Source organism: Pseudomonas sp. SP16.1 (assembly GCF_052682975.1).
On record NZ_JBQYFZ010000001.1, the window covers coordinates 225,109 to 281,559 of the forward strand.

The 56,451-nt window shown below is 68.3% G+C and carries 47 protein-coding genes, 2 pseudogenes and 1 riboswitch (2 of these 50 cut by a window edge); of the genes and pseudogenes, 33 read left to right on the forward strand and 16 right to left on the reverse strand.

What is annotated here, in order from left to right; translation table 11 throughout:
• Nucleotides 1–513: the start of an MATE family efflux transporter gene (locus ACUTAF_RS01155; RefSeq protein WP_445578247.1), read on the reverse strand. It extends 837 nt beyond the left edge of the window; the window shows 513 of its 1,350 coding nt (coding positions 1–513); its start codon is at nt 511–513; the stop codon falls past the left edge of the window.
• A gap of 163 nt (nt 514–676) precedes the next feature.
• Between ACUTAF_RS01155 and ACUTAF_RS01160 the strand changes: the two genes are divergently transcribed.
• Nucleotides 677–1,141, forward strand: a complete 465-nt coding sequence (locus ACUTAF_RS01160) for an aminoacyl-tRNA deacylase (protein ID WP_445578248.1) — start codon at nt 677–679, stop codon at nt 1,139–1,141.
• 136 nt (nt 1,142–1,277) lie between these two features.
• Nucleotides 1,278–6,176, forward strand: a complete 4,899-nt coding sequence (locus tag ACUTAF_RS01165; protein WP_445578249.1) for an alpha-2-macroglobulin family protein — start codon at nt 1,278–1,280, stop codon at nt 6,174–6,176.
• A gap of 83 nt (nt 6,177–6,259) precedes the next feature.
• Here the strand turns inward: ACUTAF_RS01165 and ACUTAF_RS01170 are convergent, their stop codons facing one another.
• Together ACUTAF_RS01170 and ACUTAF_RS01175 are read right to left on the reverse strand one after the other, a co-directional pair.
• Nucleotides 6,260–6,562 carry a hypothetical protein gene (locus ACUTAF_RS01170; protein WP_445578250.1) on the reverse strand — a complete coding sequence of 101 codons (303 nt, stop codon included), beginning with the start codon at nt 6,560–6,562 and terminating at the stop codon, nt 6,260–6,262.
• Nucleotides 6,563–6,582: 20 nt separating this feature from the next.
• Nucleotides 6,583–7,404, reverse strand: coding sequence for a hypothetical protein (locus ACUTAF_RS01175; RefSeq protein ID WP_445578251.1), 822 nt, complete (start codon nt 7,402–7,404; stop codon nt 6,583–6,585).
• A gap of 218 nt (nt 7,405–7,622) precedes the next feature.
• On the opposite strand from ACUTAF_RS01175, the gene pbpC reads away from it, so the two are divergent.
• From pbpC to ACUTAF_RS01195, 4 genes and pseudogenes are all read left to right on the forward strand, one after another.
• Complete coding sequence (pbpC, locus tag ACUTAF_RS01180; protein ID WP_445578252.1) at nt 7,623–9,980, forward strand: peptidoglycan glycosyltransferase PbpC; 2,358 nt, start codon at nt 7,623–7,625, stop codon at nt 9,978–9,980.
• A gap of 68 nt (nt 9,981–10,048) precedes the next feature.
• Nucleotides 10,049–10,267, forward strand: coding sequence for a hypothetical protein (locus tag ACUTAF_RS01185; RefSeq protein WP_445578253.1), 219 nt, complete (start codon nt 10,049–10,051; stop codon nt 10,265–10,267).
• Between the two features lie 122 nt (nt 10,268–10,389).
• Nucleotides 10,390–11,412 (forward strand): annotated as a pseudogene (locus ACUTAF_RS01190) (HAMP domain-containing protein); the annotation flags it as partial.
• 135 nt (nt 11,413–11,547) lie between these two features.
• A complete protein-coding gene (locus tag ACUTAF_RS01195; protein ID WP_445582377.1) occupies nt 11,548–12,276 on the forward strand; it encodes a methyl-accepting chemotaxis protein in 729 nt (242 codons plus the stop codon).
• 3 nt (nt 12,277–12,279) lie between these two features.
• On the opposite strand, the gene ACUTAF_RS01200 is transcribed toward ACUTAF_RS01195, so the two are convergent.
• Together ACUTAF_RS01200 and dxs are read right to left on the reverse strand one after the other, a co-directional pair.
• The gene (locus tag ACUTAF_RS01200) at nt 12,280–14,166 is read right to left on the reverse strand and encodes a TonB-dependent receptor domain-containing protein (protein ID WP_445578254.1); all 1,887 of its coding nucleotides are present in this window, start codon (nt 14,164–14,166) and stop codon (nt 12,280–12,282) included.
• Nucleotides 14,167–14,254: 88 nt separating this feature from the next.
• Nucleotides 14,255–14,442, reverse strand: a riboswitch (cobalamin riboswitch).
• Nucleotides 14,443–14,509: 67 nt separating this feature from the next.
• Nucleotides 14,510–16,405, reverse strand: a complete 1,896-nt coding sequence (gene dxs / locus ACUTAF_RS01205; RefSeq protein WP_445578255.1) for a 1-deoxy-D-xylulose-5-phosphate synthase — start codon at nt 16,403–16,405, stop codon at nt 14,510–14,512.
• Nucleotides 16,406–16,631: 226 nt separating this feature from the next.
• Here dxs and ACUTAF_RS01210 point away from each other — a divergent pair, with 226 nt between their 5' ends.
• Both ACUTAF_RS01210 and ACUTAF_RS01215 read left to right on the forward strand, forming a co-directional pair.
• Nucleotides 16,632–18,359 (forward strand): VWA domain-containing protein, encoded by a 1,728-nt coding sequence (locus tag ACUTAF_RS01210; RefSeq protein ID WP_445578256.1) that lies wholly within the window; start codon nt 16,632–16,634, stop codon nt 18,357–18,359.
• Between the two features lie 2 nt (nt 18,360–18,361).
• Nucleotides 18,362–19,492, forward strand: a complete 1,131-nt coding sequence (locus ACUTAF_RS01215) for a polysaccharide deacetylase family protein (RefSeq protein WP_445578257.1) — start codon at nt 18,362–18,364, stop codon at nt 19,490–19,492.
• 86 nt (nt 19,493–19,578) lie between these two features.
• On the opposite strand, the gene ACUTAF_RS01220 is transcribed toward ACUTAF_RS01215, so the two are convergent.
• The 3 genes from ACUTAF_RS01220 to ACUTAF_RS01230 all read right to left on the reverse strand — a co-directional run bounded on the left by ACUTAF_RS01220 (nt 19,579) and on the right by ACUTAF_RS01230 (nt 21,685).
• Nucleotides 19,579–20,466: a polyprenyl synthetase family protein gene (locus ACUTAF_RS01220; protein WP_445578258.1), complete on the reverse strand. Its 888-nt coding sequence runs from the start codon at nt 20,464–20,466 to the stop codon at nt 19,579–19,581.
• A complete protein-coding gene (locus tag ACUTAF_RS01225; RefSeq protein ID WP_445578259.1) occupies nt 20,463–20,705 on the reverse strand; it encodes an exodeoxyribonuclease VII small subunit in 243 nt (80 codons plus the stop codon). The genes ACUTAF_RS01220 and ACUTAF_RS01225 overlap by 4 nt, the downstream gene beginning before the upstream one ends.
• 212 nt (nt 20,706–20,917) lie before the next feature.
• Nucleotides 20,918–21,685 carry a sulfite exporter TauE/SafE family protein gene (locus tag ACUTAF_RS01230; protein WP_445578260.1) on the reverse strand — a complete coding sequence of 256 codons (768 nt, stop codon included), beginning with the start codon at nt 21,683–21,685 and terminating at the stop codon, nt 20,918–20,920.
• A gap of 136 nt (nt 21,686–21,821) precedes the next feature.
• Between ACUTAF_RS01230 and pcaQ the strand changes: the two genes are divergently transcribed.
• The 7 genes from pcaQ (at nt 21,822) to ACUTAF_RS01265 (ending at nt 28,668) form a co-directional block, all read left to right on the forward strand.
• Entirely contained in the window at nt 21,822–22,754 is a 933-nt protein-coding gene (gene pcaQ / locus ACUTAF_RS01235; RefSeq protein ID WP_445578261.1) for a pca operon transcription factor PcaQ, read from the forward strand.
• Nucleotides 22,755–22,882: 128 nt separating this feature from the next.
• Nucleotides 22,883–23,602, forward strand: a complete 720-nt coding sequence (gene pcaH / locus ACUTAF_RS01240; protein WP_445578262.1) for a protocatechuate 3,4-dioxygenase subunit beta — start codon at nt 22,883–22,885, stop codon at nt 23,600–23,602.
• Between the two features lie 154 nt (nt 23,603–23,756).
• Nucleotides 23,757–24,365 (forward strand): protocatechuate 3,4-dioxygenase subunit alpha, encoded by a 609-nt coding sequence (gene pcaG, locus ACUTAF_RS01245; protein WP_445578263.1) that lies wholly within the window; start codon nt 23,757–23,759, stop codon nt 24,363–24,365.
• Between the two features lies 1 nt (nt 24,366).
• Nucleotides 24,367–25,377, forward strand: a complete 1,011-nt coding sequence (zapE, locus tag ACUTAF_RS01250; protein WP_445578264.1) for a cell division protein ZapE — start codon at nt 24,367–24,369, stop codon at nt 25,375–25,377.
• A complete protein-coding gene (locus ACUTAF_RS01255; RefSeq protein ID WP_445578265.1) occupies nt 25,371–26,321 on the forward strand; it encodes an AEC family transporter in 951 nt (316 codons plus the stop codon). Before zapE ends, ACUTAF_RS01255 begins: the two co-directional genes overlap by 7 nt.
• Nucleotides 26,322–26,517: 196 nt before the next feature.
• Nucleotides 26,518–27,363 (forward strand): IclR family transcriptional regulator, encoded by an 846-nt coding sequence (locus tag ACUTAF_RS01260; RefSeq protein WP_445578266.1) that lies wholly within the window; start codon nt 26,518–26,520, stop codon nt 27,361–27,363.
• 348 nt (nt 27,364–27,711) lie between these two features.
• Nucleotides 27,712–28,668: an AraC family transcriptional regulator gene (locus ACUTAF_RS01265; protein WP_445578267.1), complete on the forward strand. Its 957-nt coding sequence runs from the start codon at nt 27,712–27,714 to the stop codon at nt 28,666–28,668.
• Between the two features lie 66 nt (nt 28,669–28,734).
• Here the strand turns inward: ACUTAF_RS01265 and ACUTAF_RS01270 are convergent, their stop codons facing one another.
• Nucleotides 28,735–29,358, reverse strand: a complete 624-nt coding sequence (locus tag ACUTAF_RS01270; protein ID WP_445578268.1) for a trimeric intracellular cation channel family protein — start codon at nt 29,356–29,358, stop codon at nt 28,735–28,737.
• Nucleotides 29,359–29,680: 322 nt separating this feature from the next.
• Between ACUTAF_RS01270 and benA the strand changes: the two genes are divergently transcribed.
• From benA to pcaC, 17 genes are all read left to right on the forward strand, one after another.
• On the forward strand, nt 29,681–31,042 hold the full coding sequence (gene benA / locus ACUTAF_RS01275) for a benzoate 1,2-dioxygenase large subunit (protein ID WP_445578269.1): 1,362 nt from the start codon (nt 29,681–29,683) through the stop codon (nt 31,040–31,042).
• Nucleotides 31,043–31,531 carry a benzoate 1,2-dioxygenase small subunit gene (gene benB, locus ACUTAF_RS01280; protein ID WP_445578270.1) on the forward strand — a complete coding sequence of 163 codons (489 nt, stop codon included), beginning with the start codon at nt 31,043–31,045 and terminating at the stop codon, nt 31,529–31,531.
• A gap of 81 nt (nt 31,532–31,612) precedes the next feature.
• A complete protein-coding gene (benC, locus tag ACUTAF_RS01285) occupies nt 31,613–32,623 on the forward strand; it encodes a benzoate 1,2-dioxygenase electron transfer component BenC (protein ID WP_445578271.1) in 1,011 nt (336 codons plus the stop codon).
• A gap of 126 nt (nt 32,624–32,749) precedes the next feature.
• Nucleotides 32,750–33,514 carry a 1,6-dihydroxycyclohexa-2,4-diene-1-carboxylate dehydrogenase gene (locus ACUTAF_RS01290; RefSeq protein WP_445578272.1) on the forward strand — a complete coding sequence of 255 codons (765 nt, stop codon included), beginning with the start codon at nt 32,750–32,752 and terminating at the stop codon, nt 33,512–33,514.
• 71 nt (nt 33,515–33,585) lie between these two features.
• Nucleotides 33,586–34,926, forward strand: coding sequence for an MFS transporter (locus tag ACUTAF_RS01295; RefSeq protein WP_445578273.1), 1,341 nt, complete (start codon nt 33,586–33,588; stop codon nt 34,924–34,926).
• A gap of 28 nt (nt 34,927–34,954) precedes the next feature.
• Complete coding sequence (locus tag ACUTAF_RS01300; RefSeq protein WP_445578274.1) at nt 34,955–36,076, forward strand: muconate cycloisomerase family protein; 1,122 nt, start codon at nt 34,955–34,957, stop codon at nt 36,074–36,076.
• 16 nt (nt 36,077–36,092) lie between these two features.
• Nucleotides 36,093–36,383, forward strand: coding sequence for a muconolactone Delta-isomerase (catC, locus tag ACUTAF_RS01305; protein ID WP_445578275.1), 291 nt, complete (start codon nt 36,093–36,095; stop codon nt 36,381–36,383).
• Between the two features lie 32 nt (nt 36,384–36,415).
• The gene (gene catA / locus ACUTAF_RS01310) at nt 36,416–37,357 is read left to right on the forward strand and encodes a catechol 1,2-dioxygenase (RefSeq protein WP_445578276.1); all 942 of its coding nucleotides are present in this window, start codon (nt 36,416–36,418) and stop codon (nt 37,355–37,357) included.
• Nucleotides 37,358–37,464: 107 nt separating this feature from the next.
• Nucleotides 37,465–38,673, forward strand: coding sequence for a benzoate/H(+) symporter BenE family transporter (locus ACUTAF_RS01315; protein WP_445578277.1), 1,209 nt, complete (start codon nt 37,465–37,467; stop codon nt 38,671–38,673).
• Between the two features lie 85 nt (nt 38,674–38,758).
• Nucleotides 38,759–40,039, forward strand: coding sequence for an OprD family porin (locus tag ACUTAF_RS01320; protein ID WP_445578278.1), 1,281 nt, complete (start codon nt 38,759–38,761; stop codon nt 40,037–40,039).
• Nucleotides 40,040–40,363: 324 nt separating this feature from the next.
• The gene (locus ACUTAF_RS01325) at nt 40,364–40,927 is read left to right on the forward strand and encodes a methyl-accepting chemotaxis protein (RefSeq protein WP_445582378.1); all 564 of its coding nucleotides are present in this window, start codon (nt 40,364–40,366) and stop codon (nt 40,925–40,927) included.
• A 126-nt stretch (nt 40,928–41,053) separates the two neighbouring features.
• Nucleotides 41,054–41,902, forward strand: a complete 849-nt coding sequence (locus ACUTAF_RS01330) for a CoA transferase subunit A (protein ID WP_445578279.1) — start codon at nt 41,054–41,056, stop codon at nt 41,900–41,902.
• The gene (locus ACUTAF_RS01335; RefSeq protein ID WP_445578280.1) at nt 41,902–42,684 is read left to right on the forward strand and encodes a CoA-transferase subunit beta; all 783 of its coding nucleotides are present in this window, start codon (nt 41,902–41,904) and stop codon (nt 42,682–42,684) included. Before ACUTAF_RS01330 ends, ACUTAF_RS01335 begins: the two co-directional genes overlap by 1 nt.
• Complete coding sequence (gene pcaF / locus ACUTAF_RS01340) at nt 42,681–43,886, forward strand: 3-oxoadipyl-CoA thiolase (RefSeq protein ID WP_445578281.1); 1,206 nt, start codon at nt 42,681–42,683, stop codon at nt 43,884–43,886. Before ACUTAF_RS01335 ends, pcaF begins: the two co-directional genes overlap by 4 nt.
• Nucleotides 43,887–44,093: 207 nt before the next feature.
• Nucleotides 44,094–45,446: a 3-carboxy-cis,cis-muconate cycloisomerase gene (locus ACUTAF_RS01345; RefSeq protein ID WP_445578282.1), complete on the forward strand. Its 1,353-nt coding sequence runs from the start codon at nt 44,094–44,096 to the stop codon at nt 45,444–45,446.
• 9 nt (nt 45,447–45,455) lie between these two features.
• On the forward strand, nt 45,456–46,244 hold the full coding sequence (gene pcaD, locus ACUTAF_RS01350; protein WP_445578283.1) for a 3-oxoadipate enol-lactonase: 789 nt from the start codon (nt 45,456–45,458) through the stop codon (nt 46,242–46,244).
• A gap of 81 nt (nt 46,245–46,325) precedes the next feature.
• On the forward strand, nt 46,326–46,721 hold the full coding sequence (pcaC, locus tag ACUTAF_RS01355) for a 4-carboxymuconolactone decarboxylase (RefSeq protein WP_445578284.1): 396 nt from the start codon (nt 46,326–46,328) through the stop codon (nt 46,719–46,721).
• A 106-nt stretch (nt 46,722–46,827) separates the two neighbouring features.
• Here the strand turns inward: pcaC and ACUTAF_RS01360 are convergent, their stop codons facing one another.
• The 7 genes and pseudogenes from ACUTAF_RS01360 to ACUTAF_RS01390 all read right to left on the reverse strand — a co-directional run bounded on the left by ACUTAF_RS01360 (nt 46,828) and on the right by ACUTAF_RS01390 (nt 55,472).
• Nucleotides 46,828–48,549 carry an FAD-dependent oxidoreductase gene (locus ACUTAF_RS01360; protein WP_445578285.1) on the reverse strand — a complete coding sequence of 574 codons (1,722 nt, stop codon included), beginning with the start codon at nt 48,547–48,549 and terminating at the stop codon, nt 46,828–46,830.
• Nucleotides 48,550–48,861: 312 nt separating this feature from the next.
• Entirely contained in the window at nt 48,862–49,725 is an 864-nt protein-coding gene (locus ACUTAF_RS01365) for a methyl-accepting chemotaxis protein (protein ID WP_445582379.1), read from the reverse strand.
• A pseudogene (locus ACUTAF_RS01370) lies at nt 49,717–50,784 on the reverse strand (HAMP domain-containing protein); the annotation flags it as partial. The gene ACUTAF_RS01365 and the pseudogene ACUTAF_RS01370, both read right to left, overlap by 9 nt.
• Before the next feature lie 232 nt (nt 50,785–51,016).
• On the reverse strand, nt 51,017–52,276 hold the full coding sequence (locus ACUTAF_RS01375; RefSeq protein ID WP_445578286.1) for an OprD family porin: 1,260 nt from the start codon (nt 52,274–52,276) through the stop codon (nt 51,017–51,019).
• A gap of 126 nt (nt 52,277–52,402) precedes the next feature.
• Complete coding sequence (locus tag ACUTAF_RS01380; protein WP_445578287.1) at nt 52,403–53,404, reverse strand: tripartite tricarboxylate transporter substrate binding protein; 1,002 nt, start codon at nt 53,402–53,404, stop codon at nt 52,403–52,405.
• A 69-nt stretch (nt 53,405–53,473) separates the two neighbouring features.
• The gene (locus ACUTAF_RS01385) at nt 53,474–54,988 is read right to left on the reverse strand and encodes a tripartite tricarboxylate transporter permease (protein WP_445578288.1); all 1,515 of its coding nucleotides are present in this window, start codon (nt 54,986–54,988) and stop codon (nt 53,474–53,476) included.
• 13 nt (nt 54,989–55,001) lie between these two features.
• Nucleotides 55,002–55,472, reverse strand: coding sequence for a tripartite tricarboxylate transporter TctB family protein (locus ACUTAF_RS01390; protein WP_445578289.1), 471 nt, complete (start codon nt 55,470–55,472; stop codon nt 55,002–55,004).
• 531 nt (nt 55,473–56,003) lie between these two features.
• On the opposite strand from ACUTAF_RS01390, the gene ACUTAF_RS01395 reads away from it, so the two are divergent.
• Nucleotides 56,004–56,451: the 5' portion of an IclR family transcriptional regulator gene (locus ACUTAF_RS01395; RefSeq protein ID WP_445578290.1), read on the forward strand. The gene runs 329 nt beyond the window's last position; 448 of the gene's 777 nt are visible here — the first part of the coding sequence; its start codon is at nt 56,004–56,006; its stop codon lies off the right edge, out of view.

The window sequence follows — 56,451 nt, forward strand, 5'->3', positions numbered from 1 at the left end:
CAGAATCGCCAGCGGCCCGCGCGCGTTCTGCGTGCCCAGCAACCAGCCGACCAGGGCGTAGCTCGCCAGCGCGGCCGGCAGGCCGAACAGGCGGATCTGGAAATACTCGCGGGCCAGCGCGTCGAGTGCCGCCGATGGCCGCATCAGACCCAGCGCGGCGCCGCTGAAGGGGATCGCCAGCACGGCCAGTAGCAGCGCCAGCAGCACGCCGAGCAGCAGGCCCTGCAGCAGCACCTGGCGCAGCGCGCCGCCGTCGCCGCGGCCGGCGGCCTGAGCGGCGAAGCCGGTGCTACCCATGCGCAGAAAGCCCATGGCCCAGGTCAGCAGGGTGTAGAGGCTGCCGCCCACCGCCACCGCCGCCAGTTGGTGGGCGTGCGGCAGGTGACCGACCACGGCGCTGTCGACCAGCGCCACCAGCGGCACCGACAGGTTGGAGAGAATCATCGGCGCGGCCAGGGCCCAGACCCGGCGCTGGGTCGGGGCGTGGCGCCAGGCGTCGAGCAGGGCGGACATGGGCGGCTCCGGCAAAGCGGCGATTATAGGCGGCGTTAGTACCTTTGCTGCTATCGCCGTCTGGTCATAGCAGCAACCGCACCTTCGCCTGCCTGCCGCCCTGGCTAGACTTTTTCCAGGGCCAGTCAACCAAGCGTCGCCGCGGCGACCGAGGAGGTGGATCATGCGTATGGCCGAAACCCTGGAGCGCCATCTGCAGCGGGCGCATTGCGACTACAAACTGATCGAGCACGAGCCCTCGGCCACCAGCCTGGAGGCGGCGCGCAAGGCGCACATTCCTGCCGCGCGCATGGCCAAGCCGGTGATCCTCGACGACCGCCGCGGCCACTACCTGATGGCCGTGCTGCCGGCCAACCGCAAGCTCGACCTGGACAAGGTGCGCAAGGGCAGCCAGCGCTGGCAGCTCAGCGGTGAGCAGAACCTGGTCGGCCTGTTCAAGGACTGCCAGCGCGGCGCGGTGCCGGCGCTCGGCGCGCTGTACGGCCTGGACATGCTGATCGACCCGCAACTGGCGCGCCTGGCGGACGTCTACCTGGAGGCCGGCGACCACGAGAACCTGGTGCATATGTCGATGGACGACTTCTTCAACCTGGCGCCCAATGCCGAAGTCTGCGAGCTGTGCCATTGAGCCGCGGTTGAAATCGTCGTCGTGCTGGGGCCAGGGAGGTGTGCTCGGCTTGGCGCTTTCGCCGCCGCGCCTCCTCCCTGGGTAGGCGCTCGGCTATAGTTGGGGTTCTCTGCGCCCCCCTATACCGGAGCCCGCAATGCCGAACAAAGGACTGCTTCTGGCCCTCGCCCTGAGCCTGCTCAGCGCCTGCGATTCATCCCAGGACCCCGCCACCGTCACCAGCACCGCGCCCGCGGCCGAGCAGCAGCGCCCGCCGCAGCCGGCGGTGGATCGCGCCGCGCTGGCCGCGCGCCATGCCGGCCGCGAACTGGAGGTGGTCGACGTGTCCGAGGTGCAACTGGACGGCGCCAGCGCGCTGTCGGTGACCTTCTCCGTGCCGCTCGATCCCGACCAGCCCTTCGCCGAGCGCCTGCACCTGGTCGACAGCAAGGACGGCAAGGTCGACGGCGCCTGGGAACTGTCCGAAAACCTGAGCGAACTGCGCCTGCGCCACCTGGAGCCCAAGCGCAAGCTGGTGCTGACCATCGATGCCGGCCTGCGCGGCATCAACGGCGCCAAGCTTGCCGCCGAGCACGTCAGCCGCCTCGAGACCCGCGACCTGCAGGCCAGCGTCGGTTTCGCCAGCCGCGGCTCGCTGCTGCCGACCCGCCTGGCCGAGGGCCTGCCGGTGATCGCGCTGAACGTCGACAAGGTCAATGTCGAGTTCTTCCGCATCAAGCCCGAGGCGCTGCCGGGCTTCCTCGCCCGCTGGGGGCGCAGCAGCAACCTCGACACCTGGGAGGCGCAGCAATTGCTGCCGATGGCCGAGCTGGTCTACGGCGGGCGTTTCGACCTCAACCCGGCGCGCAACACGCGCGAGACCCTGCTGCTGCCGATCGCCGGCCTGGAGCCGTTCAAGCAGCCCGGGGTGTACCTGGCGGTGATGCGCGAGGCCGGCAGCTACAGCTATTCGCAGCCGGCGACGCTGTTTTCCCTGAGCGACATCGGCCTGTCCGCGCACCGCTACCGCGACCGTCTCGACGTCTTCACCCAGGCCCTGGAAGGTGGCAAGGCGCAGGCCGGGGTGCAGCTCGAACTGCTCGACGGCGACGGCGCGCTGCTCGCCGAGGGCAAGACCGACGCCGCCGGCCACGCCCAGTTGCCGCTGCCGGCCAAGGCCCAGTTGCTGCTGGCCAAGCAGGGCGAGCAGACCAGCCTGCTGCGCCTCAATGCACCGGCGCTGGACCTGGCCGAATTCGATATCGCCGGGCCCAAGGCGCATCCGCTGCAGCTGTTCGTGTTCGGCCCGCGCGACCTCTATCGCCCCGGCGAGACGGTGCTGCTCAATGCCCTGCTGCGCGACGCCGACGGCAAACCGGTCAAGGCCCAGCCGGTGAGCGTCGAGGTGCGCCGGCCGGACGAGCAGATCAGCCGCAAGTTCGTCTGGACGGCGGACGAGGGCGGCCTCTACCAGTACCAGCTGCAGCTGGCCGAGGAGGCGCCCACCGGGCGCTGGCAGCTGCTGCTCGACCTCGGCGACGGCAGCCCGCAGCTGTACGAGTTTCTCGTCGAGGACTTCCTCCCCGAACGCCTGGCCCTCGAACTCAAGGGCCGCGAGCAGCCCTATGCGCCGGGCGACAATCCCGAGTTCGCCGTGACCGGCCGCTACCTCTACGGCGCGCCGGCCGCCGGCAACCGCCTGACCGGCCAGCTCTACGTGCGGCCGCTGCGCGAGGCGGTGGCGAGCCTGCCGGGCTATCAGTTCGGCGACGTCACCGAGGCCGATCTGACTCAGGATCAGGAACTCGACGAGATCAGTCTCGATGACCAGGGCCGCGCCGTGCTGCGCCCGGAAAACCGCTGGGGCGAGGCCAAATCGCCGCTGCGCCTGATCCTCCAGGCCAGCCTGCAGGAATCCGGCGGTCGGCCGATCACCCGGCGCATCGTCCAGCCAGTATGGCCGGCCGAGCGTCTGCCGGGGCTGCGCGGGCTGTTCGACGGCGAGGAGGTGGATGCCGACAGCCTGGCCGAGTTCGAGCTGCTGGTGGCCGATGCCGCCGGCAACAAGCTGGCCGCCGACGACCTGAGCGTGCGCCTGGTGCGCGAGCGCCGCGACTACTTCTGGAGCTTCTCCGACGGTGAGGGCTGGCGGCACAACTTCAACGAGAAATTCCTCACCCTCAGCGAGGAGCCGCTGAGCATCGAGGCCGGCGGCACCGCCAAGGTCAGCTTCCCGGTGGAGTGGGGCCCCTACCGGGTCGAGCTGGTGGACAACCGCACCGGCCTGCTCAGCAGCCTGCGCTTCTGGGCCGGCTACCGCTGGCAGGACAACGCCGAGGGCGGCGCGGTGCGTCCCGACCAGGTCAAGCTGGCGCTGGACAAGCCGGCCTACGCGGCGGGCGATGTGGCGCAGATCACCGTCACCCCGCCGGCAGCCGGCAGCGGCTACCTGCTGGTCGAATCCAGCGAGGGGCCGCTGTGGTGGCAGGAAATCAGCGTGCCGGCCGCCGGCAAGACCTTCGAGCTGCCCATCGACGCGAAATGGGCGCGCCACGACCTGTACCTCAGCGCCCTGGTGATCCGCCCAGGCGAGCGCGGTGCGCGGGTCACCCCCAAGCGCGCCGTCGGCCTGCTGCATCTGCCGCTGCAGCGTGCGCCGCGCCAGCTGGCGGTGAGCCTCGAGGCGCCGGAAAAGATGCGGCCCAAGCAGCCGCTGACGGTCAAGGTCAGCGCGCGCAACGCCGACGGCAGCATCCCCGAGCGGGTGCGGGTGCTGGTCGCCGCGGTGGATGTCGGCATCCTCAACATCACCGATTACGCCACCCCCGATCCCTTCGCCAGCTTCTTCGGGCGCAAGGCTTACGGCGCCGATCAGCTGGACGTCTACGGGCAGTTGATCGAAGGGCAGGGGCGCGTCGCCAGCCTGGCCTTCGGCGGCGACGCGGGCCTCGCCGCCGGCGGCAAGCGCCCCGACACCAGCGTGCTGATCGTCGCCCTGCAGAGCGAGGCGTTGCCGCTCGACGCGCAGGGCGAGGGCGAAGTCAGCCTGGATATCCCCGACTTCAACGGCGAGCTGCGCCTGATGGCGCAGGCCTGGAGCGACGAGCGCTTCGGCATGGCCGAGGCCAAGACGCTGGTTGCCGCGCCGCTGATCGCCGAGCTGTCGATGCCGCGCTTTCTCGCCGGCGGCGACGAAACCAGCCTGGCGCTGGATCTGACCAACCTCTCCGGCGCCGAGCAGCAACTCGATGTGCGCGTGGACGTGGAGGGCCAACTGCGTCTGCTGCAGCGCGGCGAGGCACCGATCCAGCTGGCCGACGGCCAGCGCATGACCCTGCGTATCCCGGTGCGCGCCGAGGGCGGCCTGGGCCAGGGCCGCATCCATGTCGAGGTGCAGGGCCTGGCGCTGCCGGGCGAGGAACTCGGCGACTTCAGTCGCGAGTGGACCCTGGGCATCCGCCCGGCCTATCCGGCGCAGCTGCAGCATTTTCGCGCAGTACTGGGCGAGGGCGAGCCCTGGAGCCTGCCGGCCGGCAGCCTGAACCAGTTCGAGCCTGCCGGGCTGGAGGCCGTGCTGGCGCTGTCGAGTCGGCCGCCGCTGAACCTCGGCGAGCAGATCCGCGCTCTCAAGGCCTATCCCTATGGTTGCCTGGAGCAGACCACCAGCGGCCTGTACCCCTCGCTCTATGCCGATGCCGCCAGCCTCCAGCGCCTCGGCCTGGCAGGCGAGCCGGACGAGCAGCGGCGCAGGAGCATCGAGCTGGGCATCGAGCGCCTGCTCGGCATGCAGCGCCACAGCGGCGGCTTCGGTCTGTGGAGCGCCGAGAGCGAGGAGGAGTACTGGCTCACCGCCTATGTCACCGATTTTCTCCTGCGCGCCCGCGAGCAGGGCTTCGGTGTGCCGGCCGAGGCGCTGAAGAAGGCCAGCGACCGCCTGCTGCGCTACCTGCAGCAGAGCAGCCTGATCGAGGCCGGCTACAGCGAGGACTTCGCCCACACCCGCTTCGCCGTGCAGGCCTACGCCGGCTACGTCCTGGCGCGCAGCCAGCAGGCGCCGCTGGGCGCGCTGCGCAGCCTGTACGAGCGGCGCGGCGAGGCGCGTTCCGGCCTGCCGCTGGTGCAGTTGGCCGCCGCGCTCAAGCTGATGGGCGACGCGCCGCGCGGTGAGCAGGCGCTGGCCCAGGGCCTGATCCAGGCGCGCGACGGCGAGCGCTGGATGGCCGACTACGGCAGCGCGCTGCGCGACCAGGCGCTGATCCTCGCCTTGCTGGAGGAACACGACCTGGCCGCCGGCCAGCGCGAGCAGCGCCTGTTCGACCTGGCCGACGAGCTGGCCGGCCAGCGCTGGTTGTCGACCCAGGAGCGCAACGCGCTGTTCCTCGCCGGTCGCGGCCTGCTCGGCAAGCCGGAACAGCCGTGGAGTGCGCAACTGGCCAGCGGCGCCTTCCAGTTCCAGCTGAGCGACCGGCAGCCGGGCATCAAGCTTGAGCGCGCCGAACTGGCCGAGCCCTTGACCGTCAGCAACGCCGGCAGCGCCAAGCTGTACCAGCAACTGACCCTGTCCGGTTATCCGAGCCAGGTGCCGGCGGCCGGTGGCGAGAACCTCAGCATCGAGCGCGAATATCTGGGCATTGACGGCCGCCCGCTGGACCTTGAGCGCCTGGAAAGCGGCGAACTGGTGCTGGTGCACCTGGCGGTGCGCGCCAAGCAGCGCGTGCCCGACGCCCTGGTGGTGGACCTGCTGCCCGCCGGCCTGGAGCTGGAAAACCAGAACCTGGCGCAGAGCGCGGCGAGCCTCGACGACGCCGGCAGCCAGGTCAAGGAATGGCGCCAGGCGATGCAGAACGCGCGGATCAAGCACCAGGAATACCGCGGCGACCGCTATGTGGCGGCGCTGGATGTGGACGGCTACGGCACCACCCATCTGCTCTACCTGGCCCGTGCGGTCACTCCGGGCAGTTACCGGGTACCGCCACCGCAGGTGGAGTCGATGTACCGGCCGAGCTGGCATGCGCTGGGCAGTGCGCCGGGGGGGATGGTGGTGAGAGAGCGGTAGAGCGGCCCCGGATTGCATCCGGGCTGCAGGACTGGCTTATGGCAAAACGGGGCAAGGCCTGCTGGCCTTGCCCCGTACAGCCGTCACTTGGCGCCGATCATCTCGACGATATTGATCAGCATGGACTGGCCTACCGAAACATAGTCCGGCGCCAGCATCGGCGAGTCGAACTCGGCACTGGCCATCTGGATTTCCTCCAGCCGGCAGGCCTCGAGCGCGCTTTGGAAGAGCACACCCACCACCTCCTCCACACTGGGTTGAAGGTAGGGTGCATAGTTGGCGGCGGCCTGCGCCTCGGCTACCTCGGCGTCGCAGTGGCCGGCCAGCGCAGGACTGGACAGCAGCATGGCCGTCACCGTCCAGGCGGGAATCGAATAGAAGTTCATCACTAACCTCCCGGATCTGCTTAGTTGGTAGAGGCGCACAAGGCGTAGGTGGTTACGGTGATCTGGGCCGCTGACCCGCCCCCTGTTGTCTTGACCAGCGATGCCGTCCAGCTCGAGTCGGTTGGCGGGTAGCTCAGAACGGTCTGCCAGGTCTGAGCCGAGGAATAGCTCGCCCCGCCGCCCAGCACCCGCTTGCCCTCGCTGCAGGTCGCCGTGCAGGTAATGGCGGTTGTGTTCTGTGTGCAGGTTTCGGTTTTGCGCTCCCAGGCGGTCAGGCCGGTATCGCCCTGCGGACCTGCTACTCCAGCGGGGCCTATGTCGCCCTGAGCTCCCTGCGGACCCGTTTCGCCCTGCGGGCCCTGTGGCCCGGTCTCGCCCTGAGCGCCCTGCGGACCCGTTTCGCCCTGTGGGCCCTGTGGCCCGGTCTCGCCCTGCGGGCCCTGTGGTCCGGTCTCGCCCTGAGCGCCCTGCGGACCCGTTTCGCCCTGCGGTCCCTGTGGACCAGTATCCCCCTTATCCCCCTTGGTCCCCGGGCATTTACCATTGACGCCGTTCTCGCAATCCCAGACTCGCCGCTCCAGTGCGCCCAGGCCGCCTTTGAGATTGTCCACGACATGGGCGACGTCGTGATCCCCCAGCGCCTGCGGGCTGAGGCCGAGCACTGCCAGCGATACCAGGACGGCCGAAGGCGCAGCGGCAAAGCGGCGGAGGGATTTGCCCGGTACTGCGGTACCAAGCGACTGAGATGGCAATACCTGCCGTACAGCAGTGGGCAATAATTCATCGCCAGGTTCGTCGATGCGCATAACCAATGTCCTTTCGTTGAGATAGAAGGTTGGCATCGCACCGTCAAGCGCCTGGCGCCGGAGAAGGCTGGGAGGTTGAACTCGATGCCCGTAAACACCGCTTGGCAGGTACTGTCAGCTCAACGAAGCAGTGTTCAGATTTAGGTCTAGTGGCCCCGTAATGGCATGTAAAACCTCTAGGAGTCAAAAATATGTCGAATGTGTGGTGATCAGACGGGTGGTCATTGTTTGTGTCAATAAAACGTCTTTTTGCGATGCCTGCTTGTTGGCGCGCAGCTGAAGCCTCTGGGGGGCGGCGCTGGCGGCAGTGCGCTGGTGCGCTGATAGTTGGGCTGAGTCTGCTCTGGCTAGCCGACCGCCTGTGCCCGCTGCCATTGCCCGAAGACGATCTGGCCCGTGTGGTGCTGGCCGAGGACGGTACGCCGTTGTGGCGTTTCGCCGACCGCGACGGCGTGTGGCGCTACCCGGTGACCCCGGACCAGGTCTCGCCCTATTACCTCGACGCGCTGCTGACTTACGAGGACCGCTGGTTCCGCCAGCACCCCGGGGTCAACCCGCTGGCCCTGGCTCGCGCCGCCTGGCAGAACCTCTCCGGCGGGCGCGTGGTATCCGGCGGCAGCACGCTGTCGATGCAGGTGGCGCGCCTGCTCGACCCGCATGGGCGGAATCTGCCGGGCAAGCTCAAGCAGCTCTGGCGCACCGCGCAACTGGAATGGCACCTGTCCAAGGACGAGATACTCGCCCTGTACCTCAATCGCGCGCCCTTCGGCGGTACCCTGCAGGGCGTGGCGGCGGCCAGCTGGAGCTACCTGGGCAAGCCGCCGAGCCAGATGACCCGCGCCGAGGCCGCCTTGCTCGCGGTGCTGCCGCAGGCGCCCAGCCGGCTGCGTCCGGATCGCCACCCCGAGCGCGCCCGGGCGGCGCGGGACAAGGTGCTAAGGCGCCTGGCCGAGTTCCGCGTGTGGCCCGCCGCGCAGATCGAGGAGGCGCTGGAGGAGCCGGTATTCCTCGCCCCGCGCCGCGAGCCGAGCCTGGCGCCCTTGCTGGCGCGGCGGCTGAATCGGCCCGGCAGCCCGCCGCTGATCCACACCACGCTGGACGCCGCCCTGCAATTGCGTCTGGAGGACCTGCTGCTGGGCTGGCGCGCGCGCCTGCCCGAGCGCACCTCGGCGGCGATCCTGGTGGTCGAGCATCAGAGCATGGCGGTGCGCGCCTACCTGGGCTCGGTGGATATCGGCGATGCCGCGCGCTTCGGCCACGTCGACATGGTGCGCGCGCTGCGTTCGCCCGGCTCGACGTTGAAACCCTTCCTCTACGGCATGGCCCTGGACGCCGGGCTGATCCATTCCGAGTCGCTGCTGCAGGACGTGCCGCGGCATTACGGCGACTACCGTCCCGGCAACTTCGCCGTCGGCTTCAGCGGCCCGGTGTCGGCCAGCGAGGCGCTGGCCACCTCGCTCAACCTGCCGGCGGTGCAGTTGCTGGAAGCCTACGGCCCGAAGCGTTTCGCCGGCGAGCTGCGCGGCGCCGGCGTACCGCTTCGCCTGCCGGCATTGGCCGAGCCGAACCTGGCGCTGATCCTCGGCGGCGGTGGCAGCCGCCTGGAGTCGCTCGTGGCTGGCTACAGCGCCTTCGCCCGCGGCGGCCTGGCGGCGCGGCCGCGCCTGCAGCCGGACGATGAACTGCGCGAGCGGCGCCTGCTGTCGCCCGGCGCGGCCTGGATCATCCGCCGCATCCTCAGCGGCCAGGCGCGCCCGGACCGCGACCCGCGCGCGCAGCTCGTGCAACGGCCGACGCTGGCCTGGAAGACCGGCACCAGCTACGGCTTTCGCGATGCCTGGGCCATTGGTGTCGGCCCGCGCCATCTGGTCGGCATCTGGATCGGCCGCCCGGACGGCACCCCGGTGCCCGGCCAGTTCGGCCTGGCCTCGGCGGCGCCGCTGCTGTTGCAGGTGCACGATCTGCTGGTGGGGCGCGACAGCCAGCGTGGCATCGCCGCGCCGGTCGACGCGCAGCCGGCCGAGGTCGGCGTCGCCGCCATCTGTTGGCCGCTGGGCCAACCGATGCGCCGCGACGATCCCAACTGCCGGCGCCTGCGCTTCGCCTGGACCCTGGCCGGCACCACGCCGCCTACCCTGCTGGCCGCCGACCAGCCGCTGGGCAGCGGCCTGCGTGAGAGGTTCTGGGTCGACGGCCAGGGCCGCCGCGTGGCGCCCGGCTGCCCCGGCGCCGAGCCGCGTGAGCTGGCGCTCTGGCCGGCGCCGCTGGAGCCCTGGCTGCCGCGCCGCGAGCGACGCAGCGCACGCCTGCCGGCCAGCGATCCGGGCTGCCCGCCGTTGCAGGCGCCGGCCGTTGCGCCCCTGACCATCGTCGGGGTGCGCGAGGGCGACAGCCTGCGGCGTCCGCTGGCAAGCCGCGAACCGCTCAGGCTGAGCCTGGCGACGCTCGGCGGCAGCGGGCGGCGCTGGTGGTTCCTCGATGGCGCCCCGTTGGCGGAAGGCGCCGCCGGGCAATCCTTCGACCAGGCTTTCGAGCGCGCCGGGCGTTACCAGCTCAGCGTGCTCGACGAGGCTGGGCAAACCGCTCGCGTGCAGTTCGATGTGCTCGACTGAGCCGGCGGGTAGGGCGTCATCGCTGCGCTGGCTGGACTGAGTCGGTCGCAGCTGGGGAGTGGCGAGCGATGTCTGCCTGGATGCCCTGCCTGCTGTCGCTGTTCTGTGCCGAGCTGCCGGCGGCAGAGCTGGCGCTCTATACGGCAGCGCACCCGCCGCTCACCTTCGGCGCTGGTTTGCCGACGAGCGGCAGGCCGAACGGGATCGACCGCCCTGAACGGGGCACCGGCGACCGCACGTCCGAAGAGGGCGGTTTTTCCTCATGTCTTTTGTCGAGGCGCCGATAGGGTTTTCGAATAAACTTGCCTGTAATATTGTGTACATATTTGTATGCAATGTGTTTGGCCAACTTCCGGAGAGCCCTATGCGCCTATGGCAACGCAGTATCCAGTGGCAGTTGATCCTCAGCATGGGGGCGGCCCTGCTGGCCAGCATTCTGATCGTGGTCGGCATCTATTCGGCGGTGGTCAATCGCCTGACCGAGCGCTATCTGGTCGAAGAGGCGCTGCCGGCGCGGGTGCAGGCGATTCGCAACGACCTGGAGCGGGTGCTGACCGCGCCGATCACCGCCAACGCCTCGATCGCCGAAAACAGCCTGGTACAGGACTGGCTGGCCGCCGGCGAGGACGAGGCGCGGCGCGATGAGTTCGCCCGCTACCTGGAGGGCGTGCGCGCCCAGCAGAACGCGATGACCACCTCGATCGTCGCCCTGGCCAGCGGCAACTACACCACCGGCGAAGGGCTGATGCGTACCCTCGATCGCAGCCAGGCGGAGAACCAGTGGTTCTATCGCCTGGTCGACGGTGATCGCGACCGCGTGCTGGAGATCGACATCGACAAGGGCACGCGGCAGCCGACGTTGTTCATCAACCAGCGGATCGAGCGCGATGGCAAGACCATCGGCGTGTCCGGCCTGGGCTACGACCTGGGGGACATGTCGAAGATGATCAGCGAGTTCCGCTTCGGCGAGCAGGGCCAGGTGTTCCTGGTCGACGGCAAGGGCGGGGTCAAGGTCCACCCGCACTCCGAACTCAGCGGCAGCGGCCAATTGGAGCAGCTGTTCGGCGCCGAGGCGGCGCAGCAGGCGCTGCTCGGCGATGGCCGGGCGGTGCGCTTCGAGCGCGACGGCGAGGCCTACCTGGCGGTGGCGCAGAAGTTCGCCAGCCTCGACTGGCTGCTGGTCAGCGAGGTGCCGGAGGCGGAAATCTACGCCGAGGCGCGCCGGGCGCTGCTGATGAGCAGCCTGATCGGCCTGGCCGTGGCGCTGCTGTTCCTCGGCCTGGTGGTGCTGCTGGCGCGCGGGCTGGTGCGGCCGATCCGCCAGGTCACCGCGGCGCTGGTGGATATCGGCGGCGGTGGCGGCGACCTGACCCGCCGTCTCGACGAGTCGCGCGGCGACGAGCTGGGCGACCTGGCGCGCGGTTTCAATCGCTTCCTGGCCAGCCAGCGCGAGCTGATCGGCGAGGTGCTGGCCACCAGCGAGCGCCTGCGCGGCGCGGTCGGCCAGGTCGCCCAGGTGGTGGAGAACACCGCCGGGCGCGCCGGCCAGCAGCAGGAAATGACCGACATGGTGGCCACCGCCGTGCACGAGATGGGCCTGACCGTGCAGGAGATCGCGCGCAACGCCAGCAGCGCAGCGCAGTCCTCGCACAGCGCGCGCGACGAGGCGCAGCAGGCGCGCCAGGTGGTGGGCCAGTCCATCGCCCATATCGAGCGGATGTCCGCCGATATCGGTGGCGCCGCCGAGGCGGTGAGTGAGCTGGCCGAGCAGGTGGCCTCCATCGACCAGGTGCTGGCGGTGATCCGCGGCATCTCCGAGCAGACCAACCTGCTGGCGCTCAACGCCGCCATCGAGGCGGCGCGAGCGGGCGAGATGGGCCGCGGCTTCGCCGTGGTGGCCGACGAGGTGCGTACCCTGGCCAGCCGCACCCAGGCCTCCACCGACGAGATCCAGCAGATGATCCAGCGTCTCAAGCAGGGCGCCGAGACGGCGGTCAGCTCCATGCACGCCGGCCAGGCGGCCACCGGCACCGGGGTCGAGGCCAGCCAGCGCACAGGCCAGTCGCTCGGCGCCATCACCGAGCAGGTGGAGGCGATCAGCGACATGAACACCCAGGTGGCGGCGGCCACCGAGGAACAGAGTTCGGTGACCGAGGAGATCAACCGCAACGTGCAGGGCATCGCCGACCTGGCGCATGCCACCGCCGGCGAGGTGCGCGCCTGCCGCGAGGACTGCCAGACCCTGCGCCGCCTGGCCGACGACCTGGCCGGCCAGGTCGGCCAGTTCCGTCTGTAAGGGCTACAGCCGGGGCGTCCAGCTCAGGGAGAGCAGGGCGCTACGGCCTTCCTCGCGGTAGCCGTAATAGCTCACGCTGCTGAAGAACGCGTCGTTCGGCCGGCTGTACAGGGCCTGGGAATAGTCCTTGTCCAGCAGGTTGTCGACCTTGAACTGCCACAGCAGCTCCTCGTTCATCCGCCAGCTCGCCCGTGCGCCAAGCAGACCGTAGCCGGCGATCTCGCGGCTGTTGGCGGCATCGTCGTAGCGCCCGGAGAAGGCCTGCCAGCTCATGCCGGCGGCGAAGGCGCCGAACTGGCGATCCAGATCCAGGCTCAGGCTGCGCTTGGTGCGGCGTGGCAGGGTATGGCCGGTGTCGCGATCGCGAGGGTCGAGCAGGCTGGCGCCGAGAGCGGCCTGCCAGCCCAGCACGTCGCGTTCGAGGCTCAGTTCCAGCCCCTGCAGGCGCGCCTGGTTGACGTTCATCGGGGTGCTGAAGAAGGTCACCGGGTCGCTCACCACGGTGATCAGGTCCTCCACCTCGGTACGGTAGGCCGACAGGCTCCAGCGGGTGTCCAGGTGATCGCCACGCAGCTGCGCCTCGTAGGTCTTCGAACGCTCGGGGGCCAGGTCCGGATTGCCGCCATAGTAGGCGCTGGTGGGGAAGTACAGATCGTTGAAGGTGGGGGCGTGGAAGCCTTCGCCATAGCTCAGCAGCAGCTCCAGGCGCTCGGCCAGGTCCAGGCTCAGCGCGGCGTTCCAGGTGTTCTCGCTGCCGAACTGCTGGTTGTCGTCATGGCGCAGGCCCAGTTCGGTGGCGAAGCCGTCGCCGCGGTAGCGGTGCTGGACGAAGGCGGCCTGGTTCCAGCGCTCGGTCCGGCTGAAGTCGCTGTCCGTGTTCAGGCGGTCCTCGGACCAGTCGAGACCGAGCAGCAGCTGCTGGGCATCGTCCAGGCGCAGGGTATTGAGCCAGGCGGCGCTGTCGCGGTAGGTATTGAACAGGTAGTTGTTGAAGCTGTTCAGCGGGTCGCGATTGTCGCTCTTGTCCTCGCTGTGGCCGAGCTCCAGGCGGCTGCTCCAGCGCTCGGCGAGCTGCGCCTCGAGATGGGCCGAGGCGGAAGAGACGCTGAAGCGTTCGCTGGGATTGCCCGGCGCGAAGCTGAACAGGTCGTCGTATTCGCTCTCGCCACGCTGATCGAGCAGGCTCAGGCCACCCTTCAGGCGCTCGTTGAAACGATGTTCCAGGTTCAGGTTGAAGGCCTTGCGCCGCAGACCATCGTGGTCGCCATCGTAGCCGCGGGCATCCTGCGAGCGGTCGAAGCCGGTGCGTTCGGTCAGGCTGGCGCCCAGGTCGAAGCGGGTGCGCTGGTCGCCGCCGGACAGCCCCAGGCTGCGCTCGAAGGTTTGCTGGCTGCCGGCGGCCAGGCGCAGGCGTGGCTGCAGGCCTGCTTCGCCCTGGCGCGTGAAGATCTGGATGACCCCGCCGATGGCGTCGGCGCCGTACAGCGCCGAGCGCGGACCGCGTACCACCTCGATGCGCTCGATCTGTTCCGGGCTGAGGAACTCCAGGCGGGCCAGACCGCTGGCGGCGGCATTCAGGCGCACGCCATCGACCAGCACCAGGGTCTGGTTGGCGTTGGCGCCGCGCAGGAACAGGCTGGTCAGGCTGCCGCGGCCGCCGTTCTGCACGATGGAGACCCCCGGCACGCGGCTGAGCAGATCCGGCACGCTGCTGACCTGCAGGCGCTCGATATCGCTTCGTTCGAAAACGCTGGTGGCGGCGGTGGCCTGGGTTTGTGGTTCGAGCAGGCGGCCGGAGGTGATCAATAGTGGCGATGCCGCATAGGGCTCGGCAGCCAGGGCCAGGCTCGGCATGACGGCGATGGCCAGGGCCAGACGGGACGGTTTCATCAGGGTTATTCCTCAAAGGTCGGCAGACATTCGAGGAGGGCAGGGGCAAGCGCGCAGGGCGGCGCTTGACGGTGCTGCCCTCCGCAACACCAGTCGCACCGTCGGGGCCGGTCTCCGGGCTGTCGACCCCGGTCCGCCTTCCCGGGAATTCCCAGTGGCCGTGGACAAGGTGCAGGCGGCGGCCTGCAGTCGATTACCGTTGCGGGGGCAGCGTCGGCTTCGCACCGACTTCCCGTTTAACGCCGCATGCGGCGCACCCTGACGGAACATGAAATGCCGCGCACCCTAGTGCGCGGCACAGTGAAATTCAAGCAAGCCTGGCTCAGCTACGGATGAGCGGTACTCATTCACCCAGCAGGGTCAGGCGCGCGCGCACCGCGGCGGCGATGCCGGCCTGGTCGAGGCCGCACTCGGCGAGCATCTGCGCCGGCTTGGCGTGCTCGACGTAGTAGTCGGGCAGGCCCAGCTGCAGCAGCGGCGCCCGCAGGTTCTCGCGGGCGAGGAACTCGCCGACCGCGCTGCCGGCGCCGCCCATCACCGCGTTCTCCTCGATGCTCACCAGCAGCCGGTGGCTGCCGGCCAGCTCGCGCAGCAGGGCTTCGTCCAGGGGTTTGACGAAGCGCATGTCGACCACCGTGGCGTCCAGCTCCTCGCCGACGCGCAGCGCCTCGGCCAGCTGCACGCCGAAGGCCAGCAGGGCGACGCCCCGGCCCTGGCGGCGCACCACTGCCTTGCCGATTTCCAGCGGCTCGAGGCCGGGCTCGATGGCGACGTTGGGGCCGCTGCCGCGCGGGTAGCGCACCGCCGCCGGGCCGTCGAACAGGTAGCCGGTGCTGAGCATGCGGCGCAGTTCATTCTCGTCGCTCGGGGTCATCACCAGCATGCCGGGGATGCAGCGCAGGTAGGAGATATCGAAGCTGCCGGCGTGGGTCGGGCCGTCCTCGCCGACCAGGCCGGCGCGGTCGATGGCGAACAGCACGTCGAGGTTCTGCACCGCGACGTCGTGGATCAGCTGGTCGTAGGCGCGCTGGAGGAAGGTCGAGTAGATCGCCACCACCGGCTTGATACCGTCGCAGGCCATGCCGGCGGCCAGGGTCACCGCGTGCTGCTCGGCGATGGCGACGTCGAAGTAGCGTGACGGGAAGCGCTCGGCGAAGGCCACCAGGTCCGAGCCTTCCTTCATCGCCGGGGTGATGCCGACCAGGCGGTTGTCTGCCGCGGCCATATCGCACAGCCACTGGCCGAACACGTTGGAGTATTTCGGGCCTGATGGTTTCTTCGGCGCGGTGTCGGGCGTGACCGGCTCCAGCTTGGTGATGGCGTGGTAGCCAATGGGGTCGGCCTCGGCCGGGGCGAAACCCTTGCCCTTCTTGGTCACCACGTGGAGGAACTGCGGGCCCTCCAGGTCGCGCATATTGCGCAGGGTGGCGAGCAGGGTCGGCAGGTCGTGGCCGTCGATGGGGCCGACGTAGTTCCAGCCCAGCTCCTCGAACAGGGTGCCGGGCACCAGCATGCCCTTGGCGTGTTCCTCGACCTTGCGCGCGATCTCCCAGGCGCCGGGCAGGCGCGAGAGGATCTTCTTGCTGCCCTCGCGCATGCTGGCGTAGGTGCGGCTGGAGATGATCTTGGCCAGGTAGTTGGACAGGCCGCCGACGTTCTTGGAGATCGACATGTCGTTGTCGTTGAGGATCACCAGCATGTCGGCGTTGACGTCGCTGGCGTGGTTGAGCGCCTCGAAGGCCATGCCGGCGGTCAGCGCGCCGTCGCCGATCACCGCCACGCTCTTGCGCTTCTCGCCCAGCAGGCGCGCGGCGATGGCCATGCCCAGCGCCGCGCCGATGCTGGTGCTGGAGTGGCCGACGCCGAAGGTGTCGTACTCGCTCTCGCTGCGGCGCGGGAAGGCGGCCAGGCCGTCCTTCTGGCGCAGCGTGCCCATGCGCTCGCGGCGGCCGGTGAGGATCTTGTGCGGGTAGGCCTGGTGGCCGACGTCCCACACCAGGCGGTCGTCGGGGGTATCGAAGACGTAGTGCAGGGCGATGGTCAGCTCGATCACGCCGAGGCCGGCGCCGAAGTGGCCGCCGCTCTGGCCGACGCTGTACAGCAGGTACTGGCGCAGCTCGTCGGCGAGGGTTTCCAGGTCCGCTTCGGCCAGGCGGCGCAACTCGTCCGGCGTGTTGGCGCGGTCCAACAGGGGCGTATGCGGGCGCTCGCGGGGGATCTCGTGGAAAGTGGTCGGCATCAGGCGAATCGTTATAGGCGTAAAAAGATGCGGCAGTTTACCTGATGCATGGATAACAGCCCAATGCACTATCGCGTCAACGCCGCTGGGGCCTGTTTGGCAGTTTGCTCGGGACCGACCCTGCGGCGACAAGACTGCGCTTGCCAGCGATGGGCGGCGGCATCGAGAATTGCCGCCGCTGCCCGGCATCGGGATGGCCAAGGACTTTTTTCGACAAGGAGCCGTCATGTTTCAACGTTCTGCAATTGCCTCTGCGTTTACCCTGTGCCTGCTCGCCAGCGACGTTCAGGCCGCCAATAAAGCCGAGATTCTGATCCAGCCCGTTGCCAGCCGCTTCCCGCTGATCAGCGTCGATGTCAACGTGCGTGATGCCAGGACCGGGGTGCCCATAGCCGGCCTGAGCGCGGCGAATTTCGGGGTGTCCGAGGATCTCAAGGCGAGCGAGTTGCTCAGCGTGGAGAGCGTTGCGCCGGGTTCGACGGACAAGCGGGGTGTCGACTTCGTCTTCGTCTTCGACGATACCGGCAGCATGTCCGAGGAGATCGACGGGCTGATCCAGCGCACCCTGGAGTTCGCCAGCATCGTGCAGGCGTCGGGGTTCGATTACCGCTTCGCGCTGGTTTCCTTCGGCGATGCCCTCAACAGTCGGGTCGATTTCACCCGCTCGGCCGAGGCATTCAAGCAATCGGTCGCCGCGCTGCAGGCCGACGGCGGCGGCGACGAGCCGGAGAACGCGCTGGATGCGCTGCGCTATGCAGCGACCTCGTTCAGCCACGATGCCGGCCGGCGCAAGATTTTCGTCCTGATCACCGACGCCCCCTTCCACAGTGCCAACGGCGTTACCTCGCTTACGGCGAACGACGTGCTGCAGGATCTGGCCAAGCTGGATGCGGTACTCAACGTGGTCGGGCCGAACCTGGACGAATATCGCTGGATGGCCGACAGCCGCTCCGGCAGTTTCTATGACAAGGATTCCGGGCAGTTCAAGCGCATCATCGAGCAGATCGCCGGTGGTTCCGCGAGCAACTACCGGCTGACGCTGCGCACCAGCCGTCCGGATTTCGACAATACCTGGCGCGCCCTGCAAGTCGAGGTCATGGGCGTGGCCGAAGGGCGTGGCGTGTCGCAGTACCAGGCGCCGAGCTGGGTCGCGGCATCCTCGCGCGCCGATGCCGGTCGCGGCATCGACAGCCGCTTCGCGCCGCACAACCTGGTCGACGGCAACCCGGCCAGTGCCTGGGCCGAAGGCCTCTCCGGCAGCGGCGTCGGCGAGTGGGCCGCGCTCAACTTCACCACCCCGATGCGCGTGGACAGTTTCGCCCTGACCCTCCCCGAAGGCAGCTCCCTGCAGCAGGTCGGCGTGCTGATCAACGACGACGCCAAGCGCTTCTACGATCTCGATGCTGGCAAGCGGCGCCAGGTGTTCCAGCTGCCCGAGGCCGTCGAGGTCTCGCGCTTTCAGGTGGTGCTGGAGGCGGCGGGCGCCGGCGCCAACGGTCTCGCCGAAATCGAGCTGTACAGCGGCGACGAGCTGCTCGCACCGATCGCCAGGGCGCACGACATCCGCCGCACGGCCAAGCTGGCGCTGGAGCAGAACCGCCAGGGCGAGCAGCTCTATCACGCGAAGAATTACGACGATGCGGTGTTCTACTACCGCGAGGCGCTGAAGAACGATCCGACCTATGCCCAGGCCTACAGCAACCTGGGGCTGGCGTTCCAGCGGCAGAACAAGCTGGCCGATGCGGTGTGGGCCAACCGCCAGGCCATCGCGCTGGCGCGGGGAGACTCGCGGGCGACCGTCCTGGCCAGTTCCTACTACAACATCGCGCGCATCTTCGAGGCGCAGCATCAGTACGAGCAGGCGCTGCAGAACTTCATCTGGGCCAAGAGCAACAAGGAAAACAAGGTCTACGACAATGCCATCGCGCGCATGCACGAACGGCTGGGGCGCTGAGCATGAGCGCCTCGATCAAGGCCTTCGGCCGTGGGCTCGGGCTGCTGTGCCTGAGCCTTTCGCTCGGCGCCTGGGCCGCCGGGCCGGAACGCGTCGCCAGCTATGACCGTAGCCTCTGGCCCGAGGCCATCGACAGCCCGGCGCGTTTCGATGCCGCTTCGCGCCAGGAGATCCTGGCCTTCGTGCGGGTTCTGCAGCGCACGCCGCTGGATGGCCGCGACGCGCTGAGCGGTTTCACCGGCGTGAAGGCGCCGAACCTGGCCTCCGTGCAACGCTGGCTGGAGCAGACCCGCCAGCGGCTGTTGGCCAACTACCGCGCGGCCGGTGCTGCGGCCGAGGACTGGACGGCGCTCGTCGCAGCCTCCACGCAGCCTGTAGCGGCGCCTGCCGATGTGCGCTGGCAGGCGGCGGCGGAGCGCTTCCACGCCACCTACCTGTACGAGCAGGTGCGCCTGGCGGCGCTATTTCCCGCCATTACCAGCGAGATCGACCGGCTGGACGAGCGCGAGCTGAGCGGGGACGAACTGCAGGACCGCCAGTTCGTCCTGACGTTCGACGACGGGCCGTCGGCCAATCGGGAAACCGAACGCCTGCAGCAGTGGTTGCAGGGCGAGGGGATCGGCGCGTTCTTCTTCGTGCTGGGGGAAAACCTGCGGCGCCGGGCGGCGAAGCAGCCGCTACCGAGCCTGGCGCCGCTCTATGCGGGGCAGTGCCTGGCGTCGCACGGCTATCGCCATGTCGCGCACCAGAAGCTGGAGCACTGGCAGGATTCGCTGGAGCGAACCCGTCAGTTGATTGAGCAGGTCCGGCCGGCCGAGCCTGCCATGGGCCTGTGGTTTCGCCCGCCCTATGGGCAGCGCAACCCGGAGTTGGTGGCCTATGTGCAGGCCCGGGGTGGGCGTGTGGTGTTGTGGAACATCGATTCGCAGGACTGGAACGCCAAGCTGCAGCCGGCGGCGATGCAGGATCGCCTGATCACCCTGATGCTGCTCTGGCGCAAGGGTATCGTGCTGTTCCACGACATCCACCCCAAGGCGCGTCAGGTCCTGCCCGAGCTGCAGCGGTTCATGCGCGGCGGCGGGCTGACACTGCAGGATTGCCACGCCCCGGTGAAGGCCGCGGACGTCCGCTGAGTGGTGGGTTCGGCGGCCCGCCTCGAACGGCGGGTACGGCCCGCTTCAACTGGCGAGCATGGCGTTATGGGCGCAGGTGCTGGCGCTCAGCTGCGCCGCTCGACTATATAGCGCGCCAGCGCGCGCAGCGGCTCGGCCTGGCTGCCGAAGGGGCGCAGCTGGTGCAGGGCCTGGTCGCGCAGTTCCAGGGCGTAGGCCTTGGCCGCGTCGAGGCCGAGCAGGGCGGGGTAGGTGGGCTTGTGGTTGGCCTCGTCCTTGCCCTGGGTCTTGCCCAGGGTGGCGGTGTCGCTCTCCACGTCGAGGATGTCGTCCTGCACCTGGAAGGCCAGGCCGATGGCGCGGGCGTATTGCTGCAGCGCCTTGAGGCCGATTTCGTCGGCGTTGCCGCTGGCCAGGGCGCCGAGCAGCACGCTGGCCTCGATCAGCGCGCCGGTCTTGTGCCGGTGCATGGTCTCCAGGGCACTCTGGTCGAGCGGCAGGCCCACCGAGCCGAGGTCGATGGCCTGGCCGCCGACCATCCCGGCCGGGCCGGCGGCGGCGCTCAGGGCGCTGAGCATCTGCAGGCGGGTCTCGGCGTCCTGCGGGTTGCGCCGGCGGTCGGCGAGCACTTCGAAGGCCAGGCTCTGCAGGCCGTCGCCGGCGAGGATCGCGCAGGCCTCGTCGAAGGCCTTGTGGGTGGTCGGCTGGCCGCGGCGCAGGTCGTCGTCGTCCATCGCCGGCAGGTCGTCGTGCACCAGCGAATAGGCATGGATCAGCTCCACCGCGCAGGCGGCGCCGTCGGCACGGTCGAGGTCGCCGTCCAGGGCCTCGCAGGCGGCATAGACCAGCAGCGGGCGTACGCGCTTGCCGCCGTTCATCACGCTGTAGCGCATCGCCTCGTACAGGCGCTGCAGCTCGGCGCGGGGCGGCTGGAACAGCAGTTCCAGGGCAGCGTCGACCCGCGCCTGGCAGCGTGCCTGGTAGGCCGCGATCATGCCGCCGGGTCCGCGTCGAAGGGCGCTTGCTCCAGCTCGCCGTCGCGCTCCAGGAGGATCTGCACCTTCTGCTCGGCCTGGGCCAGCGCGGCCTGACATTCGCGGGTCAGGCCGATGCCCTGCTCGAAGGCGGTCAGCGAGTCCTCCAGCGACAGCTCGCCGCTTTCCAGGCGCTCGACCAGCGCCTGCAACTCGGCGAGGGAATGTTCGAAGTCGGGGGCGGCTTTCTTGCGGGCCATGGCGGCGGGTCTCGGGCTGCGTAGAAACGGGCGCGACACTAGCAGAGCCGCGGCCCTCGGGCAAATCAGCGGGGCAGCAGGCGGGTTAGCCGAAGGCGTAGCCCGGGATTGGGTCCTGCGCCTTATCCCAGCTAGCGTGTCGTAGGGTGGAAATCGCTGTTCATTGCCGCCATGGACTGTGTGGCATACGGGTAACGCGTGAGCTCCCGGGCTTATCCCAGATAGGTGGTCCAGAAGTAATACAGCGTCATGCCGCTGCCGACCAGGATGACGAAGGCGCGCAGCAGCGCCGGCGGCAGCTTCTCGCCCAGCGCGCCGCCGGCGTAGCCGCCAAGGGTGGCGCCGCTGAGCAGGATGGCCAGCTCGTACCAGCTGACCCGCCCGGCGATGATGAAGGTGAGGGTGGCGATGCTGTAGATCACCGCCGAGATCAGGTTCTTCAGCGCGTTGGCGCGGGCCAGGGCGTGGCCCTCGATGGAGAAGGCGGCCAGCTGCAGGATGCCCATGCCGGCGCCGAAGTAACCGCCGTAGATCGACACGCCGACATGTGCGCCGAGCGACAGCGGCGTGTGCGGCGGATGCTCGGCGGCCTTGCGCCGCGCGGCGAGCGCGCGACCCAGCCAGGGGCTGGCGGCGAACAGCGCGGTGGCCGCCAGTAGCAGCCAGGGGATCAGCACGCGGAACACCTCGTCGCCGCCGCCCAGCAGCAACAGACCGCCGAGCAGGCCGCCGGCCAGCCCGGCCAGCAGCAGCGGTATCAGGTAGCGACCCAGCGGGCGCAACGAGGCGCGCGCGGCCCAGGCCCCGGCCAGGCTGGCCGGCCACAGCGCCACGGCGTTGGTGGCACCCGCCGTTACCGGCGGCAGGCCGGCGGCGAGCAGGGCGGGGAAGGAGAAGAAGGTGCCGCCACCGGCCAGGGCGTTCATACCGCCGGCGGCGAAACCGGCGAGGGCCAACAGCAGCAGATCGGGCAGGGACATGGCGCGGGCTCGCACAAAAAGAGGGCAGCATAGTTCTGAGCAGGCGGCCAGCCAAGTGCGACCAAGGTGCCGTGGGCCGCTGGGCTGGCCCGGCGCTTTGCGGCATGATCGCGCTATTCAAGCCCGGTGCCACGCGATGAACATCGACACCCGCATCAAGTTCCGCCACCTGCTGTGCTTTCTCGAGATCGCCCGCCAGCGCAGTTTCGCCAAGGCCGCCGATGCCCTGGCGGTGAGCCAGCCGGCGATCTCCAAGACGCTCAAGGAGCTGGAGGAGATCCTCGCCGCCAGCCTGTTCGAGCGCGGCAAGAGCGGTGTCAGCCTGACCCCGGCCGGGGTGGCCTTCATGCGTTACGCCGGGCCCTGCGTGCAGGCGCTGCGCGACGGGGTGAACAGCCTGCGCGGCGGCGAGCACGAGGCCGGCCAGGTGCGCGTCGGCGTGCTGTCCACCGTCGAGAGCCTGCTGATTCCCGAGGTGGTGCGGCGCCTGCATCAGCACCAGGCGGCGCTGGTGGTCAGCGTCGCCACCGGGCCGGGCGCGTACCTGCTCGGCCAGTTGCGCGTCGGCGAGCTGGACCTGGTGGTCGGGCGCATGACCGATAGCCCGGACATCCAGGGCCTGACCTTCGAGCACCTGTACAGCGAGTCCATGTGCCTGGTGGTGCGCCCCGGCCACCCGCTGCTGGGCGCAGGCGCCGCCGCGCTGGGCCGTCTCGGTGATTATCCGCTGGTGCTGCCGACCGCCGGCACCACCATCCGCAAGCATGCCGACAGCCTGTTCGTGCAGTGCGGGGTGACGCCTTCGCGGCAGCGCCTGGAAACCCTGTCGCCGGCGCTGAGCCGGCGCTACGTGCTGTCCGGCGATGCGCTGTGGGTGGCGCCGCAGGACGCGGTGTGCCTGGACCTGCAGCGCGGCGAGCTGGTCGAGCTGCAGCTGGGCATCCAGGAGCCGGGTGGTTCGGTGGGCATCTGCCGCAACGGCGCGCTGGCCCTGCCGCTGGCCGCCGAGCAGTTCTGCGCGGCGCTGCGCGAGGTGGCCGAGGCCTATCGCGAGGGTGTCTTTCCATAACTATTTGGTTATGGATTGGCCGCGTCTTTTCAATTTTCACCGGGCCGGCTTTGGCCGAGACTGCGCTCACTTCCCCGAGGTGTCCGCACCGCGGGGCGACTCCACAATAGCCACAACAGGAGCGCATCATGCCTGCCGAGGACAACCGCCGCTTCGCCATTCGCGACCGCAACTGGCATCCGAAGGCCTTCACCCCCGACTACAAGACCTCCATCGCCCGCTCGCCGCGCCAGGCGCTGGTGAGCATCCCGCAGTCGATCTCGGAAACCACGGGGCCGGATTTCTCGCACCTGAAGCTGGGCGAGCACGACAACGACCTGCTGCTCAACTTCAACCACGGCGGCCTGCCGGTGGGCGAGCGCATCATCGTTGCCGGGCGGGTGATGGACCAGTACGGCAAGCCGGTCCCGCATACCCTGGTGGAAATGTGGCAGGCCAACGCCGGCGGCCGCTACCGGCACAAGAACGACCGCTACCTGGCGCCGCTCGACCCCAACTTCGGCGGTGTCGGCCGTGCCCTGACCGACAGCGAAGGTCGCTACTGCTTCCGCACCATCAAGCCCGGCCCCTATCCGTGGCGCAACGGCCCCAACGACTGGCGCCCGGCGCATATCCACTTCTCGCTCAACGGCCCGTCGATTTCCACCCGCCTGATCACCCAGCTGTATTTCGAGGGCGATCCGTTGATTCCGCTGTGCCCGATCGTCAAGTCGATCGCCAACCCAGACGCGGTGCAGACGCTGATCGCCAGGCTCGACATGAGCAGCGCCAATCCCATGGACTGCCTGGCCTACCGCTTCGATATCGTGCTGCGCGGCCAGCGGAAGACCCATTTCGAAAACAACTGATGAGCCGCCCAGGATCTGCTGCGCGTCGGCCATACGGGGTTAAAAACGGCTTCGGAATGCTCATTTACTACTCGTAAACTCCGCTTCCTCAGCCCTTTTTGCCTTGTCTGGCTCTAGCTCGCGAGATCCTGAGCAGGCTCATAGGAGGATGACCATGCCTGTTGAATTGCTGCCGGAAACCCCCTCGCAGACCGCCGGCCCCTACGTGCACATCGGCCTGGCCCTGGCCGCGGCCGGCAACCCGACCCGCGAGCAGGAAATCTGGAACCAGCTGGCCAAGCCCGATGCGCCCGGCGAGCACATCGTACTGGTCGGCCACGTCTACGACGGCAACGGCCACCTGGTGCGCGATGCCTTCCTCGAACTCTGGCAGGCCGACCACCAGGGCCGCTATGACGAGGCTTACGATCAGGAGAAGGCGTTCAACGGTTTCGGCCGTACCGCCACCACCTTCGACGCCGGCAGCGAGTGGACCGCCTACACGGTCAAGCCCGGCGTGGTGCACAACGCCGCCGGGGTGCCGATGGCGCCGCACATCAACGTCGCGCTGTTCGCCCGTGGCATCAACATCCACCTCAACACCCGCCTGTACTTCGAGGACGAGGCCGAGGCCAACGCCAAGGACCCGGTGCTGGGCCTGATCGAGCAGCCCGAGCGGCGCGAGACCTTGATCGCCAGGCGTTGCGAAGTTGCTGGCAAGCCGGCCTACCGCTTCGATATCCGCATCCAGGGGGAAGGCGAGACCGTGTTCTTTGACTTCTGAGTTGGCTACGCAGGCCGCTCGCCTGATCGAGGCGCGCGGCCTGCAACTGGACGATGCCCAGGCGCGCATGCTCGTGCGCCTGGGCGACTGGCTGCAGGTGCGCCTGCGGCCGTCCGCCTGGCGCCGCGCCGCGCCGGCCGGCGCCTACCTGTGGGGCGGCGTCGGACGCGGCAAGAGCCTGCTGCTCGACGCCCTGTTTCAGGCCGCCCCGTTCGTGTCGAAACGCCGCGTACATGTGCACGCGCTGCTGCCGGACGTGCAGCAACGCCTGCTGGCGCACGCCGGCCGGGCCGATCCGCTGGCGCGGGTGGCCGACGAGCTGGCGGCCGAGGCGCGGCTGCTGTTTGTCGATGAGTTCCACGTGCACGACATCGGCGATGCGATCCTGCTCGGCCGCCTGCTGCAGCCGCTGTTCGAGCGCGACTGCATCCTGCTGCTGAGCTCCAACTACGCGCCGCCGGCGCTGTGCCCGAACCCGCTCTACCACAGTCGCTTCAAGCCTTTCGCCGAAGTGCTGCAGCGTCGCTGCCTGGTGCTGCAGGTGGACGCGGGCGCCGATTACCGCTCATTGAGTGCGCGGTACTGGGGGCGCTATCTGCAAGGGCCGGCCGGCTTGCTCGGCAAGCACCTGGGCACGTGCGCGGCGCCGCAGCAGGTAGCGCTGGGGCGGCGCAGCCTGACGGCCTGGGCCGCGGACGGATGCGGCCTGTGGCTGGATTTCGCCGCGTTGTGCCGGCAGCCGCTGGCCAGCGCCGACTACCTGGAGTTGTGCCGGCGTTTCACCCGTATCGCCGTCGGCGAGTTGCCGCAGCTCGGGCGCTGCTCGGCGGACGAGCAGCAGCGCCTGGTCAACTTCGTCGATATCGCCTACGACGCTGGCGTCGAGCTCTGGCTGCAGGGCGAGGCCAGCCTGGCGGCGCTGTGCGCCGGCGTCGGCCACCTCGACTTCGCCCGAACCCATTCGCGTCTGGCGCAACTGCGCGTGGAAGTCCCGGAGCGCCCGGCATGCTGAGGGTACTGGGGATCACCGCGCCGATCTTCATCCTCATCGGCCTGGGCTTCGTCTCGGCGCGCTTCGCCCTGGTCAACCGCGAGCAGATCCGTGGCCTGGGCGCCTTCGTGATCAATTTCGCCCTGCCGGCGCTGGTGCTGCGCGCGCTGGTCGAACGGCGCCTCGACGAGGTGCTCGACTGGCCGTACCTGGCCGCCTACGCGCTGGCCTCGCTGAGCCTGTTCGCCGGCGGCTATGCGGTGGCGCGCTGGCTGCGCGGCCAGGGCCAGTCGGCCAGCGCCATCCTGGCCATGGGTATGTCGGTGTCCAACAGCGGTTTCATCGGCTATCCGATCGCGGTGATGGTGCTCGGCCAGACCGCGGCGGTGGCCATGGCCCTCGGCATGCTGGTGGAGAACCTGCTGCTGATTCCGCTGGCACTGGCCCTGGCCGAAGCCGGCACGCAGCGCGGCAGCAGCGGCTGGGCGCTGCTGCGCGAGACCGGCCTGCGCCTGGCGCGCAACCCGCTGATCATCGCCATTGCAGCCGGCCTGCTGCTGTCGCTGCTACAGATCCGCCTGCCGGCCGTGCCGCTCAAAGTGGTGGACATGCTCGCCGACGCCTCGGCGCCGGTGGCGCTGTTCGTCATCGGCGGCAGCCTGTACGGGCTGAAACTGGGCGGCATGGGCGGCGACTTGCTGCAGACCGCATTGGGCAAGCTGGTCCTGCATCCACTGGCGCTGCTGCTGGCATTCCTCCTGCTGCCCGGGGTGGAGCCGCAGCTGATGGTGGCCGGGCTGCTGTTCGCCGGCGCGCCGATGATGAGCATCTACCCCATCCTCGGCCAGCGCTTCGGCCTCCAGCAGCGCTGCGCCGCTGCCCTGGTGGCGGCCACGGTGCTGGCCTTCTTCAGCATCAGCGGCCTGCTGGCGCTGCTGCGCTGGCAGGGCTTGCTGGCGGGCTGAGGGGCGGACTGGGAGTAGGGCGGGGGCAACCCGCCAGCCCGTCGATGGCAGGTGGCAGCCGCCCTGCGGCGGAGATACAGGCGGTGCGCGCGACCTGGGCGGCCCCGCGACACCTACGGTTCGCATGACGCACGACATTTGCGATTACCGCACAATGGTTCGATAATCGCCAGGCACTGTCCGCCTCGGAGGTTCCATGAGCGATACCCGTCCGCCCCTGTCCAGCCTGGCGCCGCCGCCCTACGTGTCGCCGGCCAAGCGCATCGAGGAATTCGCCGGCGATCCCAACTTCATGACCTCCCTGGCCCGTGGCCTGGCGGTGGTCAACGCCTTCCAGGAGCGCAAGCGCCACCTGACCATCGCGCAGATCAGCCACCGCACCGAGATTCCCCGCGCCGCGGTGCGCCGCTGTCTCTACACGCTGATGAAGCTGGGCTACGTCACCACCGACGGGCGCACCTATTCGCTGCTGCCCAAGGTGCTGACCCTGGGCCACGCCTACCTGTCGTCGACGCCGCTGGCGGTGTCCGCCCAGCCCTATCTCGACCGCCTGAGCGAGCAACTGCACGAGGCCTGCAACCTGGCCACCCTGGAAGGCGAGCAGGTGCTCTATATCGCCCGCTCCGCGATTCCGCAGCGGCTGATCTCGGTGGATCTCAGCGTCGGCAGTCGCCTGCCGGCCTACTGCACCTCCATGGGTCGCATCCTGCTCGCCGCATTGGACGACGACCAGCTGCAGGATTATCTGGCCCACGCCGAGCTGCAGCCCAAGACCAGCCGCACCCTGCACACCCCCGAGGCGTTGTGGGAATGCCTGCAGCGCGTGCGTCACCAAGGCTGGTGCATCGTCGACCAGGAACTGGAGCAGGGCCTGCGTTCGCTGGCAGTGCCGGTGTACGACTCCGCCGGCCACGTGCTGGCGGCGATGAACGTCAGCACCCACGCCGGTCGCGTGCCGGTCAGCGAGCTGGAGAAGCGTTACCTGCCGCTGATGCTCAGCGCCAGCCGCGATCTGAGCAGCCAGCTGTTTCGGCCGGCCTGAGTAGCCGCCTCGACGCTTGTTCGTAGGAGCCGCGCCCCGCGGCGAAAGCGATTGGTTGGGCAACGCCGAACCACAAGACTTCGCCCCGGGGCGGAGCTCCTACAATGGCTGCGAGTGTCGCCGCCCTACTGCGTCACTTCACGAAAGCGGGCGGTTATCGGCCGCCGTGATATTCGCCCAAGGTCCGATTGCCTAAGCTCGTCGAGCCAATACACTGCCGTGGTCAACCGTTGATCGGTTTATGATCAGCGGCGGGCCATTTGCCTGTATCTATGGTTCGAGCGAGGAGGGCAGCCTTGGCCCGTCAGCACTCGCCATCTGATAACAACGATAAGAGTGCCGTGAGTTATGGACTGTCGTCTGCTCAACGAGAAGAGTCGGCTGTTCGCCAATGCCGACCCCTATGCGGTATCCGACTACGTCAACCAGCACGTCGGCTCGCATTGCATTCGCCTGCCCAACAGCGGCCGCCCGGCCGCCAGCCTCAGCCACCGCAGCTTCGCCAGCCTCGACCTGTGCCGCATCAGCTACGGCGGCAGCGTGCGCGTCACCTCGCCGGCGCTGGAGACCATCTACCACCTGCAGGTGCTGCTGCAGGGCCACTGCCTGTGGCGCGGCCGTGGCCAGGAGCACTACTTCACCCCCGGCGAACTGCTGCTGATCAACCCCGATGATCCAGTCGACCTGACCTATTCCGACGACTGCGAGAAGTTCATCGTCAAGCTGCCGAGCCAACTGATCGAGCGCGCCTGCAGCGACAACCACTGGCAGCGCCCGGCCGACGGCGTGCGCTTCGCCTCGCGCCACCAGCTGCAGCAGCTCGAAGGCTTCACCAACCTGCTCGGCCTGGTCTGCGACGAGGCCGAGAGCGAGCAGTCGCTGCCCTCGGTGCAGGAGCACTACACGCGGATCATCGCCAGCAAGCTGCTCGGCCTGCTCGGCAACAACGTCAGGCGCGCGGAGCTGGCCGAGAGCAACCCCTCGTTCGAGCGCCTGGTGCAATTTATCGACGACAACCTCAAACAGGACATCAGCCTCGAGCAGCTGGCCCAGCTCGCCCATATCAGCCCGCGCTCGCTCTATGCGCTGTTCGACAGGCACCTGGGCACCACGCCCAAGCACTACATCCGCCAGCGCAAGCTGGAGCGGGTGCACGCCTGCCTCAGCGATCCGTCGGCCAAGGTGCGCAATATCACCGAGGTGGCGCTGGACTATGGCTTCCTCCACCTCGGGCGCTTCTCCGAGAGCTACAAGAGCGCCTTCGGCGAATTGCCCTCCGATACCCTGCGCCGCCGCGAGTCCTGACGTTCCGCCTGCGCCTGGCCGCGCCAAGGCCGCAGCCGCTGGCTGCCACGGCGTCCATGACCGAGCTCAGCTCGCCCGATAGCGGTTCGGCAGCTTGATGTTGAACTTGATCGCCAGGGCACGCAGGGTGAACGCGACCAGAAAACCACCCAGCAGATCGTAGCTATAGGAGAAGTCCAGGGTGCTGAGCGCATAGTAGGCGACAGCACCGGCCAGGGTGGTGGTGATATACAGCTCTTCATTCATCAGCGTCAGGTTGCTGCCGCACAGCACATCGCGCGCAATGCCGCCGAAGGTCGCGGTCACGACGCCCATGCAGATGGCGATCAGCGGCGCAGCGTTCGCCATCAGGGCGACTTCGGTGCCCAGTGCGGCGAACAAGGCAATGCCAATTGCATCCATCCACAGCAGGGTGCCGGTCAGCGACGTCAGCCTGGGCGCCACGTAGTAGGTGGCCGCCGAGGAAACCAGGCAGATCACGATCCAGATGGGTTCTCTGATCCAGAAAACCGGCAGATTTCCCATCAGCACGTCACGCAGCGTGCCGCCCCCGATACCCGTGGCCGTGCCAATCAACATGAACCCCAGGATATCCATCTTCAGGCGTGCCGCGCTCAGTGCGCCGGAGATGGCGAAGACGGCCACCGCACACAAGCCCATGACATTCACCACAGCGGTAAGATCGAACAACACGACACTCCTCTCTTGCGTCAAAAGCTGAACCGCCCCGGGGATGCCGCAGGCGCTGGGGCCGGGGGGCAGGCCGCCTGGGCCGACTCGCCGAGCTGTCGATAGTAAAGGGCCTGGGTGGGATTGCCGACAGGTCCAAGCCGACGATCTGCGCTTGGCCATTATCCCGACTGCCGCGTGCAGGCCACGACGACTCCGGCTTCCATGGCCTTGGTCGGCCCCTGCAGAAAACGGATAAAGGTCCTGCATTAACTGGATATTGTCGGACAATCAGGCGGCATAGCCTTGCAATCGTTGAAACAATAACAACGGAGCCATGGCCATGAACCTGGGACTCGACTACCTCAATAGCCTGCTTGAAGAAGACAAGGACAAGGGCATTTTCCGCTGCAAGCGCGAGATGTTCACCGATCCCCGGTTGTTCGACCTGGAGATGCAGCACATCTTCGAAGGCAACTGGCTGTACCTGGCCCACGAGAGCCAGATCCCCAACGTCAACGACTACTACACCACCCATATGGGGCGCCAGCCGATCTTCATCGCGCGCAACAAGGAGGGTGAGCTTAACGCCTTCATCAACGCCTGCAGCCACCGCGGCGCCATGCTCTGCCGCTTCAAGAGCGGCAACAAGGCCAGCTACACCTGCCCCTTCCACGGCTGGACCTTCAACAACAGCGGCAAGCTGCTCAAGGTCAAGGACCCCAAGGAAGCCGGCTACCCGGACAGCTTCAACTGCGACGGCTCCCACGACCTGAAGAAGGTCGCGCGCTTCGAGTCCTATCGCGGCTTCCTGTTCGGCAGCCTGCGCGAGGACGTGGCGCCGCTGGAAGAATTCCTCGGCGAGTCGAAGAAGATCATCGACATGATCTGCGACCAGTCCAGCGAGGGCCTGGAAGTGCTGCGCGGCTCCAGCACCTATGTGTATGAGGGCAACTGGAAACTGCAGGCGGAAAACGGTGCCGACGGCTACCACGTCACCGCCGTGCACTGGAACTACGCCGCCACCCAGCAGCAGCGCAAGCTGAAAGAGGCCGGCGACGATATCCGCGCCATGAGCGCCGGCGGCTGGGGCAAGAAGGGCGGCGGTTTCTACTCCTTCGAGAACGGCCACCTGCTGCTCTGGACCCGCTGGGACAACCCCGAGGACCGTCCGCTGTTCGCCGACCGCGAGCGCCTCGCCGCCGAGTTCGGCGAGGCCCGCGCCGACTGGATGATCGGCCACTCGCGCAACCTCTGCCTCTACCCCAACCTGTACCTGATGGACCAGTTCGGCTCGCAGCTGCGCATCGCCCGCCCGCTGTCGGTGGACAAGACCGAGGTGACCATCTACTGCATCGCGCCCAAGGGCGAGAGCGCCGAGGCGCGTGCCCGGCGCATCCGCCAGTACGAGGACTTCTTCAACGTCTCCGGCATGGCCACCCCCGACGACCTGGAAGAGTTCCGCGCCTGCCAGCAGGGTTTTGCCGGCCGCGCCATGGTCTGGAACGACATGTCCCGCGGCGCCCAGCACTGGATCGACGGCGCCGACGAGTCAGCCCGCGAGATCGACCTGCAGCCGCTGATGAGCGGTGCGCGCACCGAGGACGAAGGCCTGTTCGTGCTGCAGCACCACTACTGGCAGCAGCAGATGATCGAGGCGCTGAAAGAACAGCAGGAACAACTGATCCACGTGGAGGGTGCGTAAATGAGCCTTTCCTATGACGCCGTGCGCGACTTCCTCTACCGCGAAGCGCGCTACCTGGACGACAAGCAGTGGGACCAGTGGCTGGAGCTGTATGCGCCGGACGCCGAGTTCTGGATGCCGGCCTGGGACGATAACGACCAGCTGGTGGAGAACCCGCAGACCGAGATCTCGCTGATCTGGTACGGCAACCGCAGCGGCCTGGAAGACCGGGTGTTCCGCATCCGCACCGAGCGCTCCAGCGCCACCATTCCGGATACCCGCACCTCGCACAACATCAACAATATCGAGATCGTCGAGCAGGGCGATGGGCTGACCAAGGTGCGCTTCAACTGGCACACCCTGAGCTTTCGCTACAAGACCGTCGACCACTTCTACGGCACCAGCTTCTACAGCCTCGATACCCGCGGCGAAAACCCGCTGATCAAGGCCAAGAAGGTGGTGCTGAAGAACGATTACGTGCGCCAGATCATCGACGTCTACCACATCTGAATCCGCTGCAGCGCTGCCGGCGGGGCCATGGGCTCCCGTCGCGGGCTTCTGCACGCCGCCAACCGCATAGCGAGGTGCGCCATGAGCCACAAGATCGCACTGAATTTCGAAGACGGGGTCACCCGTTTCATCGACGCCAACCTGGGTGAGACGGTGGCCGACGCCGCCTATCGCCAGGGCATCAATATTCCGCTGGACTGCCGCGACGGCGCCTGCGGCGCTTGCAAGTGCTTCGCCGAAGCCGGCCAGTACGACCTCGGCGAGGACTATATCGAGGACGCCCTGAGCGAGGCCGAAGCCGAGCAGGGCTATGTGCTGACCTGCCAGATGCGCGCCGAGAGCGACTGCGTGATCCGCGTACCGGCCTCCTCGCAAGTGTGCAAGACCCAGCAGGCCAGCTTCGAGGCGGCCATCAGCGCGGTGCGCAAGCTCTCCGACAGCACCATCGCCCTGTCGGTCAAGGGCGAGGCGCTGAGCCAGCTGGCATTCCTGCCGGGGCAGTACGTCAACCTCAAGGTGCCGGGCAGCGAGCAGACCCGTGCCTACTCGTTCAGCTCATTGCCCAAGGATGGGGAAGTCAGCTTTCTGATCCGCAACGTGCCGGGCGGGCTGATGAGCAGCTTCCTGACCAACCTGGCCAAGGCCGGCGACAGCATCAGCCTGGCCGGCCCGCTGGGCAGCTTCTACCTGCGCGAGATCAAGCGCCCGCTGCTACTGCTGGCCGGCGGCACCGGCCTGGCGCCGTTCACCGCGATGCTGGAGAAGATCGCCGCCGAGGGCAGCGCGCACCCGCTGCACCTGATCTACGGCGTGACCCACGACCATGACCTGGTCGAGCTGGACAAGCTGGAAGCCTTCGCCGCGCGCATCCCCGGCTTCAGCTTCAGCGCCTGCGTGGCCAGCCCGGAGAGCAGCTACCCGCACAAGGGCTACGTCACCCAGCACATCGAGCCCAGGCACCTCAACGATGGCGAGGTGGACATCTACCTGTGCGGCCCGCCGCCGATGGTCGAGGCGGTCAGCGCCTATATCCGCGAGCAGGGCATAGCACCGGCCAACTTCTACTACGAGAAGTTTGCCGCGTCGGCGTGAAGCACCCCTCTCCCCATGGGAGAGGGGCCGGGGGAGAGGGAGGGGCAAACGCCACCCTCTCCCCAGCCCTCTCCCGCAAGCGGGAGAGGGGGTAGATAGCGGATACCCCGGATTGAGGTGGGCAAGATGAACAAGCGTTTCCAACACAAAGTCGCCGTGGTCACCGGCGCCGCCCAGGGCATCGGCCGCCGCGTCGCCGAGCGGCTGCTGGAGGAGGGCGCGCAAGTGGTGGCGGTGGACCGCTCCGAGCTGGTGTTCGAGCTGGCCGAGCATGAGGGCGTGCTGTGCCTGACTGCCGACCTGGAGCAGGCCGGCGATTGCCAGAGCGTGATGCAGGCGGCGGTGGAGCGCTTCGGCCGCCTCGACATTCTGATCAACAACGTCGGCGGCACAATCTGGGCCAAGCCCTTCGAGCACTACGAAACGGCGCAGATCGAGGCCGAGGTGCGCCGCTCGCTGTTCCCCACGCTGTGGTGCTGCCATGCCGCCTTGGCGCAGATGCTGGCGCAGGGCAGCGGCGCCATCGTCAACGTCTCCTCCATCGCCACCCGCGGGGTCAACCGGGTGCCCTACGGCGCGGCCAAGGGCGGCGTCAATGCACTCACCGCCTGCCTGGCGTTCGAGACCGCCGAGCGCGGCATTCGCGTCAACGCCACCGCCCCCGGCGGCACCGAGGCGCCGCCGCGGCGCATCCCGCGCAACGCCGCCGAACAGAGCGAGCAGGAGAAGGGCTGGTACCAGCAGATAGTCACGCAGACCGTCGAGAGCAGCCTGATGAAGCGCTACGGGACCATCGACGAGCAGGTCGGCGCCATCCTGTTTCTCGCCTCCGACGAGGCCTCCTATATCACCGGCGTGACCTTGCCGGTGGGCGGCGGGGATCTGGGCTGAGTACGAGTCCTGCTCCTACACCGCACCAACCAAAGCTGTTCACAACAAAAACAAAACCGAGAACCGATGCCATGCGACAGATAGACGTTCACCCCGTTATCGACAATGCGCGCTTTTCCCGCTTCCACTGGATGGTCATGGCGCTCTGCGCGCTGCTGCTGATCTTCGACGGCTACGACCTATTCATCTTCGGCGTGGTGCTGCCGTCGATCATGCAAGAGTGGAACCTGACCCCGCTGGAGGCCGGTGCCCTGGGCAGCTATGCGCTGTTCGGCATGATGTTCGGCGCCCTGACCTTCGGCACCCTGGCCGACAAGATCGGGCGCAAGAAGGGCATCGCCATCTGCTTCGTGCTGTTCTCCACGGCCACCATCCTCAACGGTTTCGCCACGAGCCCCACCGAGTTCGGCATCTTCCGCTTTATCGCCGGCCTCGGCTGCGGCGGGCTGATGCCCAACGCCGTGGCGCTGATGAACGAATACGCGCCCAAGCGCCTGCGCAGCACCCTGGTGGCGGTGATGTTCAGCGGCTACTCGCTGGGCGGCATGCTGGCAGCGGGGGTGGGTATCTATATGCTGCCGCGTTTCGGTTGGGAGTCGATGTTCTTCGCCGCCGCCGTGCCGCTGCTGCTGTTGCCGCTGATCCTGTGGAAGCTGCCGGAGTCGGTGGGTTTCCTGGTGCGCCAGGGCCGCGATGAACAGGCCCGCGCCGTGCTGGCCAAGGTCGAGCCGGGCCTGCGGATCGATGCCGCCGACCAGTTGCAGATGAGCGATGGCAAGGGCCAGGGCGTCGGCGTCTTCGAGCTGTTCCGCGACGGCCGTGCGCTGCGCACCCTGTGCCTGTGGCTGGCGTTCTTCTGCTGCCTGCTGATGGTCTACGCGCTGAGCTCCTGGCTGCCCAAGCTGATGGCCAGCGCCGGCTACAGCCTGGGCTCCAGCCTGTCGTTCCTGCTGGCGCTGAACTTCGGCGGCATGGCCGGGGCCATCCTCGGCGGCTGGCTGGGCGACCGCTTCAACCTGGGCAAGGTGATGGTGGCCTTCTTCGTCGCCGCCGCCACCTCGATCAGCCTGCTCGGCTTCAACAGCCCGACGCCGGTGCTCTACGGGCTGATCTTCATCGCCGGCGCCACCACCATCGGCACGCAGATCCTGCTGTACGCCGGCGCCGCGCAGTTCTACGGCCTGTCGATCCGCTCTACCGGCCTCGGCTGGGCCTCGGGCATCGGCCGCAATGGCGCCATAGTCGGGCCGCTGCTCGGTGGCGCGCTGATGGCGATCAACCTGCCGCTGCAACTGAACTTCATCGCCTTCGCCATCCCCGGCGCCGTAGCGGCCCTGGCCATGGCGGTGTTCACCCTCAGCGGCCAGCGGCGCCAGGCGGCGTCCGCGGCGCTGGCGGCGGCCAAGGCCTGAGCCCACACCCTGAACCTGGAAAAGTGAAATGAGCCACGTCCTGATCGAAAGCCTGACGGCGACCATCGTCGACCTGCCGACCATCCGCCCGCACAAGCTGGCCATGCACACCATGCAGAACCAGACGCTGGTGATCATCCGCCTGCGCTGCAGCGACGGTGTCGAAGGCATCGGCGAAGCCACCACCATCGGTGGCCTGGCCTACGGCAACGAGAGCCCGGAGAGCATCAAGCAGAACATCGACAGCCACCTGGCGCTGGCGCTGATCGGTCAGGACGCGGCCAACATCAACGCCTGCATGCAGCGCCTGGACAAGCTGGCCAAGGGCAACACCTTCGCCAAGTCGGGCATCGAAAGCGCGCTGCTCGACGCCCAGGGCAAGCGTCTGGGCCTGCCGGTCAGCGAGTTGCTCGGCGGCCGCGTGCGCGACAGCCTGGAGGTGGCCTGGACCTTGGCCTCGGGCGACACCGCCCGCGATATCGACGAGGCGCAGCAGATGCTCGCCATTCGCCGCCACCGCATCTTCAAGCTGAAGATCGGCGCCGGCGAACTGCAGCGCGACCTCAACCACGTCATCGCCATCAAGCAGGCCCTCGGCGACTGCGCCAGCGTGCGGGTCGACGTCAACCAGGGCTGGGACGAGTCCCAGGCCATCCGCGCCTGCCGGGTGCTGGGCGACAACGGCATTGACCTGATCGAGCAGCCCATCGCACGGATCAATCGCGCCGGCCAGGTGCGCCTCAACCAGCGCAGCCCGGCGCCGATCATGGCCGACGAATCCATCGAGAGCGTCGAGGACGCCTTCAGTCTGGCCGCCGACGGCGCAGCCAGCGTGTTCGCCCTGAAGATCGCCAAGAACGGCGGCCCGCGCGCCGTGCTGCGCACCGCGGCCATCGCCGAGGCGGCCGGTATCGCCCTGTACGGCGGCACCATGCTCGAAGGCGCCATCGGCACCCTGGCCTCGGCCCACGCCTTCGTCACCCTCAAGCAGCTGACCTGGGGCACCGAGCTGTTCGGCCCGCTGCTGCTGACCGAGGAAATCGTCACTGAGGCGCCGCTGTATCGCGATTTCGCCCTGCAGGTGCCGCGCAGCCCCGGCCTGGGCCTGACCCTGGACGAAGAGCGCCTGGCGTTCTTCGCCCGCCAGTGAAGCGGAGGAAATCCCCATGCTGTTCCACGTGAAGATGACCGTACGGCTGCCGGCCGACATGGACCCGGCCCGCGCCGCGCAGCTCAAGGCCGAGGAGAAGGAACTGGCCCAGCGCCTGCAGCGCGAGGGCACCTGGCGCCACCTGTGGCGCATCGCCGGGCACTACGCCAACTACAGCCTGTTCGATGTGCCCAGCGTCGAGGCGCTGCACGACACCCTGCTGCAACTGCCGCTGTTTCCCTACATGGAGATCGAGATCGACGGCCTGTGCCGCCATCCCTCGTCGATCCATGCCGATGACCGCTGATCCCATTCAGAACAACAACGAGGTACACCATCATGACCGTTAAAGTCGCCCACACCGCCGCCATACAAGACCTGTTCAAGGAGGCCGCCGGCCTCAACAACGACCAGGGCAGCCCGCGGGTCAAGCAGATCATGCTGCGCCTGATCAACGACGCGGCCAAGCTGATCGAAGACCTGGAAATCACCGACGACGAATTCTGGAAGACCGTCGATTACCTCAACCGCCTGGGCGGTCGCAACGAAGTCGGCCTGCTGGTGCCGGGCCTGGGCCTGGAGCACTTCCTCGACGTGCTGCAGGATGCCAAGGACGCCCAGGCCGGCCTGACCGGCGGCACCCCGCGCACCATCGAAGGCCCGCTCTATGTGGCCGGCGCCCCGCTGGTCGAAGGCGAGGCGCGGATGGACGATGGCAGCGAGCTGGACCAGGCCACCGTGATGTTCCTCGAAGGCGTGGTCACCGATACCCAGGGCCAGCCTGTGGCCGGTGCGGTGGTCGACCTCTGGCACGCCAACACCAAGGGCAACTACTCCTACTTCGACAAGAGCCAGAGCGCCTACAACCTGCGCCGACGCATCGTCACCGACGCCGAAGGCCGCTACCGCGCCCGCAGCATCGTGCCCTGCGGCTACGGCTGCGCCCCGGACGGCCCGACCCAGGAGTGCCTGAACCTGCTGGGCCGCCACGGCCAGCGCCCGGCGCATATCCACTTCTTCGTCTCTGCCCCGGGTCATCGCCACCTGACCACCCAGATCAACCTGGCCGGTGAGAAGTACCTTTGGGACGACTTCGCCTACGCCACCCGCGACGGCCTGGTCGGCGATATCCAGTTCGTCGAGGACGAAGCCGCCGCCCGTGACCGTGGCGTCGACGGCAAGCGTTTCGCCACCCTGACCTTCGACTTCCAGCTGCAGCGCGCGCCGAGCGCCAAGGCCGAGCAGCGCAGCGCGCGGCCGCGGGCGTTGCAGGGCGCATAAGCCACAAGGCGTATGCCAAAACTGCGGGGTGCGTACAACGCGCCCCGCAGCTTTGCCCAGAACAAGAGCGTTTCCCAAGAAACGCCAGCCTGACCTTGCGAGGGACCATGAAAGCCCTGCTTAACGATTTCAGCCTGACCGCCCTGCTGGCCGGGCTGCTGGCCACCACCATTTCCTATGCCGGGCCGCTGGTGCTGATTTTCCATGCCGCGGAAAGCGCCGGCTTGAGCCAGGCGCTGCTGTCGTCCTGGGTCTGGGCGATTTCCATCGGCAGCGGCGCGCTGGGCCTGCTGCTCAGCCTGCGCTACCGCACGCCGGTGGTGATCGCCTGGTCGATCCCCGGCAGCGCGCTGCTGGTCGGCGCCTTGCCCGAACTGGGCCTGAACCAGGCCATCGGCGCCTACCTGGTGGCCAACCTGATCCTGCTGCTGATCGCCCTCAGTGGCAGCTTCGACCGCCTGATCGCCCGGCTGCCCGGCTCGATTGCCGCCGGCTTGCAGGCCGGCATCCTGTTCGCCTTCGGCATCGAGGTGTTCAAGGCTCTGCCCGAGCAGCCGCTGCTGATCGCCAGCATGTTCGTCACCTACCTGCTGCTGCGCCGCGCGGCGCCGCGTTATGCGGTGGCCGGCGTACTGCTCGTGGGCGCGGCCCTGACCCTGCTCGGCGGCCAGCTGCGCAGCGAGGCGCTGGTGCTGGAGCTGGCCACGCCGCAGTGGATCGCCCCCGAATTCAGCCTGGCCGCCACCCTCAACCTGGCGCTGCCGCTGGTGCTGGTGGCGCTGACCGGGCAATTCATGCCGGGCATGGCGGTGCTGCGCAATGCCGGTTACCCAACTCCGGCCAGCCCGCTGATCGGCGCCAGCGCCATCGGCGGCGCGCTGCTGGCGCCGTTCGGCTGCCACGGTCTGAACCTGGCGGCGGTCACCGCCAGCCTGTGCACCGGCCGCGATGCCCATAAAGACCCTAACCGCCGTTATATCGCCGCCGTGGCCGGCAGCCTGGCCTACCTGCTGCTGGGTATCGGCGGCGCCACCCTGGTGTCGCTGTTCGCCGCCTTTCCCGCGGCGCTGATCGCTGCCCTGGCCGGGCTGGCGCTGTACGGCGCGTTCAGCGAGGCGCTGGCGCGCAGCCTGAGCGAGTCAGCGCAGCGCGATGCCGGACTGTTCACCTTCCTGGTGACGGCCTCCGGGGTGAGTTTCCTCGGCCTGTCGGCGGCCTTCTGGGGCCTGCTGTTCGGCCTCGCCGCGCACCTGTTGCTGCGCCTGCGCAAGCCGGCCGCCATTGCCAGTCCCGCCGGCGAGCCGGCCAGGGAATAACCCCCAATCCATTCCCCCGAACCGGCAGCCCCTGGGCTGCCGGGCGGGTTTCTGCAACCTCGATAACAACAAGAGCACGCTACCGATGAAACACAGCCCACGCCTTTGCCTGCTGTCCACCGCCATTGCCGCCTGCCTGCCGAGCCTGAGCCAGGCCGGCGAGGGCGGGTTTATCGAAGACACCAGCGCCAGCCTGACGGCCCGCAACTACTACTTCAGCCGCGACTTCTCCGACATAGTCGGGCCGAACCGGCAGTCCAAGGCCGAGGAGTGGGCGCAGGGCTTTATCTTCAACCTCAAGTCCGGCTACACCCCGGGGCCGGTCGGCTTCGGCGTGGATGCCATCGGCCTGCTCGGCATCAAGCTCGACAGCAGCCCGGATCGGGTCAATACCGGCCTGTTGCCGACCCGCGAGAGCGGCAAGGCCGCCGACGATTACAGCCGCCTGGGCCTGGCGGCGAAGCTGCGTGTATCCAAGACCGAGCTGAAGGTCGGCGAACTGCAGCCCAACCTGCCGGTGCTGACCCATTCGGACATCCGCCTGTTGCCGCCCAGCTACCAGGGCATCAACCTGGTTTCCAACGAACTGGCCGGGCTGATCCTGCAGGCCGGTCACCTCAATTCCACCAGCCTGCGCAACGAGGCCGGCGACGACCAGATGCTGGCCATGCTCGGCCACCTGCCGCAGCGCGCGGCCACCAGCGACGCCTTCAACTACGCCGGCGGCGACTACGCCTTCAACGCCGGGCGCACCTCGGTGGGCGCCTGGTACGGCCAGTTCGAGGACATCTACGACCAGCGCTTTGTCGGTCTCAAGCACAGCGAGCCGGTCGGCGCCTGGACCCTCGGCGCCAACCTCGGCTTCTACGACTCGTCCGACGACGGCAAGAGTCTGCTCGGTGCTATCGACAACCAGGCGCTGTTCGCCCTGCTGTCGGCCAAGCACGGCGGCCATACCTTGTATGTCGGCTATCAGGCGATGTTTGGCGACCAGGCCTTCCCGCGGGTGTTCGCCAACGTCAGCCCGCTGGGCAACGAGGTGCCCACATTCGAGTTCGCCTCCGCCGACGAGCGCTCCTGGCAGCTGCGCTACGACTACGACTTCGCCGCCATGGGCGTACCGGGCCTGGTGGCCGGGGTGCGCTACATCCGCGGCGACAACGTCGATGCCCAGGCCACCAACCGAGGCGGCCCGCGTTACGAGGGCAAGGACTTCGAGCGCGACCTGGATATCGGCTACACCCTGCAGAGCGGTGCGCTCAAGGGCCTCGGCGTGCGCGTGCGCAACGTCACCGCGCGCTCCAACTACCGCAGCGATATCGACGAGAACCGGCTGATCTTCAGCTACAGCTGGAACCTGCTGTAAACCCCCGGCCAGGCGCCCGCCCGGGCGCCTGGCACCTGCCGGAGCCCCCTTATGATCGCAACGCTACTCGCTCTGCTCGCCGCCGCTTGCGCCGCCGTGCTGCTGGCGCTGGCCGGCGAACCACTGGCCCAGGGGCTGGCGGCCCTGGCGCTGCTGGCCGGCCTGGGTGCCGCCTGGCCACGCCCGGCGCCACCTGCCGTGGTGCCGGAGCTCTTTATGCCGCCGCCGTTGCCTGCGGTGGCGCAGGAACCACGGCTCGATCTGGCGCCGCTGCTGGCGCGCCTGGCCGAACTGGAACAGGCCATCGCCGCCAGCCGCGACGACATGCAGTACGCCGACCAGCTGGCGCGCGGCGCCGGCGACAAGGTGCAGGGCAGTGCCGAGAGCATCCGCGCCGCCACCGCGACCATCGAGCGCCTGGCCGGACATATGGCGCCGGTGACCCGGGTGTTCGACGACCTCGGCGAGCAGACCGAACGCATCGGCAGCATAGTCGGCAGCATCCAGGACATCGCCAAGCAGACCAACCTGCTGGCGCTCAATGCCGCCATCGAGGCGGCGCGCGCCGGCGAGCAGGGCCGTGGTTTCGCCGTGGTGGCCGACGAGGTACGCCACCTGGCGCAGCGCGCCAACGCCGCCAGCGAACAGATCCGCCAGATAGTCGGCAGCTTGCAGCAGGCTGCCGAAGGCGCGCGCAGCGGCCTGCGCCAGGTCGAGGAGGACAGCCGCGCGGGCCTGGGGCAGTCGGCCGACGCCCTGCAGGCCATGGCCGAGATGCGCGAGGGCGCCAGCGCCCGGCTGGCCATAGTGCAGCGCATCGTCGAGCGCCTGGCCGCGCAGCAGGCGCTGGCCCTGGGCATGCGCGCGCAGCTGGAGAGCGACCCCTGATCAGGAATGGTTCGATAATCGCACGGTAAGGCGATTATCGGATTGTTCCGCCGCATCGCCCGCCCTAATCTGAACTCACCGCCACCCCTGCCCGGTGGCACCTGCAACCCGAGCGAGAACACCACGATGGCCGACATCATCACCCTGGGCGAAGCCATTTCGCGCCACGTCAACGACGGCGACTGCGTCGCCCTCGAAGGCTTCACCCACCTGATTCCCACTGCCGCCTCCCACGAGATCATCCGCCAGGGCAAGAAAGACCTGCACCTGGTGCGCATGACCCCGGACCTGGTCTACGACCTGCTGATCGGCGCCGGTTGCGCGCGCAAGCTGACCTTCTCCTGGGGCGGCAACCCCGGCGTCGGCTCGCTGCACCGCCTGCGCGACGCGGTCGAGAAGAAGTGGCCGAACGCCCTGGAAATCGACGAGCACAGCCACGCCGACCTGGCCAATTCCTATGTTGCCGGCGCCTCGGGCCTGCCGTTCGCCCTGCTGCGCGCCTATGCCGGCTCCGACCTGCCGAAGGTCAACCCGAACATCAAGTTCATCGACTGCCCCTTCACCGGCGAGAAGCTGGCCGCCACCCCGGCGGTGCGCCCGGACGTCACCGTGATCCACGCGCAGAAGGCCGACCGCAAGGGCAACGTGCTGCTGTGGGGCATCCTCGGCGTGCAGAAGGAAGCGGCCCTGGCGGCCAAGCGCTGCATCGTCACGGTCGAGGAGATAGTTGAAGATTTGGGCGCGCCGATAAATGCCTGCGTGCTGCCGAGCTGGGCGCTGACCGCCGTCTGCCACGTGCCCGGCGGCGCCCACCCGTCCTACGCCCACGGCTACTACGAGCGCGACAACCGCTTCTACCAGGCCTGGGACCCGATTGCCCGCGACCGCGAATCCTTTACCGCCTGGATCGATACCTATATCCGCGGCACCGCCGATTTCGCCGAGTTCCAAGCCAAGATTGCGGAGGCCAAGTGATGAGCGCCTATACCACTAATGAAATGATGACCGTGGCCGCCGCCCGCCGTCTGAAGAACGGCGCCGTGTGCTTCGTCGGCATCGGCCTGCCGTCCAAGGCCGCCAACCTGGCGCGCCTGACCTCCTCGCCGGACGTCGTGCTGATCTACGAATCCGGCCCGATTGGCGCCAAGCCCAGCGTGCTGCCGCTGTCCATCGGTGACGGCGAGCTGGCCGAAACCGCCGACACCGTGGTGCCCACCGGCGAGATCTTCCGCTACTGGCTGCAGGGCGGGCGCATCGACGTCGGTTTCCTCGGCGCGGCCCAGGTCGACAAGTTCGGCAATATCAACACCACGGTGATCGGCGACTACCACAATCCCAAGGTGCGCCTGCCCGGCGCCGGCGGCGCGCCGGAGATCGCCGGCAGCGCCAAGGAAGTGCTGATCATCCTCAAGCAGTCGCACCGCACCTTCGTCGACAAGCTGGCCTTTATCACCTCGGTCGGTTTCGGTGAGGGCGGCGACCACCGTCAGCAGCTCGGCCTGCCCGGCAAGGGCCCGGTCGGCATCATCACCGACCTGTGCATCATGGAGCCGGAGCAGGGGACTCATGAGTTTGTGGTGACCTCGCTGCACCCGGGCGTGACCCGCGAGCAGGTGATCGAGAACACCGGCTGGGCCATCCGCTTTGCCGACAATCTGGCCGTGACCGAGGCGCCGAACGAGGTCGAACTGAGCGCGCTGCGCGCCCTGGAAGCGCGCACCGCGGCCGCCCACGGCCAGGCCGGGGGTGAGGAATGAGCCGCGACGTCTTTATCTGCGACGCCATCCGCACGCCCATCGGCCGCTTCGGCGGCGGCCTGGCGCCGGTGCGTGCCGACGATCTGGCGGCCATTCCGCTGAAGGCGCTGATCGAGCGCAACCCGCAGCTGGATCTGGCCGCCATCGACGAAGTATTCATGGGCTGCGCCAACCAGGCCGGCGAGGACAACCGCAACGTCGCGCGCATGGCCCTGCTGCTGGCCGGCATCCCCGAGAGCGTGCCGGGCGTGACCCTCAACCGCCTCTGCGCCTCGGGCCTGGATGCGGTGGGCAGCGCCTTTCGCGCCATCGCCTCTGGCGAGATGGAACTGGCCATCGCCGGCGGCGTGGAATCCATGTCGCGCGCACCCTATGTGATGGGCAAGGCGGCCACGGCCTTCGGTCGTGAGCAGAAGATCGAGGACACCACCATCGGCTGGCGCTTCGTCAACCCGCTGATGAAGGCGCAGTACGGCGTCGACGCCATGCCGCAGACCGCCGACAACGTCGCCGACGACTACCAGGTGTCGCGCGCCGACCAGGACCTGTTCGCCCTGCGCAGCCAGCAACGCGCCGCGCGTGCCCAGGCCGAAGGCTTCTTCGCCGAGGAAATCGTCCCGGTGGTGATCAAGGGCAAGAAGGGCGAGACGGTGGTCGACACCGACGAGCACCCGCGCGCCGACACCACCCTCGAAGCGCTGACCAAGCTCAAGCCGGTCAACGGCGAGGGCAAGACCGTCACCGCCGGCAACGCCTCGGGCGTCAACGACGGTGCTGTGGCGTTGATCCTGGCGTCTGCCGAAGCGGTGAAGAAACATGGCCTGACCCCGCGTGCCAAGGTGCTCGGCATGGCCAGCGCTGGCGTCGCCCCGAGCGTCATGGGCATCGGCCCGGTGCCGGCGGTGCGCAAGCTGCTGGAGCGGCTGAACCTGGGCATCGACCAGTTCGACGTGATCGAGCTCAACGAAGCCTTCGCCGCCCAGGGCCTGGCGGTGATGCGCGAGCTGGGCCTGGCCGACGATAGCGCCAAGGTCAACCCCAACGGCGGCGCCATCGCCCTCGGCCACCCGCTGGGCGCCAGCGGCGCGCGCCTGGTGCAGACCGCGCTGCACCAGCTGGAGAAATCCGGCGGCAAGCTGGGCCTGGCGACCATGTGCGTGGGCGTCGGCCAGGGCCTGGCGCTGGCGATCGAGCGGGTGTGAATGACATCTGTAGGGTGGGCTTTAGCCCACCGACGTAGCCATGGTGGGCTAAAGCCCACCCTACGCTCTACGTACCATGTGCCGGTGCGCAAGGCCTAGGCGGCCCCGCGACACCCAAAGGCGTGGCGTACGCTGTAGGGGGCGCTGTGCGTACTACGGCAGGTTGATGCCACACTAGCCGTACATTTTCCTGGGAGCGCTCTGCTCGTGAGCAACCAACTCTTCGATGCCTATTTCACCGCGCCGGCCATGCGCGCGATCTTCTGCGATGCCGGCCGGGTGCAGGGCATGCTCGATTTCGAGGCCGCGCTGGCGCGGGCCGAGGCGCGCGTGGGGCTGATCCCGCCTGAGGCGGTGGCGCCCATCGCCGCCGCCTGCCGGGCCGAACTCTACGATTTCGCCGCCCTGGCCCAGGCCATCGCCAGCGCCGGCAATTCCGCCATCCCGCTGGTCAAGGCCCTGGGCAAACGCATTGCGGCGACAAGCCCAGAGGCCGAGCGCTACGTGCACCTCGGCGCCACCAGCCAGGACGCCATGGACAGCGGCCTGGTATTGCAGCTGCGCGCCGCCATCGAGCTGATCGAAGGCGACCTCGCCACCCTGGCCGATGCCCTGGCCGCGCAGGCCGAACGGCATGCCGACACGCCGCTGGCCGGGCGCACCTGGCTGCAGCAGGCCACCCCGGTGACCCTGGGCATGAAGCTGGCCGGCGTGCTGGGCGCCATTACCCGCCATCGTCAACGCCTGAACGAACTCAAGCCGCGCCTGCTGTGCCTGCAGTTCGGCGGCGCCTCCGGCAGCCTGGCGGCGCTCGGCGAGCAGGCCTGGCCGGTGGCCGAGGCGCTGGCCGCCGAGCTGCAACTGCGCCTGCCCGAGCAACCCTGGCACACCCAGCGCGACCGCCTGGTGGAGTTCGCCAGCCTGCTCGGGCTGATCGCCGGCAGCCTGGGCAAGCTCGGCCGCGACCTCAGCCTGCTGATGCAGACCGAGGCCGGCGAAGTCTTCGAGCCGTCGGCGCCGGGCAAGGGCGGCTCGTCCACCATGCCGCACAAGCGCAACCCGGTCGGCGCCGCCGTGCTGATCGGCGCCGCTACTCGCGCGCCGGGCCTGGTGGCGACCATGTTCGCCGCCATGCCGCAGGAGCACGAGCGCAGCCTGGGCCTGTGGCACGCCGAGTGGGAAACCCTGCCGGAGCTGTGCTGCCTGGTCTCCGGTGCGCTGCAGCAGGCGCTGCTGGCGGTGCCGGGGCTGGAGGTGGACGCCGCGCGCATGCGCACCAACCTCGAACTGACCCAGGGCCTGGTGCTGGCCGAGGCGGTGAGCATCGCCCTGGCCCAGCGCATCGGCCGCGACGCCGCCCACCATCTGGTCGAGCAGTGCTGCCGCCAGGCGGTGCAGCAGGGCGTGCACCTGCGCGCGGTGCTCGGTGCCAATGCCGAGGTCGGCGCCGAGCTGTCCGCCGCCGAACTCGAGCGCCTGCTCGATCCGGCCCATTACCTGGGACAGGCCCGCCGCTGGGTGCAGCGGGCCGTCGCCGAACACCAGCAATTTTCGCGTTAGGAGTTATCCATGCCTGCCGTACGTCTCGCCGATGGCGACCTCAACTACCTGCTCGAAGGCCCGGCCGGTGCGCCGGTGCTGGTGCTGTCCAACTCCCTGGGTACCGACCTGCATATGTGGGACGTGCAGCTGCCGGCGTTGACCCGTCATTTCCGGGTGCTGCGCTGCGACACCCGCGGCCATGGCCAGTCGCTGGTGACTGAGGGGCCCTACAGCATCGAGCAACTGGGCCGCGACGTGCTGGCCCTGCTCGACGCCCTGGATATCGCCAAGGCGCATTTCTGCGGGCTGTCCATGGGCGGGCTGATCGGCCAGTGGCTGGCGCTCAACGCGCCCGAGCGCATCGCACGCCTGGTGCTGTGCAACACCGCCGCCAAGATCGGCGCGCCGGAGGTGTGGAACCCGCGTATCGACACCGTGCTGGCCGGCGGCGCGCAGGCCATGCGCGATCTGCGCGACGCCTCGATCTCACGCTGGTTCACCGCCGGTTTCGCCGCCGCGCAGCCGCAGCAGGTCGAGCCCATAGTCGGCATGTTGGCGCAGACTTCGCCCGAAGGTTACGCCGCCAACTGTGCAGCGGTGCGCGATGCCGATTTTCGCGAGCAGCTCGGTGCGATCCGTGCGCCGACCCTGATCCTCTGCGGCAGCCTCGATCCGGTGACCACCGTCGAGCACGGCCGCTTGATGCAGCAGCGGATCGCGGGGGCGAAGCTGGTGGAGTTCCACGCCGCGCACCTGTCCAACGTCGAGGCCGGCGTGGCCTTTACCCAGGCGCTGCTGGATTTCCTCAAGGCTTGAGACCGTTATGGTGCGCACGGCGCACCCTACGGCCCGTATCTGTGGGGTGCACCGCGCGCACCATCTCTTTCGGAGTTTGAAATGGACGAAAAACAACGCTACGAAGCTGGCATGCAGGTGCGCCGCGCGGTGCTGGGCGACGCCCATGTCGACCGCAGCCTGGACAAGCTCACGCCGTTCAACCAAGAGTTCCAGGAGATGATCACCCGCCACGCCTGGGGCGATATCTGGACCCGCCCCGGCCTGCCGCGGCACACCCGCAGCCTGATCACCATCGCCATGCTGATCGGCATGAACCGCGAGGGCGAGTTGCGCCTGCATCTGCGCGCGGCGAAGAACAACGGCGTGACCCGCGACGAGATCAAGGAAGTGCTGATGCACAGCGCGATCTACTGCGGCATCCCGGCGGCCAACGCCACCTTCCACCTGGCCGAGGAAGTCTGGGACGAGCTGGGCGTCGAATCCCTGCAGGACTGACCCGCGTTTCCCCTCGACCGCCGCCGGTCCACGCGCCGCGCGGCGGTTTTTTATTGCGTGCTCCGCTGCGCCCTGCAAGCCAACCTACCTCTGGCCCCCGTGGCACTCAGTCCAGCGTCGTTTCGTACTCTTCGACACCCGCCGCATGCCGCGCGGCGATATAGCCGAAGGTCATGGCGGGGCCGAGGTTGATGCCGCCGGACGGGTAGTGGCCGCCCATCACGCTGGCCATGTCGCTGCCGGCGGCGTACAGCCCGGGGATGGGCTGGCCCTGCGCGTCCAGCACCTGGGCCTGGCCGTTGGTCTTCAGGCCGGCGAAGGTGGCAAAGCTGCCCGGCTCGACCTTCACCGCATAGAAGGGCCCGCGTTCGATGGGCGCCACGCAGGGGTTCGGCCCCTCGTGGCTGGCGTCGCCGCTGCGGCGGTTGAAGGGCGTACTGCCGCGACCGAAGGCCGGGTCTTCGCCACGCTGGGCATGGCGGTTGTACTCGGCCAGGGTCTGCGCCAGGCCCTGCGGGTCGATGCCGCAGGCGCGGGCCAGTGCTTCTATGGTGTTGCCGCGCTTGAGATAGCCGCTGCGCAGCACCGACCACAGCGGCACCGGCGCCGGGCGGGCGATGCCCAGGCCGTAGCGGCGGATGAAACGGTGGTCGCAGATCAGCCAGGAACAGACCTCCTCGCCCTGCGGGACCGCCTCGAGCATGGCGGCGACATAGTCGTAGTAGCCCTCGGCCTCGTTGACGAAGCGCCGGCCGCTGCGCAGCACGGCGATCACTCCTGGCTTGCCGCGGTCGATGATATGCGGGAAATGGCCGATGCGGCCGCCGGCGTAGGGCACCCGCGACACCGGCGCCCAGGCCACCGGCGACTTGAGCGCGGTGTTGAGCGCGGCGCCCGCCGCCTCGCCCAGGCGCAGGCCGTCGCCGTTGCAGGCGCGCGGCGGCAGGGCCAGGTGCTCGTGGCCGGTGGGCGTGCGCGGGAACAGCTGGCGGCGGTGCTCGATATCGTGGGCGAAACCGCCGGCGGCCAGCAGCACGCCGCGGCGCGCGCGAATCAATTGCTCGGCCCCGTCGCGTTGCACCACGGCGCCGCAGACCCGGCCGTTGCCCTGCAGCAGGCCGGTGGCCGGCGCCGACTCGAGCAGCTGCACGCCGAGGTCCTCGGCCGACTTGGCCAGTCGCGCCACCAGCGCCACGCCGTTGACCAGATGCATGGCGCGGCCATGCCGGGCCAGGTGCCAGAGGTGGGCGCTGAAGCGCTTGGCCACGTGCAGCGCGGCCCTGGCCGAGCGGGTCATGCTGAGAAAGGCGGCCAGATCGGCGCCGGCCATGATCGGCATGCCGAGGAAGGAGGTCTCGGGCATGGTCTTGCGTAGGCGCGGCAGCAGGGCACCGACCTCGCGGGCGTCATAGGGCGCGGCGATCACCTGATGGCCGCCGGTGGCGGCGCCCGGCGCCTCGCCGCGCATGTCGGGGATGGCGTTGCCGTCGGCGAACTGCAGGCGGCTGTGCTGCTCGAAGAAGCCGACCATCTGCGGGCAGGCTTGGAGAAAGGCGTCCACCAGCTCGGCATTGAAATGCTCGCCGAGGCAGTGGCGCAGGTAGCGGCGCGGCTGCTCGATTTCCTCGACTATACCGGCGCGGCGCGCCAGCGGATTGCGCGGCACCCACATCCAGCCGCCGGACCAGGCCGTGGCGCCGCCGAACACCGCATCCTTCTCCACCAGGATGACCTTTTGCCCATGCCAGGCGGCGGTCACCGCCGCGGCCAGGCCGGCGGCGCCGGAGCCGACGATCAGCAGGTCGCAGTCGAGTTCGGCGTGGGCCATGGCGGGTGTCTCCTGGTGAAATGAATTTATTGGAACTTGGTTCCGGATTCTATGCCGGCCCTGAGTGGGCGCCAAGGGCAGATGGATCGGCTGCCCGATTGTGCGGCCGAAACTGTGCGTTTAGCGGACAGTCTGGGGTGCCTTAGAAGGGGCTGCAGGGCGATGGGCGCGCGGTATTGGCCCCCTCTCCCTCGGGGGAGAGGGGACTGATTGTGTGGGGGCGGAACTGCGCTGGCTGGCGTTGGAATGTAGCCTGGATGAAATCCGGGGGGCGGTACAAGGGTTTCCCCGGATTGCATCCGGGCTACGGGCTCAGCTGCGAAAGCGGCCGATACGGCTCTGCAGTTCACCGCCCAGGCGCGCCAGTTCGGCGCTGGATTGCGCGGTCTGTTCGGTGGCCGCGGCGCTTTGCTGGCTGATGCCACGCACGTTGTCGACGCTGCGGTTGATCTGCAGCGCCACCGCGCTCTGCTGTTCGGCGGCGCTGGCGATCTGCTGGTTCATCTGCTCGATCAGGGACACCGCCTGGCCGATCTGCGCCAGCGCCTGGCCGGCGCTCTGGATGCCGGCGACCGCGCCCTGGCTCAGCTGCTGGCTGCCGTGCATCTGCTCGACGGCCTGCAGCACGCGGCTCTGCAGGCGTTCGATCAGGCTTTCGATCTCCTGGGTCGACTCGTGGGTGCGCCGCGCCAAAGCGCGCACTTCGTCGGCGACCACGGCGAAGCCGCGGCCCTGTTCGCCGGCGCGGGCGGCCTCGATGGCGGCGTTGAGGGCCAGCAGGTTGGTCTGCTCGGCCACTGCCTTGATCACGTCCAGCACGCTGCCGATACGCTGGCTCTCGTCCTGCACCTGACCGACGCTCTGGCCGCTGCGCGCCACCTCGGCGGCCAGGCGCTCGATCTGTTCCACCAGCTGCTGCACCAGGCGGTCGCCGGCGCGGGTCTGCGCCTCGGCCTGTTGCGCCGCCTGCGAGGCCTGCGCGGCGTCGCCGGCCACCGCCTGCACGCTGGCGGCCATCTGCTGCATGGCGCTGGCGGTCTGCGCGGTTTCCAGGCTCTGCTCATGCACCCCGGCGCGGGTCTGCTCGCTGACCGCCGAGAGTTGTTCGGCCGCCGCGGCGATCTGCTCGGCGCTGCCGCCGATCTGCCCGATCAGTTCGCGCAGGTTGCCGCGCATACCGTGCAGGGCCTGCAGCAGCTGGCCGACCTCGTCGCGGCGGGCGCCCGGGGCGGCACCCGACAGGTCGCCGGCGGCCACCCGTTGGGCCAGCTGCAGGCAGTCCTGCAGCGGCCGCACGATCAGCCGGCGAATCAGCCAGGCGGCGCCGAGGCCGAGCAGCAGGGCGGCGCCGGTAAGCAGCGCCAGGCCCAGCAGGGCCTGCTGGTTGTCGGCGGCGATGCGCTGGCGCTGGGCCTGCTGCAGGTGCTCGCCATGCTCCAGCATCTGCTGCGCCAGCTCGGCCAGCCGGGCGAGACTGCGCTGTTCAGCGGCCAGGCTGTGGCGGTAGTGGGCGAAGGATTCGCGGTAGCTGTCCAGGGCCTTGAGCGCCTCGTCCAGCGCGGCCTGTTGCAGCGCCGCCAGCTGCGGGCGCAGTTGCTGGGCGCCGGCCTGCATGGCATCCAGCTGCTGCTGCCACAGCCGCGCCTGGACCTCGCCGGCGGAGGCGACGAAGGCGCTCTCGGCCAGGCGCAGCTGCGCCAGTTGCTGCAGCAGGACGCTGGCCCGTTCGGCGCGGCCTACCGAGTCGTCGGAACTGAGCGCGGCATCGAACAGCTGGTCGCGGATCAGGTTGTACTGGTCCAGGGCGATCAGCTCGAACTGGCTGCGCGCTTCGTCGGCGCGGATGGCCATGCCGGTCTGCGCCGCGCGTGACTCGTCCTCGCTCTGGCGCAGGGCGGCGAAACCCTGCAGGTAGGCGCTGCTGCTCGCCTGCAGCTCGGTCAGTTGCGTGGCGTCGCTCGGCAGCGCGTTGAGCGCTTCGACCAGGCGCGCGTGTTGTTCGGCCAAGGGTGCCGGCTGGCCGAGCAGGTGGTCTTTTTCCACCAGGCGCAGCTGGAGAATTTCGCGTTGCAGCGCTGCCAGTTGCTGCAGGTGCTCGGCGTGTTGGTCGATGCCGCTGGCGGTGCGCCAGCCGCCCAGGGCCACGGCCAGGGTCAGCAGCAATACCAGGGAGAAGCCCAGCAGGAGTTTGTGACCGACCCGCAAGTCGGCGCAGCTTTCGATCAGCCGGCGCATGGTGGTTGTCCTCGCTGAAAAAGGCTATGTCGCCGTTAGTTGTTGCGCTCCTGTAGGCGCGGATCTATCCGCGAATTTCGCGGCTGAAGCGGTACGCCGCCCGACCGTTCCTGCAAAAGCTGGGGCGGAGCATCAACACGTAACGGGGAAATAGCCGAAAAAAAAGCCCGTCGCGGGGACGGGCCGAGGGTGCCGTAACACATTGGAGTCAATCGTGAAGCGGATACAGCGGTTACAGAATCGACAGCGGGTAGTTGATGATCAGGCGGTTCTCGTGGATGTCCTGGCCGACGTCGCGACGCACGTCGGAGTTGCGCCAGCGCACGCTGAGGTTCTTCAGGCTGCCTTCCTGGATGGTGTAGGCCAGCTCGGACTCGCGACCCCATTCCTCGGCATCGGTGCGACCGCCGGTGTGGATGTTGGAGCCACTGACGTAGCGGTTCATCAGGGTCAGGCCGGGGATGCCGAGGCCGGCGAAGTTGTAGTCGTGGCGTAGCTGCCAGGAGCGCTCGTTGGGGGCGTCGTAGCTGTTGGTGAAGCCGTCGTTGACCAGGGTGCCGCCGCTGGCGCCGTCGATGCGCATGAACTTGCTGTCGCCGTCCAGGTGCTGGTAGGCGAGCATGAAGCTGTTGTTGCCGGTCTTGGCGGTGAACGCGCCCTGGTAGACCTTGTTGTCCAGGTCGCCGGCCTTGGCCGCGCCTTCGTCCTTGCCGTCGACGTAACCCAGGTTGGCGCCCAGCACCCAGTCGCCCACCGGCTGGCTGTGGGTCAGCTGCACGTAGCTCTGCTGGTAGACGTCTTCCAGGCGCGCGTGCCAGACGCCGAGCATGCTGTTGTTGCCGTTGAAGCGGTATTCGCCGCCGGCGAAGTTGAAGTCGTCGCCCTCGACGCCGCCGAAGGTCATCTCTTCGCGGCTGGCGTCGTGGCGCTGGCTGTTCTTCCAGAACTGGCCGCCGTACAGGGTCAGGCCGTCGATCTCGTTGGAGGTCAGCTGGGCGCCTTGGAAGGTCTGCGGCAGCGAACGGCCGTCGTCGGCACGCAGGACCGGCAGCACGGCGACCCATTCGCCGACCTTCAGCTCGGTCTTCGACAGCTTGGCCTTGGCGGCCACCGCGGCTCGGCCGAAGTCGTCTGCGGCCTGGCCGTCGTCGTGGATCGGCATCAGCTGGGTGTTGGCGGCGCCGCGGTTGCCGTCCAGCTTGAGGCTATACAGGCCGAGCACGTCGAGGCCGAAGCCGACGGTGCCTTCGGTGAAACCGGAGCGGGCGTCGAGGATGAAGCTCTGGGTCCAGCCTTCGGCCTGGCCCTGGCGTTCACCGTTGACCATGGGGTCGGTGCCGTTGAGGTAGTTGCGGTTGAAGTAGTAGTTGCGCAGGCCGAGGGTGACCTTGGCGTCCTCGACGAAGCCGGCGGCCTGGACGCCGGCCGGCAGGGTGGCGATCACGGCCAGGGCCAGGGCGCTGGGGAGCAGGCGGGTGACGGAGTTTTTCATTGTTATCGTTCCTCGTGATGACAGATTTTCAGGACGCACGATCCCCTCCGCCGCAGCGGATGCGAAAAACAGCAGGGGAGGGGAATGACCGCCGGCGCTCACCGGCGGGTTGCTTTCAGCGTCGGCTCAGGGCTTGGCGATACCGACCGAGTCCGGGGCGACCTCGATGGCCTTGGCCTTGTACATCGACCAGGTGGTGACCGACTGCCAGCGCTTGAGGAAGTCCTCGGCCTCGGCGCCGTTGAGGTTCAGGCTCTGCGCGCCGAAGTTCTTCAAAAAGCCCTGGAACTCCTCGTTGGCCACGGCCTTGGCGTAGGCGTCCACCAGCTTCTGCTTGACGTCGTCCGGGGTATCCTTGTGTACGAAGGCGCCCCAGAACGGGCCCCACGGCAGGTACTCGGCGATCGCCGGCAGGGCCTTGGTGATCGGCTCCACGCCCGGCAGTTCCGGGGTTTCCTCGGTGGCGAACACGGCCAGCGCCTTGAGCTTGCCGCTGCGCACCAGTTCGCGGGCGGCGGCCAGGCTCAGCGGCATGAAGTCGATGTGCTTGCCCATCAGCGCGGTGATGCCGGGGCCGTCGCCGCCGAAGGTCACTTCGCGCACTTTGAGTTCGTCCACCGCGTTGATCATCGCGCTGACCGTGCTCGGCAGGCCGCCGGCGCCGGTGGAGCCCATGCGCAGGGTGTCCGGGTTGGCCTTGGCCGCGGCCAGCAGCTCGGCCATGGAGTTGAACGGCGCATCGGCGTTGGCGGCGATCACCACCACGTTCTGGCCGATGATGTTGACCGGGTAGAAGTCGGCGTAGTCGAAGTCGGCCAGTTTCAGCACCTTGTACAGCTGCGGATTTTCCGCGCCGAGCAGGATGGTGTAGCCGTTCGGACGCTGTTGCTTGACGAAGGTGCTGCCGATCACCGCGGTGCCGCCCGGGCGGTTGTTGAGAATCAGCTTGCCGCCGAGTTCTTTCTCCACGTAGGGGGTCAGGCTGCGCATGACGTTGTCGGTGGCGCCGCCGGCACCCCAGGGGATCACCGCCTGGATGCTGCGCTCGGGGTACTCGGCGTGGGCCGGCAGGGCCAGGGTCAGGGCGCTGAGGCCGAGGGCGGCGCCGGTCAGTAGGGCTTTGAACATGTGGAGACTCTCCATCGGATTGTTGTTGTAAGCCCCTGTAGGCCGGGGCACGCCTTGCGGGTGATGCGTTCAGCTACGGGCCAGTGCGGCCTTGCATTTGCACTTGAGTTTCTTCAACAGCGAGGTGTTGCCCAGCAGGATCAGCACCACGGCGCTGGTGAGGATCAGCGACAGCGGGCTGGTGACCAGACCCTGCAGCAGCTCCACCGGGTTGTCGCCGGCCGAGGACATGGCCTGGCGATAGGAGGTGTCCATCAGCGGGCCGAGGATGGCGCCGAGGATGATCGGGCCCATCTGGAAGCCGAAGATCTTCAGCAGGTAGCCGAGCAGGCCGAAGCCGAGCATCCAGTACACCTCGGTCATGCTGCTGTTGATCGAGTAGGTGCCGACCACGCAGAGCACCAGGATCAGCGGGATCAGCACCGCCTTGGGCATCTCGACGAACTTGGCGAACAGCTTGATGCCCATCAGGCCGAAGATCAGCAGGAAGACGTTGGCCAGCAGCAGGTTGCCGACGGTGAAGTAGAAGATGTGCGGGTTCTCCACCATCAGCATCGGGCCGGGGTTGAGGCCGTGCACCACCAGCGCGCCGATGATCACCGCGGTCACCGCATCGCCCGGCATGCCGAGGGTCAGCATCGGCACGTAGGCGCCGCCGACCGCCGCGCTGTTGGCGGTTTCCGGGGCCACCAGGCCTTCGTAGGCGCCCTTGCCGAAGGGCTTGCTGGGGTTCTTCACGGTGCGCTTGGCATGGTCGTAGGCCATCAGCGCGGCGATGTCGCCGCCGACGCCCGGCAGCACGCCGACCACCACGCCGATGATCGAGGTGCGGATCGACAGCGGCAGGAACTTAAGCACCATGGCGAAGGACGGCAGGATCTTGTCGACCTTCTGCCGCACCACCGGGCTGTCGAGGTTGTGCAACTGGTAGAAGGCCTCGGCCACGCCGAACAGGCCGATCATCAGCACCACGTAGTGGATGCCGCCCAGCAGTTCGACCTGACCCAGGGTGAAGCGCCCCTCGGCGGTCACCGGGTCCATGCCGACCAGGCCGATCACCGCGCCCAGGGCGGCGGCGAAGATGCCCTTGGCCAGCGAGCCCTCGGCCAGGCTGCCGACCAGCAGCAGGCCGATGGCGGCGACCAGGAAGTAGTCGCGCGGGGCGAAACGCAGGGCCAGGTCGCCGATCAGCGGCGCCGCGCTGGCCAGCATGATGGTACCGACGATACCGCCGACCACCGACATCACCGTACTCAGGCCGATGGCGCGACCGGCCTCGCCCTGCTGCGCCAGCGGGTAGCCGTCGAAGGCGGTGGCCACCGACGACGGCGCGCCGGGGATGTTCAGCAGGATGGCGCTGCGCGAGCCGCCGTAGACGCCGCCGATAAAGATGCCGACGATCAGGGCGAGGGCGTCGTTGACCTCCCAGGAGAAGGTGAAGGACACCAGGATCGACACCGCCATGGTCACCGACAGGCCCGGGATGGCGCCGATATAGATGCCGGCGAAGGTTCCCAGGGCGGTCAGCAGCAGCAGCTGCGGGTCGCTCCAGGCCATCAGCAGATAGGAAAAGGTCTCGCTCATCTCGGGTGCCTCGTTATGGCAGGTAGACGCTGAACGCCAGGGTGAACAGCAGGTAGATCAACAGCAGCAGCAGGGCGGCGATCAATACTGCGCCGACCACTCGGCCGCGGCGCAGATAGACGATCGACAGCACCAGGAACAGGAAGGTGCTGAGGTAGAAGCTGATCCACTGGATGGCGGCCAGGTAGGCCACCGCCAGCACGGCGAAGATCAATGTGCGGCGGGGAAAATGCGCGCGGCGAAACTGGCCGAAGGCATCCAGCCAGCCGCTGCAGTCGGGCTTGGCCTTGGCCAGCGCCTCGGCGCCGATCTTCAGCGCCGCCAGCAGCATCACCAGGCCGACGCCGAGGGGGAAGGCGCCTGGCGAGTTGACCGAGCTGAAGCCGGCGATCTGGTAGGCCAGGTAGAGGATGACCAGGCTCAGGGCCAGCAGCAGCACGCAGAAGCTGCGTTCGCCGACCAGCATTTTTTCTGTCTTGTTCATGCGCTTGCTCCGACAGGCTGGGGGACCGCGACGCGGTCCGGGTACGGATGGTCGTCAGGCCGCTCGGGCCAGTCGCGCTCGCTCTACGGTGCGCGGCGACAGATGGCGGCCAACGCAAGCGGGAACGGCAAGGGCGGCGGGCGACGGGGACGACCGACCGTCGAGCACAAGGCTCGGCGCAGGGAGGGCAACGACCGGCGCGGTTGCGGGTGTTGCCGGGGCATGCGGGTGCATGGGCTGTGACATGGCAATCGACCTTTTTATATTTATTGGCTACTGAGTTTTCGAAGTCGGATGGCAGCAGGCAGAAAACGACTTCGCTTCAGGGCGTGTCGGAATAGTGGGCCGACCCCCTGGCCATTTCAATTCGCTAAACCGGGTTTTGTTCGATAACCGAACAAGAACGAACCGGTTAGTACATTCGTCGTGGCGCCCGCAGTATCGCGCGTCTGCCGATTCTCATCCAGCCTGGGGCTCGCCTCCGGCGGCCGCTGTCTCCTAGAATCGCGGCAAATTCAGCAGGGATCTCCCATGGCCGGCAGTCAGATCGAACGCGCGCTCAGCCTCCTCGAAAGCCTCACCCGCGACGCCCGCGGCCTGCCGATGCAGAGCCTGGCCGACGAGCTGGACATCCCCAAGAGCGCCACCCACCGCATGCTCGCCGAGCTGGTGCGCCTGGGCTACGTGCGCCAGGACGCGCAGACCAGCCGCTACCGACTGTCGACCAAGTTGGTGGCGCTGGGCTTTCGCTACCTGGCCAGCAGCGGCGCCGACGTGGTGCAGCCGATCCTCGACCGCCTGGCCGAGGACAGTGGCGAACTGGTGCGCCTGGGGGTGATCGACGGCGAGCGGCAGACCTGGATCGCTAAGAGCCAGGGCGCCCGCTCCGGCCTGCGCTACGACCCGGACATGGGCCGCGACGCGCCGCTGTTCTACACCGCCTCAGGGCACGCCTGGCTGGCCAGTATGAGCGACAGCG

What these genes read in the sequence shown, in the direction of transcription:
- ACUTAF_RS01160 (WP_445578248.1), top strand. Translation starts at nt 677, where the DNA reads ATGCGTATGGCCGAAACCCTGGAGCGCCATCTGCAGCGGGCGCATTGC.
- ACUTAF_RS01165 (WP_445578249.1), top strand. Translation starts at nt 1,278, where the DNA reads ATGCCGAACAAAGGACTGCTTCTGGCCCTCGCCCTGAGCCTGCTCAGC.
- ACUTAF_RS01170 (WP_445578250.1), bottom strand. Translation starts at nt 6,562, where the DNA reads ATGAACTTCTATTCGATTCCCGCCTGGACGGTGACGGCCATGCTGCTG.
- ACUTAF_RS01175 (WP_445578251.1), bottom strand. Translation starts at nt 7,404, where the DNA reads ATGCCAACCTTCTATCTCAACGAAAGGACATTGGTTATGCGCATCGAC.
- pbpC (WP_445578252.1), top strand. Translation starts at nt 7,623, where the DNA reads ATGCCTGCTTGTTGGCGCGCAGCTGAAGCCTCTGGGGGGCGGCGCTGG.
- ACUTAF_RS01185 (WP_445578253.1), top strand. Translation starts at nt 10,049, where the DNA reads ATGTCTGCCTGGATGCCCTGCCTGCTGTCGCTGTTCTGTGCCGAGCTG.
- ACUTAF_RS01195 (WP_445582377.1), top strand. Translation starts at nt 11,548, where the DNA reads ATGGTGGCCACCGCCGTGCACGAGATGGGCCTGACCGTGCAGGAGATC.
- ACUTAF_RS01200 (WP_445578254.1), bottom strand. Translation starts at nt 14,166, where the DNA reads ATGAAACCGTCCCGTCTGGCCCTGGCCATCGCCGTCATGCCGAGCCTG.
- dxs (WP_445578255.1), bottom strand. Translation starts at nt 16,405, where the DNA reads ATGCCGACCACTTTCCACGAGATCCCCCGCGAGCGCCCGCATACGCCC.
- ACUTAF_RS01210 (WP_445578256.1), top strand. Translation starts at nt 16,632, where the DNA reads ATGTTTCAACGTTCTGCAATTGCCTCTGCGTTTACCCTGTGCCTGCTC.
- ACUTAF_RS01215 (WP_445578257.1), top strand. Translation starts at nt 18,362, where the DNA reads ATGAGCGCCTCGATCAAGGCCTTCGGCCGTGGGCTCGGGCTGCTGTGC.
- ACUTAF_RS01220 (WP_445578258.1), bottom strand. Translation starts at nt 20,466, where the DNA reads ATGATCGCGGCCTACCAGGCACGCTGCCAGGCGCGGGTCGACGCTGCC.
- ACUTAF_RS01225 (WP_445578259.1), bottom strand. Translation starts at nt 20,705, where the DNA reads ATGGCCCGCAAGAAAGCCGCCCCCGACTTCGAACATTCCCTCGCCGAG.
- ACUTAF_RS01230 (WP_445578260.1), bottom strand. Translation starts at nt 21,685, where the DNA reads ATGTCCCTGCCCGATCTGCTGCTGTTGGCCCTCGCCGGTTTCGCCGCC.
- pcaQ (WP_445578261.1), top strand. Translation starts at nt 21,822, where the DNA reads ATGAACATCGACACCCGCATCAAGTTCCGCCACCTGCTGTGCTTTCTC.
- pcaH (WP_445578262.1), top strand. Translation starts at nt 22,883, where the DNA reads ATGCCTGCCGAGGACAACCGCCGCTTCGCCATTCGCGACCGCAACTGG.
- pcaG (WP_445578263.1), top strand. Translation starts at nt 23,757, where the DNA reads ATGCCTGTTGAATTGCTGCCGGAAACCCCCTCGCAGACCGCCGGCCCC.
- ACUTAF_RS01255 (WP_445578265.1), top strand. Translation starts at nt 25,371, where the DNA reads ATGCTGAGGGTACTGGGGATCACCGCGCCGATCTTCATCCTCATCGGC.
- ACUTAF_RS01260 (WP_445578266.1), top strand. Translation starts at nt 26,518, where the DNA reads ATGAGCGATACCCGTCCGCCCCTGTCCAGCCTGGCGCCGCCGCCCTAC.
- ACUTAF_RS01265 (WP_445578267.1), top strand. Translation starts at nt 27,712, where the DNA reads ATGGACTGTCGTCTGCTCAACGAGAAGAGTCGGCTGTTCGCCAATGCC.
- benA (WP_445578269.1), top strand. Translation starts at nt 29,681, where the DNA reads ATGAACCTGGGACTCGACTACCTCAATAGCCTGCTTGAAGAAGACAAG.
- benB (WP_445578270.1), top strand. Translation starts at nt 31,043, where the DNA reads ATGAGCCTTTCCTATGACGCCGTGCGCGACTTCCTCTACCGCGAAGCG.
- benC (WP_445578271.1), top strand. Translation starts at nt 31,613, where the DNA reads ATGAGCCACAAGATCGCACTGAATTTCGAAGACGGGGTCACCCGTTTC.
- ACUTAF_RS01290 (WP_445578272.1), top strand. Translation starts at nt 32,750, where the DNA reads ATGAACAAGCGTTTCCAACACAAAGTCGCCGTGGTCACCGGCGCCGCC.
- ACUTAF_RS01295 (WP_445578273.1), top strand. Translation starts at nt 33,586, where the DNA reads ATGCGACAGATAGACGTTCACCCCGTTATCGACAATGCGCGCTTTTCC.
- ACUTAF_RS01300 (WP_445578274.1), top strand. Translation starts at nt 34,955, where the DNA reads ATGAGCCACGTCCTGATCGAAAGCCTGACGGCGACCATCGTCGACCTG.
- catC (WP_445578275.1), top strand. Translation starts at nt 36,093, where the DNA reads ATGCTGTTCCACGTGAAGATGACCGTACGGCTGCCGGCCGACATGGAC.
- catA (WP_445578276.1), top strand. Translation starts at nt 36,416, where the DNA reads ATGACCGTTAAAGTCGCCCACACCGCCGCCATACAAGACCTGTTCAAG.
- ACUTAF_RS01315 (WP_445578277.1), top strand. Translation starts at nt 37,465, where the DNA reads ATGAAAGCCCTGCTTAACGATTTCAGCCTGACCGCCCTGCTGGCCGGG.
- ACUTAF_RS01320 (WP_445578278.1), top strand. Translation starts at nt 38,759, where the DNA reads ATGAAACACAGCCCACGCCTTTGCCTGCTGTCCACCGCCATTGCCGCC.
- ACUTAF_RS01325 (WP_445582378.1), top strand. Translation starts at nt 40,364, where the DNA reads ATGCAGTACGCCGACCAGCTGGCGCGCGGCGCCGGCGACAAGGTGCAG.
- ACUTAF_RS01330 (WP_445578279.1), top strand. Translation starts at nt 41,054, where the DNA reads ATGGCCGACATCATCACCCTGGGCGAAGCCATTTCGCGCCACGTCAAC.
- ACUTAF_RS01335 (WP_445578280.1), top strand. Translation starts at nt 41,902, where the DNA reads ATGAGCGCCTATACCACTAATGAAATGATGACCGTGGCCGCCGCCCGC.
- pcaF (WP_445578281.1), top strand. Translation starts at nt 42,681, where the DNA reads ATGAGCCGCGACGTCTTTATCTGCGACGCCATCCGCACGCCCATCGGC.
- pcaD (WP_445578283.1), top strand. Translation starts at nt 45,456, where the DNA reads ATGCCTGCCGTACGTCTCGCCGATGGCGACCTCAACTACCTGCTCGAA.
- pcaC (WP_445578284.1), top strand. Translation starts at nt 46,326, where the DNA reads ATGGACGAAAAACAACGCTACGAAGCTGGCATGCAGGTGCGCCGCGCG.
- ACUTAF_RS01360 (WP_445578285.1), bottom strand. Translation starts at nt 48,549, where the DNA reads ATGGCCCACGCCGAACTCGACTGCGACCTGCTGATCGTCGGCTCCGGC.
- ACUTAF_RS01365 (WP_445582379.1), bottom strand. Translation starts at nt 49,725, where the DNA reads ATGCGCGGCAACCTGCGCGAACTGATCGGGCAGATCGGCGGCAGCGCC.
- ACUTAF_RS01375 (WP_445578286.1), bottom strand. Translation starts at nt 52,276, where the DNA reads ATGAAAAACTCCGTCACCCGCCTGCTCCCCAGCGCCCTGGCCCTGGCC.
- ACUTAF_RS01380 (WP_445578287.1), bottom strand. Translation starts at nt 53,404, where the DNA reads ATGTTCAAAGCCCTACTGACCGGCGCCGCCCTCGGCCTCAGCGCCCTG.
- ACUTAF_RS01385 (WP_445578288.1), bottom strand. Translation starts at nt 54,988, where the DNA reads ATGAGCGAGACCTTTTCCTATCTGCTGATGGCCTGGAGCGACCCGCAG.
- ACUTAF_RS01390 (WP_445578289.1), bottom strand. Translation starts at nt 55,472, where the DNA reads ATGAACAAGACAGAAAAAATGCTGGTCGGCGAACGCAGCTTCTGCGTG.